The organism is Chitiniphilus shinanonensis DSM 23277 (genome assembly GCF_000374805.1).
Taxonomy (GTDB): Bacteria; Pseudomonadota; Gammaproteobacteria; order Burkholderiales; family Chitinibacteraceae; genus Chitiniphilus; species Chitiniphilus shinanonensis.
The window spans coordinates 1-56809 of record NZ_KB895344.1; the positions used below are offsets into that span (position 1 = coordinate 1).

Below are 56809 nucleotides of genomic sequence, written 5' to 3' on the forward strand. Positions count from 1 at the left end.
TCCCCCTTCCCCCTTTCCCCTTCCCCCTTCCCCGTTCTCACCCCTCGAAGGGATACACCAGCCCCAGCTGCGCGCGGGCGCGGTCGAGGATGTCGATCATGGCGCGGCTGGTGGCGTGCGACAGCACCGGGCTTTCCAGTTGCCCGGTGCGCAGCAGCTCGCAGAAGTGCGCGGTTTCGTAGTTGAGGCCGCTGCCGACGCTGGGGGCGTCGATCTCCACCCGGCGGCCGTCGCGGTAGTGCAGGGTGGCGCGCTGCGGGCTCCACCACTTTTCGTCGATCACCACGTGGCCGTCCGGGCCGCAGAGCAGCGCGTCGCCGCTGCCGGACAGGCCGAGACCGCAATAGAGCTGCGCGTAGCCGCGTTCGTGACGGGTATTGAGCGCGGCCAGGGTGTCGACACCGCTGGCGCCCAGCCGGCCCAGCGTCTGCACCTCGACCGCCGCGCCCAGCCAGTGCACCGCAAGGAACGCGGCGTAGATGCCGACGTCCAGCAGGCCGCCGCCGCCCAGCGCGGGGTCGTAGACCGCGTGGTCGGTGGGCACGTTGGGGCTGGCGAAGCCGGCGCGCACCAGCGTGACCGGGCCGATGGGGTCGTGACGCAGGTGGGCCGCCAGCTTGTCGAACAAGGGATAGAACGGCGGCTTCATCGCCTCCATGTACAGCCGGCCACAGCGTTGCGCCACGGCCAGTACGCTGTCCAATTCGGATGCGGACACGGCGGCGGGCTTCTCGGTCAGCACTGCCTTGCCCGCTTCCAGCGCGGCGATGGCGTAGGGCGCGTGGCTGGTGTGCGGCGTGCCGACGTAGATGGCGTCGAGCGGCTGCGCCAGCAGATCGTCCAGCGTGGCGCAGGCCTGGGCGCCGAACTCGCCCGCAAAGGCGGCGGCCCGCTCCGCGCCGCGATTCCACACCGCGGCCAGCGTCGCGCCCGGCACGCAATCCAGCCCTTGCGCAAAGCGACGGGCGATGCCGCCGGTGCCGATGATGCCGAAGCGGATGGGGTGCATGGCCGTATCCTGCGGAAGGGGGGACGGCCATTGTGGCGGCGCGCCGTGGCCGTCGCCATCAGGCGCTTACCCGATGGGGGGGTGGGAGATTACGGGGTTTTGAACCCCAAATCTTGAACCACAGAGAACACGAAGAACACAGAGGGGGTCACGGAGAAAGCCTGAAGAATGGATCGTTGCGAACGTCCATGTCGATGAAGGACGCTGCGGCCGCCGATCTCGTTTTCCTCTGTGAAACTCTGTGTTCTCACTGTCCTCTGTGGTTCAAGATCTAGGGTTCCCCCAGCACTCAAGCCCGCTCGAACCGCACCAGCGCCAGCGAGCCCAGCAGGTTGGGCAGGAAGTCCACCTTTTCGCCCAGGTGCAGCACCACCTGGCCGGTGGGCCACATGCCCAGCTTCTTCAGCAGCCGTTCGAAGTCGTACACCGTGCACAGGTGGATGTTGGGGGTGTTGTACCACTCGTAGGGGATGGTCTCGGACACCGGCATTCGCCCCAGCAGCAGTTGCCAGCGGTTTTCCCAGTAGCCGAAGTTGGGGAAGGTGACGATGCCGGTGCGACCGACGCGCAGCATTTCCTGGAGGATGCCCTCGACGTTGTGCATCGCCTGGATGGTCAGCGACAGCACCACGAAGTCGAACGCGTTGTCCTCGAAGGTGGACAACCCGGCCTCCATATCGCTCTGGATCACGTCCACCCCGCGCGCCACGCAGGCGGTGACGCTGTCCACGTCGATTTCCACGCCGTAGCCGCGGCATTGCTTGTTGGCCGCCAGCCACGCCAGCAGCGAGCCGTCGCCGCAGCCCAGGTCGAGCACGCTGCTGGCAGGGGTGATCCAGTCGGCGATGTGGCGCAGGTCGGAACGAAGCGGCGCGGTCATGCGGCGATCTCCTGGGCGATGTTGTCGAGATAGGCGCGCATGATGGCGTGGTAGGGCGGGTCTTCCATCAGGAAGGCGTCGTGGCCGTGCTTGGAGTCGATCTCGGCGTAGCTCACGTGTTTGCGCGCGTCGAGCAGCGCCTTGACGATCTCGCGCGAGCGCGCCGGCGAGAAGCGCCAGTCCGAGTTGAACGACACCACCAGGAAGCGCGCCTGCACCTCGGCCAGCGCCTTCACCAGATCGCCGCCGTAATGGCGCGCCGGGTCGAAGTAATCCAGCGCCTTGGTCATCAGCAGGTAGGTGTTGGCGTCGAAATAATCGGAGAACTTGTCGCCCTGGTAGCGCAGGTACGACTCGATTTCGAATTCGACGTCGAAGCCGTACTTGTATTCGCCGCTACGCAGCATACGGCCGAATTTCTCGCCCATGCCGTCGTCGGACAGATAGGTGATGTGGCCCAGCATGCGCGCCAGCCGCAGGCCGCGGCGCGGCACGGTGTCGTGCTGGTAGTAGTCGCCGCCGTGGAAGTCGGGGTCGGTCAGGATCGCCTGCCGCGCCACGTCGTTGAAGGCGATGTTCTGCGCGGTGAGCTTGGGCGCCGCCGCGATCACCAGCGCGTGGCGCACCCGGTCCGGGTGGGTGATGGTCCAGCGCAGCGCCTGCATCCCGCCCAGGCTGCCGCCGACGATGGCGGCGAACTGACGGATGCCCAGCTGGTCGGCCAGCCGCGCCTGGGTTTCCACCCAGTCGCGCACCAGCACCAGCGGAAAGGTCGAGCCATAGGGCTTGCCGGTGGCGGGATCGATGCTCGAAGGCCCGGTCGAGCCATGACAGCCGCCCAGGTTGTTCACGCCGATGACGAAAAAGCGCTCGGTATCGATGGGCTTGCCCGGCCCGATCATGTTGTCCCACCAGCCGGCGTTCTTGTCGTCCTCGCTGTAGCGGCCCGCCACGTGATGATGGCCGGACAGCGCATGGCAGATCAGGATGGCGTTGGAATGGTCGGCATTGAGCGTGCCGTAGGTCTCGTAGACCAGCTCGTAGCGCGGCAGCGTGACACCGGAGGTCAACGTGATGGGGGTCTCGAACACCGCCTTCTGGGCGCTGACGAGCCCGACGGAGCGGGGTTCGGGCATGACCGGGGCTTTCTCGGGGGCAAAGACGGAAGTCTAGCGACTCTGGCGACGCTTATGAACCCGGGGGGGTACATAAGTAGGCGGGGTTGAATTCCAAATCTTGAAACACAGAGAGCACAGAGAACACGGAGTTCCACAGAGGAAAAACAGGTAAGGACCGCGTCCGCGCCCAATGCAGTGTCCGTATCGACTCGGCCTTCCGGTTTTCTCCGTGACCCTCTGTGTTCTCTGTGTTTCAAGATGTGGAATTTGACTTGCCTTGCCCTTGCAGCCGTTCCCAGCCCTCCAGCGCCATTGCCACGTCCACGTCGCCGACGTCGTGGCTGGGTGGTTGCAGCACCACGTGCGGCACCTGCCACGGGTGCCAGACGCGGGCGTCGCTCTGGCCGAAGAAGCACAGGATGGGCTTGCCCAGGCCGGCGGCCAGATGCATGGCGCCGCCGTCGCTGCACACCACCCGGTCGGCCAGTGCCAGCCCGCCGATCAATTGCTCCAGCCGTTCGGTGGGGCACGGCAGCAGCGGCAGGTCGGCGCAGGCGGCGACGATGGCGGCGGCCTTGTCGTCGTCGCCCGGATGTTGCGGGTGGTCCGGCGCGCCGGGCGACCAGAACAGCAGCAGCGCGCAGCCTTCGTGCTGGTGCAGCGCACGCATCATTGCCGCCACGCGCTCGGCCGGCCAGCGCTGGCTGGGTTTGCGCGCGCTGACGTGAAATGCCACCACCGGCATGCCGGGACGATAGCCGGGACATTGCGCCAGTTGCCGGGCGAATGCCTCGCGCTCGGCCGGGCGCGGCGCCAGCGACAGCGGCGGCGCCACCCCGGCGATGCCGAGCGGCGCCAGCAACCGCAGCGTGGCGGCCGCCTCGTGCTCCGGCTGTCCGGGCAGGGCGATCGGATGGGTCAGGCCGCGCAACTCGCCGGGCCGGGCGAAGCCGACGATGTTCGCCGCGCCGGCCAGGCGCGCGGTGCGCAACATCCGCGCCACCCCCGTGCGTCCGGCCAGGATCGCCCAGTCGTAGCCGCGCCGGCGCAACGCCCAGGCCAGCCCCAGCCGGTCCAGGTACGCGCCCAGCCGCGCGCGCGCGCCGCCGGCATGCTTGGCCTTGGTGTAGACGAACACCCGGTCCACCTGCGGATGGCCTTCGACCACTGGCGCGTTGTAGCTGTTGACCAGGAAATCGATCGCGGCCTGCGGAAAGCGCTGGCGCAGCGCCGCGATCAGCGGCGTGGTGCAGACCAGGTCGCCGATGTTATCGCGGCGGATGATGAGGATGCGGCGCGGTGTCGGGGTCATGGGCTTTGAGACAGGCATAGACGAGGCCGAGCGACAGCATGAACAGCAGCAGCATGTGGTCGCGGGTGATGTTCTCGGTGATCATCCGTCCGCCGAAACCGAGCGGCAGCAATACGCCGATCAGGCCGATGGCGTCGAAATGGCGGTTCAGCCAGCGACAGGCGGCGACGATGGTCGCAAGCAGCATGGCGTACCACAGCAGCAGCCCGGGCCACCCGGTGGCGACCAGGTATTCGACGAAGCCGCTGTGCGCATGGCGCGGCCGGCCGCCGTAGCGCTCGCCGACCAGGTGCATGAATGCCTGGCGGGTGTAACCGATGCCGAGCGGATGTTCCAGCGAGAATTGCAGGCCGGCGAAGATGAAGGCGGTGCGCTCGAAGGCCGACACTTCGATATTGCTGCCGTCGGCCAGCTTGGGGTAGGGAATCTCGTTCTGGTTGGTCCAGGCGGTGTAGCGCTCCGGCTGCATCCCGTAATGCACGCTTTCCACCGCCCGATCCCAGCGTGGATCTTGCTGGTCCAGCATGGTGGCGCCGCCCGCGATGGTGCCCACCATCACCAGCGCCAGCAGCAGGCGCCATGCCAGCGCGATATGCCGGGCGAAGATCAGCACCAGCACCGAGGCCGCCAGCAGCGTCAGCGTTTCGCCCAGCAGGCCGTTGCGCGCCCCGGCCAGCAGATTGGCCGAGATCGACAGCAGCCATACCGCCGCCACGGCCACGGTGGGGGCGCCCAGGGTGCGGCGGTAGCGCAGCGCGCGCGCCAGCAGTTCGGCCAGGGTGATGGTGAAGGCCAGGATGGCGAAGAACGCCACCTGCACCTTGCTGGTCATGATGCGGCTGGTCAGATAGGTGTCGTTGCTGAAACGGGGATAGGTGGTGCCGATCAGGTCGGGCCATTCGCGGTGCCGGGCGATCTGCCACAAGTAGTCGGCGTGCAGCACCACCAGCGTCAGCGCCAGCGCGGCGAACACCAGGTTGAAGACCGAGCGCGCACTGGGCCGCAGCAAGGCCACGCCGGCGCCCAGCACGAAGGCGATCATCGCCATCAGCCATTGGCTTTTCAGCTCCCGCAGCACTTCCAGGAGGTAGGGCGTGAACAGCAACTGGATCAGCAGCCAGGCGCTGAGCAGCCCCAGCAGGCGCGGTACCGGCGTGTCGCGCAGCAATCTGCCGAGCGCGTTGCGCAGCGGCGGCTGCGACAGCAGCAGGCCCAGCAGCAGCGCCATCAGCCAGTAGCGCAGGGCGATGGTGCCGGGGATCGACAGGATGCTGAACAGCGTCACGAAGCACAGGTCGGTCGCGAGCAGGCGGGTTGGTACAAGTTTCATGGCGTTCGGTTCTGGTGAAGCAAGGTGATCACTTCATCGGCGATCCGCGTCGCCGTGACGTTGCCGATGCAGGCGCGCGTGCCCACCCGGCAGGTGCTGGCGGTGCGGAACACGGTGCTGCACGGGTAGCAGGGCAGGCGTTCGACGATGAAGCGGCTGCGGGGGTCGAGCGGGCGTTGTTCGCGCGGGTCGGTGGGGCCGACCACGGAGACTACCGGCACGCCGAGCGCGTCCGCGAGGTAAATGATGCCGGAGTCGACGCTGACGTAGGCGGCCAGCCGGGCCAGCAGCACCGGCAGCCGGTCCAGCGCCAGCCGGCCGGTGGTGTCGATCACTCGCGGTGATGGTTGCCGGCCCAGGATGCGCGCGGCCAGCGCGCGGTCGTCCGGGCCGCCCACCAGCAATACGTGGGCGTCGCTGCGGGCCAGCAGCTCGCCGACCAGCGCCGCCACCTTGTCCTCGCCCAGCTCCTTGAGCTTGTTGGCGGCGGAGACGCCGATGCCGATCAGCGATCCCGCCGGCAGGCCCAGCGCGTCGACCGCGGCGTCGGCATCGGGGGCGGCGTACAGCGGTTTGTCGCGGGCGACCGGCACGTCCAGCCGCGCCAGCAGCTCGGCCCACTCGTCGACGATCAAACGCTCGCCCTGGTGGCGCAGCGCGTCGGTCAGCAGCGGCTCGGCGCGCTGCACCGAGCGACCGTGGTTGGCGGTGACGGCGATGCGGCGCGGAATGCCCGCCCACAACGGCAGCAGCAGCCACGGCAGGTTAGGGCTGGCGATCACGATCCAGTCGTAGCGCGCGGCGCGCAGCCGGCGCGCCAGCCGCAGCTTGGCGCCCAGACCGCGCCAGGCCGACGAATCGGCCTCCCAGCGCGCGGTGACGCGCGGGTCGTGCTTGAGCAGCGCGCGATTCACCGGGTGGTGCATCACGGTGAGCGCGGCGTCGGGAAAGCGTCGCGCCAGCGCGTCGATCACCGGCAGCGTGCAGATCATGTCGCCGATCTTGGCGGTCTGCACCAGCAGGATGCGGCGCGGCGCGGCGGGCTCGCGCCGTTGCGCCAGCCACAGCAGCGGCCGGCACAGCCAGGTGACCAGCCAGAGCATCATGGCCGCGCGGCCTCGGCCAGCACCGCTTCCACGTCGCGCACATAGCGCTGCACCGTGTAGTGGTCGCACACCCGCACCCGGCCGCGTTCGCCCAGGTCGCGGCGCAGCGCCGGATCGTGAGCCAGCTGTGACAGGCGTTCGCTCAGCGCGGCGATGTCGCCGTAGGGGTAGAGCAGGCCGGTGTCGCCATCCACCACCAGCTCGCGGGTGCCGACCACCGCCGAGCCGATCACCGGCTTGCCCAGCAGCATCGCTTCCAGCACCACGCGCGGCAGGCCCTCGCTGGACGAGGCCAGGATGCATACGTCCATCGCGGCCACCCACGGCAGCGGTTCGCGCTGGAAGCCGGCGAAGATCACCTTGTCGGCCAGGCCCAGCTGCGCGGCCTGCTGTTGCAACGCTTCGCGCTCGCGGCCCTCGCCGACCAGCAGCAGCCGCCAGTCGCCGGGCAACTGCGCCCGCGCCAGCGCGTCCAGCACGTGGTGGTTGCTCTTGCGCGCGATCAGCGAGCCGACCGTGCCGAACACCAGCGCGTCGTCGGGAATGCCCAGCCGGGCGCGGACCGGGGCGCCGTCGGGCAACGCCTGGGTCGGGTCGATGCCGTTGAGCACCGCCACGCAGCGCGCGGCATCGACGCCCTGCGCGGTCAGCGTGGCGACCACGCCGTGGGAGACACCGATCACCTTCTTCGCCAGCCGGTTGACCAACGCCACCGTCGGCGCGTCCAGCACCGGCTCGATGCGGCAGTGCTGCACCGTCGGCACGCCGGTGGCTTCGGCCGCCAGGTAGCCCTCGATGTTGGAGAGCGGCTGGTTGTTCATGTACAGCAGGTCGAATTCGCCGTCGCGCAGTTGCGCGGCGATGCGCGCGGCGTTGGGGCGGATGCGCCAGGCGGCGTCCACGGCGCGCACCGCGCGGGCGCGCCGCGCCGGCCACGGCGTCAGCACGCCGCGCAGCAACTCCTTGGCGAGCTTGGCCCACAGCGGCTGGCGCCGTTGCGGCAACAGGCGCAGCGGGATGCCGAGCGCGGCCAGATCGTGCGACAGGCTGGAATCGCCGCGCGGGTAGTCGTGATAGAACAGGCAGGTGACGGCGAAGCGCTCGCGGTCGATGCGCTTGAGCAGCTCGAACATGCTGTTGGTGCCGCCTCCCCATTCGTTGCCGGTGTCGAGCAGCAGGATCTTGCGAGCGGTCATGATGCGGGGGCTTCCAGGTGGCGCAGGCAGGCGTCGTACACCTCGTCCACGCCGATGTTGTCCATGCACAGCGGCGCGGCGTAGGGGCAGCGCTTGCCCAGGCACGGATCGCAGGTGCGCCACTTCTGGATCACGATGTGGCGATGTAGGGCCACGGTCGGGCCGGAGCGCTCCCAGTGCGCGGCGGCGAACAGGCTGACCGTGGGCGTGCCGACGGCGATCGCCATGTGCATGATGCCGGTGTCGGGCGTGACCAGCGCGCGGCAGCGCCGCAGCAGTGCCGGCAGTTGCGCCAGCGGCAGCCTGCCGGCGGTGACGATCACCCGCGCCGGATCGCCGATGCCCTGGGCCACGGCGTCCACCAGCGGCAGTTCGGCCGGCGAGCCGGTGACCACGATCTTGAGCGCGGGGTCGTGCGCCAGCAGGCGGCGGCCCAACTCGGCGTAGCGTTCCGGGCGCCAGCGGCGGCTGGCGGTGGAGGCGCCGGGCTGGAACGCCAGCAGCGGCGTTCCCGGCGCGATGCCGAAGTCGCCCGCCAGCGCGGCGTCCAGCGCTTCCTGGGTCTCGGCGTCGACGATCAGCGTCATCGCGCGTTCGGTCGGCGCACCGCCCGCCAGCGTCGCCACCGCCAGCCGCTGGTCGATGCCGTGGGTGAAATCGTCCCAGGTGCGCACCGGCTCGGCGTTGCTCAGCAGGTCGCGGTGGGCGAAGGCGTTGGGCAGCTTGAAGCGCCAGCGCGCGCCGCTCAGCGCGGCCAGCGGCGTGGCCTGCGGCTCGTTGCCGTGCAGGATGGCGACCAGGTCGTAACGCTGGCGCCGCAATTCGCGCACGGTGCGCCAGAACCCCTGCCAGCGGTTGTCGTAGAGCCGGATGCCGTTGATGTCCGGGTTGGTGCGGAACAGCGGCGCGTAGGCCGGATGCACCAGCAGCTCGATACGCGCCTGCGGGTAGCCCAGGCGCAGGCTGCGCAGCGCCGGCGTGCTCATCAGCGCGTCGCCGATGGCGGTACAGGACACCGCCAGGATGCGCCCCACGCGCGGCGTGCCCAGCTCGGCCGGATCGGGCCGCGGCTGGCGACGCACCTGCCAGCGCGCCAGTGCGATGGCGAGGTTCTGGCGCAGGTTCAGGCGCATGGTGGACAACCTCGGGCCACGCCGCCCGGATTGGCCCCATGAGCAAAGCGAGGCTCCCTCGCGGCGGCGAGGGCGGGGGGAGTGGAATCGACCAGGGAGCGCCGTTGCTGGCGGACCACCAAAGTGTTGCGCCCGGCTTGGCCGGGGGCTCGTTCCAGAGCGCGCCCCGCCCATGATCGCTCATCCTTGCAGGCGCGCGCGGCGAGGGCGGGGGGAGTGGAATCGATCAGGGAGCGCCGTTGCTGGCGGACCACCAAAGTGCCGCGCCCGGCTTGGCCGGGGGCTTGAGGCTCGCCGATCCGCAGCGATGCAGGCCGATTTCCAGGCGCGATGGCGAGGTTCTGGCGCAGGTTCAGGCGCATGGCTGAGTCATCACCGGCGTTTCAACGCGGTGTAAAGCCGCGCCAGAGTGGGACGGCGATACAGCCACAACCGGCTGGCCAGCCACGACGCGGGCTTGTCCTTCACCACCAGTCGGTGGATGTGCTCGCGGTCCTGTCCCGGCAGGTTGGCGCCGGGCACGGTGGTGTACAGGTGGCGGAAGCCCGCTTCGCGCGCGACGGCGAGGTAGTCGTCGTCGAAATAGCCCTGCGGCCAGCACAGCTGGTCGCTGGCGCCGCCCAGACGCGCGGCGAAGTCGGCGCGGCTGGCGGCCAGGTCCTCGGCGAGGCGCGCGCGCTTTTCGGCCGGGTCGGCGCACTGCTTGTCCCAGCGGGTGTGGCTGTGGGTGTGGCTATGGAATTCGAAGGTGCCGGCGGCCCGCATGGCGGCCACTTCGCTGGCGCGCACGATCACCTCGTCGGCGCGGCCCTCGGCGATGGCGGCCTTGCAGGCGCGATGGTCCGGCGTGGCCGGCAGTGGGCTGCTGTCGCCATCACCATTGCCGGCATGCGGGCGCGCCGGGCCGTCGCCGACCCAGCCGCTGACGGTGAACAGCACCGCGCGCTGGCCATGGCGCGCCAGCACCGGGTGGGCGTAGACCCAGTTGTCCAGGTAGCCGTCGTCGAAGGTGACCAGCACCGATTTGTCGGGCACCGCTTCGCCGGCCAGGAAACCGGCGAACTGCCGCGTGTTCAGCGTGGTGTAGCCGGCGCGCGCCAGCCAGCCCATGTGCTCGGCGAAGGTGGCGGGGCTGACGGTGACCAGCCCCGGTGCGGGCGATACATGGTGGTACATCAGCACCGGCACGGCGCGCGCGGCTTTCATGCGTGCCCCCGTTCGGCCAGGCTCTTCAGGTAGAACGCCTCCATCTCGCCGGCCATGGTCGCCACGGCGAAGCGGGTGCGGGTGATGGCGCGGCCGGCTTCGCCCATACGCTGGCGTAGGGCGGGGTCGGCGATCAGCGTCTCCAGCGCGCCGCGCAGTGCGGGAACATCCTGTGCCGGCACCAACAGGCCGTTGACACCGTCCTCGATCACCTCGGGCACGCCATCGACCCGGGTGCCGATCACCGGCAGGCCCATCGCCATTGCTTCGATGTACGAGGTGCCGAGCGCTTCCTGGTGGGTGGCGAGCGCGAACACGTCGCAGCCGCCCAGCACGTTGGCCACGTCGCGGCGCAGGCCCAGCAGGTGCACCCGGTCGGTCAGCCCCTCGCTGGCGAGCAGCGCGCTCAGGTTGTCGTACTGCGGGCCGTTGCCGGCCCACACCAGGTGCAGCGTCGGGTGCCGGGTCAGCAACGGCTTGGCGGCTTCCAGCAGTTCGCGGTGGCCTTTCTTGGCGCGCAGGATGGCCACGGTGCCGACCACGATGGCGTCGGCGGGCAGTTTCAGCTCGGCGCGCAGGGTGGAGGCCACCGGCTCCTGCGCCTGGATGCCGGTGTAGATGGTGGCGGCGTGCGCGGCGGGCACGCCTTCGCCGATCAGGTATTGCCTTACGTGCTCGCTGACCGACACCACGCGATGCGGCAGCCAGGTGTAGGTGGCGAGCGAGGTGAGCGGCAGCGCCAGGTGGCGGGTGCGCACGATCAGCGGGGTGCCCGCCAGCCGCCCGGCCATCCCGGCCAGCAGGCTGTCGCGCCCGCTGTGGGTGTTGAGCACGTCGAAGCGGCCGTGGCGCAGCAGCCGGCGCATGCGCCACACCGCGGCCAGGTCGGCGCCATTGCGCATGCGCACGTGGTGCACGGCATAGCCTTCGGCGGCCAGCCGCTCGCCGAGTTTGGCGCCAGGCTGGCATACCAGCTCCAGCGTGTGGCCGCGTTCGCGCAGGGCGACCATTTCCTTGAAGGTGCGATGCTCCTGACCGCCCCAGCCCAGCGAGGATTCGGCGTGCAGGATGCGCAACGATTGTCTGTCCATGTTCAGGCGTCCAACAGCGCGGCGTACAGCGATTCCAGCTCGCCGGCCATGCGGGTCAGGGTATAGGGTTCGGCGGTGGCGCGGGCGGCGGCGCGCAGCGCGGGCCAGTCGGCGCGGCGCGCCAGCCATTCGCCCAGGCTGCGTTGCAGGCCGGCATCGTCCAGCGCGTCGTTCACCCAGCCGTTTTCGCCGGGGCGCACCCACTCGGCGGCGCCGCACAGCGGCGAGGTGAAGATCGGCAGGCCGCTGGCCAGCGCTTCGACGCACACATTGGGGAACGGGTCGTACAGCGTTGGCAGGATCAGCGCGTCAGCAGCGCCGTACAGCGGCTTCACGTCGGGCAGGCCGCCCAGGAAGCGCACCCGTCCGGCCACGCCCAGGCGCTGTGCCAGCCGCTGGTAGCGCGGCGCGTGCTTGTCCTCGCCGGCGATCGCCAGGTGCAGGCCGGGATGGGGCGCGATGGCGCGCAGCGCGGCGGCCACGCCCTTGCGTTCGAAGCCGGAGCCGACGTAGGCCAGCAGCGGCGCGTCTTCGGGAATGCGGTGGTCGCGGCGCCAGCCTTCGCGATAGCGCGTGAGTTCGGGGTGGAACGAGCCGGTATCGACGCCGTTGTAGATCACCGCCAGCCGTTCGGGCGCGACGTCGAAGCGCCGGGCGATCTGGTCGCGCACTAGCTGCGAGTTGCAGATCACCAGCCGCAATGCGGGATGGCGGAACATGTCGGCTTCGGCGCGGCAGATATAGCGATGGTAGGGGCTGAGCGCGCGGGTCAGCCGGGCGGCCGGGCCCTGGATGCGCGCCAGCTGTTCCAGCCACACCGCGTGCACGCCGTCGCCGGCGCGGAAGATGGCGGCGCCGGGGATGCGCTCGTGGCTCTGCACCAGGTCGAATTCGCCGAAGCGCTGCTGCGCGGCGCGGGCGAATCCGGCGTCGCGCGACAGCCGGCCGACGTGCGGCGGGTCGATGGTTTCGCAGCGCCAGCCGGCGCCGCCGTCCTTCCATTGCCGCGCCAGCAGCGTCACGTCGAGCGCGCCGCGCTGCGCCAGGGCGTCGAGCGCCCGGCTGACGAAGCGTTCGGCGCCGCCGTGCGGGTTGTACTTCTGCCGCACGATGGCGAGCTTGATCGGTGACGTCACCGTCCGGTCTCCACGAGCAATTCATCCAGGGCCGCCAGCACGCGCTCGGGCGCGATGGCGACCAGGCAGTCGCTGATGCCGCAGCCGCCGCAGCCGTTCTGGCCACAGGGCCGGCAGCTGTAGGGGGCGGTGACCACCCGTTGCGGCACCTGCCACGGTCCCCATTCGATATCGCCCGAAGGGCCGAACAGCGCAACCACCGGCGTCTGCACCGCCGCCGCCAGGTGCATCGGCACCGAGTCGACGCCGACCAGCGCGCGCGCGCCGGCGATCAGGGCGCCCAGTTCCTTGAGCGACAACTGGCCGGACAGGTCGGCCACCGGCAGCGCCAGCCGGGTTTTCAGGTCGGCGATCCATTCCATCTCGTTGGGCGACGGCGCGGCCGACAGCACCACGCGGTCGCCGCGCGCGGTCAGCGCGTCGATCAGCGCCGCCATGCGCTCGACCGGCCACGCCTTGAACAGCCAGCGCGAGGTGGGGTGGACCAGCAGGTAGCGCCCGTTGACGCCGGCCTGCGCCAGCTTGTCGGCGACGGCGCGCTCGGCGGCCTCGCCCGGCACGAAGCGCAGCGCGGTCGAATCCGCCGTGGGGCGGATGCCGATGCGGCGCAGCGCATCCAGGTGCAGTTCCACCGTGTGCCGGCGGTTGCCGCCGACCACGGGATACAGCGCGTCGAACGAGCGCTGCCACAGTTTCTGCGCGCGCTTGCCGTGCTTGCGCGATTGCGGCGCCACCGACAGCCGCGGCTTGAGCAGGCGGGTGAAGCGCGCGCCGTGCCAGTGGTCGGTCAGGTGGACGATCAGGTCGTAGTCGCGCGCCTTCAGCGCGCGGTACAGGCCGAGATAGGCGCGGGCCTGCGCCAGCCAGCCCAGCCCGCGCCAGTCGCGGCCGATGGTGTGCACCTGCGCCACGTGCGGGTGCAGCGTCAGCATCTCGCGGGTGTCGTGGTAGACCAGCGCATCGATTTCGATGCCGGGACAGGCGGCGGCCAGGGTGCTGAACACCGGCCCGGTCAGCAGCACGTCGCCGTGGTGACGCAACTTGATCACCAGGGCGCGGCGGATGCCCGGATCAGGCACCGTGGTATTCCTTGAACCAGGCGACGAAGCGGCCCAGCCCCTGGTCCAGGCCGACGCGCGGCACCACGCCGGTGGCGGCTTCCAGCGCCGAGGTGTCGGCGTAGGTCTCCTCCACGTCGCCCGCCTGCATCGGCAGCAGGCGCTTGTCGGCATCGCGGCCGAGGTGGCGTTCCAGCGTGGCGATGAATTCGCCCAGCTCGGCCGGGTTGCTGCCGCCGATGTTGTACAGGCGATAGGGCGCCCAACTGCTGCCGTTGCGCGGGTGCATCACGTCGAAATCGGGATCGGGCGCGGCGGGACGGGTGAGCAGCGCCTCGATGCCGGCGACGATGTCGTCGATGTAGGTGAAGTCGCGCCGCATCCGGCCGTGGTTGTAGACGTCGATGGTCTCGCCGGCGACGATCTTCTGCGCGAACTTGTAGTAGGCCATGTCGGGCCGGCCCCACGGGCCGTACACGGTGAAGAAGCGCAGCCCGGTGACCGGCAGGCCGTAGAGGTGGGCGTAGCTGTGCGCCATCGCCTCGTTGGCTTTCTTGGTGGCGGCGTAGAAGCTGACCGGGTGCTCGGTGCTGTCGCTCTCGCGGAACGGCAGGCGGCGGTTGCCGCCGTAGACGCTGGACGAGCTGGCGAAGATCAGGTGGCCGACCCCGCCGTGGCGACAGCCTTCCAGCACGTGGGAAAAGCCGGTGAGGTTGGCGGCGTTGTAGGCCAGCGGGGCGTCGATGGAATAACGCACCCCGGCCTGCGCCGCCAGGTGCACCACCACGTCGTAACCGCCGTCGCGGATCACGTCGACGGTGCGCGGCTCGGCGATGTCCAGGGTGTCGAAGCTGAAGCCGGGCTGCGGCGTCAGCCGCGCCAGGCGGGCGTGTTTGAGGGCGGGATCGTAGTAGCTGTTGAGGCTGTCGAGGCCGTGGACCTGGTGACCGAGCGCGAGCAGGCGCTCGGAAAGATGCATGCCGATGAAACCGGCGGCACCGGTGACCAGAATCTTCATGGGAGACCTGAGGCTTGTGGCCGTCGGAAAGGATGGCGGATTATATCAAGGCAGGAGCGGTGAAGAGGGAAGGGAGAAGGGGGAAGGGCAAAACCGGGCTTAGAGCCGCTAACAAAACCGTCCTGGCAAGAAGCGCGAAACGCAGACAGTACGTGTAGTACGGCAAGTTCGCGTGACGCCGCCAGGACGGTTTTGTTAGCGGCTCTGGATGCCGCGCAGGGTTTGCCCTTCCCTCTTCCCTCTTCCCTCTTCCCCTCCAGGCATTTTCCCTTTTTCGTGACCCGCTCCCTTCCATGACTTCTCCCACCCTGGGCGTCGCCCTGATCACCAAGAACGCCGCGCGGCGCCTGCCCGAGTGTCTGACGGCGCTGGCGTTCGCCGACCGCATCGTCGTGCTGGATTCGGGCAGCGACGACGATACCGTCGCCATCGCCCGCGCCCATGGCGCGTTGGTCGAGGTATCGCCGGACTGGCCGGGCTTCGGGGTGCAGAAGAACCGCGCGCTGGCGCTGCTCGATACCGACTGGCTGCTGCTGATCGACGCCGACGAGGTGGTCACACCCGAGCTGGCGGCGTCGATCCGCGCGGTGCTGGCCAACCCCGCGCACGCGGTCTACGCGCTCAATCGGCTGTCGTCGTTCTGCGGGCACTGGATGCGCCATGCCGGCTGGTTCCCCGACTGGATTCCCCGCCTGTTCCGCCGTGGCGCGGCGCGCTTCTCGGACGACCTGGTGCACGAGCGGCTGCTGTTCGAGGGCGGCGCCGGCCGGCTGGACGGCCTGCTGCTGCACTATTCCTACGAGGATCACGCCGACGTGCTGCGCAAGCTGGACGCCTACTCCACCGCCGGCGCCCGCCAGCGCTTCGCGCGCGGCCAGCGCGGCGGGCTGGGCAAGGCCATCCTGCGCGGCGGGTGGGCGTTCGTGCGCACCTACTTCATCAAACGCGGCTTCCTCGACGGCGCGGCCGGCTTCCAGGTGGCGATGTTCAACGCGGAGACGGTGTATTACCGGTTCTTGAAGCTGGCGGCGATGGAGCGGGAGGGGCGAGGAGCCCGTAACCCCAAATCTTGAAACACAGAGGGCACAGAGAACACAGAGCGCCACGGAGAAAACCAGAGAAAACAGAGAGAGCAAGTCAGCGTCATTCACGGTGGCTTCATCTACGCAGAAGACGCGCGTAGCGCCTTTCTTCTTCCCCTCTGCCTTTCGGTTTTCTCTGTGAAACTCCGTGTTCTCTGTGCCCTCTGTGTTTCAAGATCTGGGTTTGACTTTACCCGCGCGTCACCCCTCGCTGAACTGCGCGGCGTGCATCTGGGCGTAGATGCCGCCTTGCGCCAGCAGGTCGGTGTGGCGGCCGCTTTCGATGACGCGGCCTTCGCGCAGCACCAGGATGCGGTCGACGTTTTCGATGGTCGACAGCCGGTGCGCGATCACCACCGTGGTGCGCGATTTCATCAGGTTTTCCAGCGCGGACTGCACCTTGCGTTCCGACTCGGTGTCGAGCGCGCTGGTGGCTTCGTCCAGGATCAGGATCGGCGCGTCCTTGTACAGCGCACGGGCGATCGCCAGGCGCTGGCGCTGGCCGCCGGACAAGCGCACGCCGTTCTCGCCCAGCTCGGTGTCGAAGCCCTGCGGCATGGTCTCGATGAACTCCAGCGCGAACGCGGCCTCGGCGGCGGCACGCACCCGGGCGTGGTCCGGCGCCGGGTCGCCGTAGGCGATGTTGGCGGTGACGCTGTCGTTGAACAGCACTACGTCCTGGCTGACCAGGGCGAACTGGCGGCGCAGGTCGGCCAGGCGATAGTCGTGCAGCGGCACGCCGTCCAGGCGGATCTCGCCGTGCTCCAGGTCGTAGAAGCGCGGCAGCAGGTTGGCCAGCGTGGTCTTGCCGCTGCCGGATTTGCCGACCAGCGCCACCGATTCGCCGGGGGCGATGGCGAAGGTCAGGTCGTTGAGCGCGTTGCGCTCGCCGCCGGCATAGGCGAACACCACATGGTCGAAGTCGAGCCGGCCCTCGGCGCGCGTCAGCGCTCGCGTGCCACGGTCGCGCTCGACGTCCTGATCGAGGATGCCGAACACCGATTCGGCGGCGGCCAGGCCCTTGTGCAGCTGCTCGTTGAGCTTGGTGATGCTCTTGAGCGGTGCCTGCATCATCATCATCGCCGAGATGAACGAGACGAAGGCGCCTGCGGTCAGCTCGCCGGCCTGCGCGCGCAGGCTGGCGAAATAGATGATCACCGCCAGCGTGGCGCCGATCAGCAGCATGATCAGGCTGGAATTCATGCTGGAGGTGGCGGTCTGCTTGACGTTCACGTGGCGCAGCCGATTGTTCACCTTGCCGAAGCGTTTGCGCTCGTAGCTTTCGCCGCCGAAGATCTTCACCACCCGCTGGCCGGAGAATGCCTCGTCCAGCGTGCGCGTCATCTCGCCCACGCTCTGCTGCGATTCGCGCGCCAGCCGGCGCTGGCGTTTGCCGACCAGCCGGATGCTGGTGACCACGCCGGGGATCAGCACCACGCACAGCAGTGTCAGCCGCCAGTCGTGGTACAGCATCACGCCGAGGAAGATCACCACCGACAGCGCGTCGCGGATGAAGGTGGTCATGATCTGCGCGCCGGCCAGCATGATCTGGTTCACGTCGTTGGTGACGCGCGACAGCAGTACGCCCACCGACGACTGGTCGAAGAAGCGCACCGGCATGTTGATCATGCGCGCGAACATATGGTCGCGCAGGTCGCACACCACGCGGGTGGTCAGCCAGTTGCTGGTGTATTCGTTGCCGAAGTTGGTCGCCATCCGCAGCACGGCCAGGCCGAAGATCTGCGCCGGGATCACCCACGCCGCGGTGGTGGTCAGTGCTTCGGCCTTCAGGTTCTGGTCGACCAGCGGCTTGAGCAGCAGCGACATCGCGCCGTCCACCCCGGCCGCCAGCCCCAGGCAGACCATGTTGAACAGCACCACGGCCCAGTACGGCTTGATGTGTTGCAGGACGCGGATGTAGAGCTGGCGATTGGTCATGGCGGAAGCGGCTGGGAGGAAGGCGGTCATTATAACGGGCGCCGCCCGCCCGGACGCGCGGGCGGATCGGCGCGGGCGCGGCGGCGTGGCGGGGTCAGAAATCGCCGTAGCGCGCCTGGAGCAGCGCGATCAGCGTGGCGCCGGCCGTTTCGGTGCGCAGCACGCGCGGGCCCAGCACCAGCCCGGTCCAGCCGGCAGCCACGGCGGCGGCTTCTTCGTCGGGCGACAGGCCGCCCTCGGGGCCGACCAGTAGCACCACGCGTGCCGCGTGCGCGGGCAGGTCGGCGAGCCGGGTGGCGCCGCGCGGCGACAGCAGCAGTTTCAGGTCGGCCTGCGGCGGCGTCGCCAGCAGCTCGGCCAGGTCGCGTACCGTGGCCACCTCGGGCACCCGGGTGCGGCCGCTTTGCTCGCAGGCGGCGGCGGCCACGCCCTGCCAGTGGGCACGACGCTTCTCGGCGCGCTCGCCGGCCATGCGGCCCTGGGTGTAGGCGCTGTTCACCGGCGCGATGCGGCCGACGCCCAGCTCGGTGGCCTTCTGGATGGCGTAGTCCATGCGCTCGGCCGCCGCCACCGCCTGCACCAGCGTGATGTCCAGCGGCGACTCGCGCCCGACGGCGTGATGCGCGCCGACGGCGACCTCCACCGAGCGTTTGCCCATCTGCGTGACCGTGGCGTCGTACTCGCCGCCGCGCCCGTCGAACAACGTCAGCGCATCGCCCGGTTGCAGCCGCAACACCTGCACATGGCGCGCGGCCTCTTCGGGCAGGGACAGGTTGGCGCCGCTGGCGAGCGGCAGGTCGAGATACAGGCGGGGCATGGGCGGGAACGGAAGTGGGGGAATCAGGTTTCGGCCAGTCGCTGCACGATCAGGCCGAGCACGCCGACCACGCCGGTGACCAGCGCCACCGCCAGCGACCAGCGGATCAGCCGCAGCCAGAATGGATCGCGAGTGCGCTGGTACTTGAACGCGGACCAGCCGACGAGCAGCACCAGCACGATGACGAGGAAACGCAGCAGAGCGAACATGGCCCGATGATGGCCGATCAACTGCTGGCTGCCAACAGCGGGGGTGCGTTGAAACCCCAAATCTTGAAACACAGAGAGCACAGACGACACGGAGTTTCACAGAGAAAAACGAGGGGTGTCCTGGGCGGTTGAGTGCAGGCTTTCCATAGCTGCCCCTGTCTATTCCCGGCCTCGGGTTAGAAGGGCCTCTTGATCGGGCTTCTCCGTGGCCCTCTGTGTTCTCCGTGTTCTCTGTGTTTCAAGATTTGGGGTTTCAACGCCGCCTAAATGCTCAACGGCGGCAGGTCGTGGAAGCTGCTGGGCACGGTGTCGCGGTCTTCGAAGGTGACGAATTCGTAGTTGGCCTCGTCGGCGAGCAGGGTGCGCAGCAGCTTGTTGTTCATGGCGTGGCCGCTCTTGTAGCCGGAGAACGCGGCGATCAGCGGGTGGCCCAGGATGTAGAGATCGCCGATGGCGTCGAGCACCTTGTGGCGCACGAACTCGTCCTCGAAGCGCAGGCCGCCGTCGTTCAGCACGCGGTATTCGTCGATGACGATGGCGTTGTCCATGCTGCCACCGCGCGCCAGGCCGTTCATCCGCATGTATTCGAACTCGTGGATGAAGCCGAAGGTACGGGCGCGGGAGATCTCGCTGATGTAGTTGGTGGTGGCGAAGTCGATGCAGACGGTCTGCGCCGACTTCTTGAACGCGGGGTGCTGGAAGTCGATGGTCAGCGCCACCTTGTAGCCTTCGTGCGGGTCCAGGCGCACCCACTTGTCGCCCTCACGCACCTCCACGGGCCTGAGCACGCGCACGAAGCGCTTGGGCGCGGGCTGGTCGACGATGCCGGCCGACTGCACCAGGAAAATGAACGGCGCGGACGAGCCGTCCATGATCGGCATCTCCTGGGCGTCGACCTCGACATCGACGTTGTCGAGGCCGAGGCCGGCAAACGCCGACATCAGGTGCTCGATGGTGCCCACCCGCACGTCGTCCTGGACCAGCGTCGAGGAGAGACGCGTGTCGTTGACGAGTGCGGGCCCCACCCTGAATGGCGCCGATCCGGGTAAATCGGTGCGTCGAAACACGATGCCGTGGTCCACCGGCGCCGGCTTGAGCACGAGCGTGACACGATCGCCCGAGTGCAGGCCGACCCCGACGGCGCGTACAGTCGATTTCAGGGTACGTTGTTGAAACATGGACACTTTTCCCAATCAGTAACTGCTTACGATTCTAACAGCCCCGGGTCTTGGGCTTGATTGAACCTCGCAATGTTCCCGATCGGCCGAGCCTATCCGGGCGCCGGACCAACAGCAACCAATCGGTGTTGGCGCATAGCGAGCGCGGCCGGAGCGCGAAGTCGGGTGGACGAAGGCCCGGAACGGACTGGATGTCCATGAGGAGCCTGAGTCTGCCCGACGACAAAGCGCCGGTCGTGCGCAGTAGCGCCAGCGCCGATCAGTCGGCCTGGCGGCGCAGGAAAGCCGGAATATCCATATCGATGTTGTTCAACGCCGGGCGCGCGCCCGAGGCCGCGTTGTCCGCCGCACCGCCGCCACGGCGCGAGCGCCAGATTGCGGGGGTGTCGTAGTCCTCGGCATTGAAGCCATCGGTACCCGTCTTGCGGCTTTCGTTCTGGATCACCGACAGCGACGGCTTGCTGTTCTCCTTGGCGCCCAGGCCGGTGGCGATCAGGGTGATGCGCAGCGAGTCGCCCAGCGATTCGTCGTACACCACGCCGTGCTTGATCTGGGCGTCGTCGGCCACGTGCTGGTTGATGATCTCCAGCGCCTGGCGGATTTCGCTCTTCTTCAGCGTGGAACGGCTGGCCGAGAAGTTCACCAGCACGCCGCGCGCGCCCTTGAAGCTGATGTTGTCCAGCAGCGGGCAGCGGATCGCCTCTTCGGTGGCTTCGACGGCGCGGGCCGGGCCGGTGGCCAGGGCCGAACCCATCATCGCCATGCCCATCTCGCGCATCACGGTCTTCACATCGGCGAAGTCGACGTTGATCAGGCCGGGGTAGTGGATGATCTCGACGATCGAGCCCACGGCGTTGCGCAGGATGTCGTCGGCGGCGCGGAACGCTTCGTCCACGGTCACGTCCTCGCCCAGCACTTCTTCCAGCTTCTCGTTGGAGACCACGATCAGCGAATCCACGTAGCGGGCCAGCTCGTCGATGCCGGCTTGCGCCACCTTCTGGCGGGCGCCTTCGTCCAGGCCCGGCTTGGTGACCACGCCGACGGTGAGGATGCCCTTCTCGCGGGCGACCTGGGCGATCACCGGCGCCGCGCCGGTGCCGGTGCCGCCGCCCATGCCGGCGGTGACGAACAGCAGGTCGGCGCCTTCGATCAGCTCGCCGATGCGTTCACGATCCTCTTCGGCGGCCTGGCGGCCGATGTCCGGGTTGCAGCCGGCGCCGAAACCCTTGGTGAGTTCGGAGCCCAATTGCACCACGTTTTCGGCGCGCGACAGCTTGAGCACCTGCGCGTCGGTGTTGGCGGAGATGAAATCCACGCCCTGCATGCGGTGGTCGATCATGTTGTTGATCGCGTTGCAACCGGCGCCGCCGACGCCGATGACCTTGATATTGACGAGGTGCGCGACCTCTTGGACTTCGATGGTGAGTGCCATGGTGTGTCTCCTCTTGACCCGATTCTACCTTACTTACTGACCCGAAACTGAATAACTGACAAAAAAAGAACGTATTAGAAGTTGTTCTGGAACCACGATTTCATGCGCCCCAACAACTCGCCGAACGAGCCATCCTTCATGCGTCCGGCGGGATTCCGCTGGTATTGCTCGCGGGCGAGCAGCAGCAGCCCGACCGCGGTGGAATAACGTGCGTTCTTGACGACCTCCGCCAGCCCGCCGACATATTTCGGCGTGCCCAGGCGGACGGGCATGTGGAAGATCTCTTCGCCCAGCTCGACCATGCCCGGCATCAGCGCCGCGCCGCCGGTGATGACGATGCCGCTGGACAGGCGATCCTCGAAGCCGGCGCGGCGCAGTTCCGCCTGCACCAGTCCGTACAGTTCCTCGACGCGCGGCTCGATCACTTCGGCCAGGGTGTGGCGGCTCATCTGGCGCGAGCCGCGCTCGCCCACCCCGGGGACTTCGATCATGGCCTGCGGGTCGGTCATGTGGCGCAAGGCCACGCCGTGCTGGAGCTTGATGGTTTCGGCCTCGCCGGTGGGCGTGCGTAGTGCCATCGCGATGTCGTTGGTGATCTGGTCGCCGGCGATGGGGATCACCGCGGTGTGGCGGATCGCGCCGTCGATGAACACCGCCAGATCGGTGGTGCCGCCGCCGATGTCCACCAGGCACACGCCAAGGTCCTTTTCGTCCTCGGTGAGCACGGCGTAGGCCGACGCCAGCGGTTGCAGCACCACTTCGGCGATCTCCAGGCCGCAGCGGCGAACGCACTTGGTGATGTTCTGCACCGCCGACACCGCGCCGGACACGATGTGCACCCGCACTTCCAGGCGCACGCCGGACATGCCCAGCGGCTCCTTCACGTCCTCCTGGCCGTCGATCACGTATTCCTGCGCCAGGATGTGCAGCACCTGGTGATCGGTGGGGATGTTCACCGCGCTGGCGGTCTCGATCACCCGGGTCATGTCGGCCTGGGTGACCTCCTTGTCCTTGATCGCCACCATGCCGTGCGAATTCAGGCCCTTGATGTGGCTGCCGGCGATGCCGGTGAATACCTCGCGGATCTTGCAATCGGCCATCAGCTCGGCTTCGCCCAGCGCGCTCTGGATGGCGCTGACGGTCTTCTCGATGTCGACCACCACGCCGCGCTTGAGCCCGCGGCTGGCGGCCGAGCCGAGGCCGACCACGTTCAGCTTGCCGTCGTCCATGATCTCGGCGGCAACGGCCACCACCTTGGAGGTGCCGATGTCGAGCCCGACGATGAGGTTCTTGCTGTCTCTAGTCACTGACGGACCTCTTTCCCTTGATTGCGTGTTGCCTGTCCGGCGGCGATGCCGCCGATCCTGTTGTGTGTGTTCATGCGGCATGCTCCGCCGCTGGCCGGGGCGCGGGCGGCTGCGGTGCCGCCGGCCTGGCCGCTGGGGCCGCCGGGCGCGGGGCTGCGGGCACGCCCGCCGCACCCGGCTTGCGGGCTTCGGCCGGGGTGTAGCCCGGCAGCCGCACCGCGAAGCCGTTGGGGTAGCGCAGGTCCACGTACTGGAACGGGTGCTTCTCCGCGATCAGCGCCAGCGAGTTCGGGTAGGCGGTGACGAAGCGCTGCACGCGAGGCAGGGCGTCGTCGCGGCCGATCTCCACCACCGTGCCGTCGTTCAGCTCCATGCGCCATGCGCGCCGCGCCGACAGCCAGATGTGCTCGGGGCGCTTGTCGATCGGGGCCAGCGCCGCCTGCAGCGCGCGGTAGCCTTCCACCATCTGTTTCTCCGTGCCGCCGGGGCCTTCCAGCACCGGCAGCTTGTCGTTCGAGGCGGCGTCGAAACGCTCGCCGTACGCATTCAGCAGGGCCACGCTGCCCCAGCGGGCGATGGCCACGTGCTCTTCGATGTTCACTTCCAGCCGATCCGGCCAGCGCCGCCGCACGCTTACCTTGCGCACCCACGGCAGCTTCTCGAACGCGGCGCGGGTCTTGTCCAGGTTCAGCGTGAAGAACGTGCCCTTCAGCTCGTTCTTGATCACGTACTGCAATTGCTCGCGCGTCACGTGCTCCAGTTCGCCGTCCACCTTGATGCGCTTCACCGGGAACAGCGGCGAATTCACCGCCAGGAACACCAGCGAATAGAACAGCAGCAGCGCGGCCAGGCCGGTGAGCAGATTGGCGAACCACAGCAACAATTGCGGCTTATCCCACATTCGAACCTCGCCAGGGCTACTGCGCGCGCGCCATGCGGCGTCGTGCGCTGCTCGTCGTCCTCACGTACGCACGTACGTTGCGGCGACTGCGCTGCTGACTCCTTGCCCGGCGCGCGCTCGCTACGCCCTGACGAGGTTCTTTTGTTGCTGGGATCACGGTTTCCTGTCTCGCTATCGTTTTCAAAAAGACGCCTTAGAGCGTCGTATCCAGAATTCGCAGCACCAGCTGCTCGTAGCTGATCCCGGCCTCGCGGGCGCACATCGGGAACAGGCTGTGGCTGGTCATGCCCGGCGCGGTGTTCGGTTCCAGCAGGTAGATCCCGCCCTTTTCGTCGGCCAGGAAGTCGATGCGCGCCCAGCCTTCGGCGCCAAGCACGCGATAGGCCACTTCGGAGAGCTGGCGCGCGCGCAGTTCGGCTTCGCCGGTCAGGCCGGGGCAGCGGTAGACGGTGTCGTCGCGGAAGTACTTGGCGTCGTAGTCGTAGAAATCGGTGGCCGGCTCGATCTTCACCGTGGCCAGTGCCTGGCCGTCGAGCACCGCGCAGCTGTATTCCCCGCCGGTGATCGCCTGCTCGACCATCACCAGCGGGTCGTACTTGGCCGCCTCTTCGTAGGCGGCGCGGATCTCGGCGGCGCTGCGGCACTTGGTGACGCCGACGCTGGAGCCGCCATTCGACGGCTTGACGAACACCGGCGAGCCCAGCTTGGGGATTACCGCGTCGAAATCGCTGCGGGCGTCGAGCAGCAGGTAAGCCGGCACCGGCAGGCCCAGGGCCTGCCACATCAGCTTGGTGCGCCATTTGTCCATGCTGATGGCCGACGCCATCACGCCGCAGCCGGTGTAGGGCACGCCCAGGTATTCCAGCGCGCCCTGGATGGTGCCGTCCTCGCCCTCGCCGCCGTGCAGGATCAGGAAGGCGCGGTCGTAGCCCTGTTCCACCAGATCGGTCAGCGGCTGCTCGGCTGGATCGAAGGCATGGGCGTCGACGCCCTGGCTGCGCAGCGCCTGCAACACGCCGTTGCCGCTCATCAACGAGACTTCGCGCTCGCTGGAGCTGCCGCCCATCAGCACCGCGACCTTGCCGTATTTCTGCTGGAGATCCATGGTCACGCGCCTCCTGCCAGCTTGGCGGGGATGCCGCCGATGGAGCCGGCGCCCATGGTGATGACCACGTCGCCGTCGCGCGCGGCGCCGACGATGGCGTCCGGCAGGTCGGCGATCTGCTCGACGAATACCGGCTCCACCTTGCCGGCGACGCGCACCGCGCGCGACAGGCTGCGGCCGTCGGCGGCGACGATGGGCGATTCGCCCGCGGCATAGACCTCGGCCAGCAGCAGGCCGTCCACGGTGTTCAGTACCTTCACGAAATCCTCGAAGCAATCGCGGGTGCGGGTGTAGCGGTGCGGCTGGAACGCCAGCAGCAGGCGGCGGCCCGGGAAGGCGCCGCGCGCGGCGGCCAGCGTGGCGGCCATTTCCACCGGGTGGTGGCCGTAGTCGTCGATCAGGGTGAAGCTGCCGCCGTCGGGCAACGCCACCTCGCCGTAACGCTGGAAGCGCCGGCCCACGCCCTGGAACTCGGCCAGGCCGCGCTGGATCGCGGCGTCGGAGGCGCCCACTTCCAGCGCGATGCCGATGGCGGCCAGCGCGTTCAGCACGTTGTGGCGGCCGGGCATGTTGAGGGTGATCGGGATGCGGCGCTGTTCGCCGTTTTCCCACACCGCGTCGAAGCGCATCTGGGTGCCGGCCTCGACGATGTTCTCGGCGCGCAGCATGGCGTCGGCGCCGGTGCCGTAGGTGGTGACCGGGCTGGTGACGCGCGGCAGGATCTCGCGCACCGTCGGGTCGTCCACGCACAGCACGGCGCGGCCGTAGAACGGCAGACGGTCCAGGAAATCGACGAAGGCCTTCTTCAGGTTGTCGAAATCGTGGCCGTAGGTGTCCATGTGGTCGGCGTCGATATTGGTGACCACGGCGATGATGGGCGTCAGCAGCAGGAACGAGGCGTCGCTCTCGTCGGCTTCGGCCACCAGACATTCGCCGCTGCCCAGGCGTGCGTTGGAGCCGGCGGCGTGCAGCTTGCCGCCGATGACGAAGGTCGGGTCGAGTCCGGCCGCTTCCAGCACCGACGCGGTCAGGCTGGTGGTGGTGGTCTTGCCGTGGGTGCCGGCGATGGCGATGCCCTGCTTCAGGCGCATCAGCTCGGCCAGCATCATGGCACGCGGCACCACCGGGATATTGCGGCGGTGCGCTTCCACCACCTCGGGGTTGTCGGGCTTGACCGCGCTGGAGATCACCACCACGTCGGCGTTGGCGACGAAGCCGGCCGCGTGGCCCTGGTGCACGGTGGCGCCGGCGGCGGCCAGCCGTTGCGTGGTGGCGTTGCTGCCCAGGTCCGAGCCGGAGATCTCGAAGCCCTGGTTGAGCAGCACCTCGGCGATGCCGCTCATGCCGACACCGCCGATGCCGACGAAGTGAATGCGTTTGACCTTGTGTTTCATGATGTCGTCTCGTTCAACCGGCCAGCTCGACCAGAATGGCGGCCACCTCGGCGGTGGCGTCGGGCTTGGCGACCGCGCGCGCGGCGCGGCCCATCCGCGCCAGCTCGGCGCGGTCCAGTCCGGCCAGCATCGCGGCCAGGGTGTCCGGTGTGAGGTCCTTCTGTTCCAGGAGTCGCGCGCCGCCGGCTTCGACCAGGAAGCGGGCGTTCTGCAACTGTTGTTGATCCTTGTGGTACGGGTACGGCACCAGCACGCTGGGCGCGCCGGCCACCGCCAGTTCGGCCACGGTGACCGCGCCGGCGCGGCAGATCACCAGATCCGCCTCGGCGTAGGCGCCGGCCATGTCGTCGATGAAGGCGCGGCAATCGCCGGCCACGCCGGCTGCGTCGTAGTTGGTCTTGAGCGCGTCGATCTGCCTGGCGCCGGCCTGGTGGATCACCTGCGGCCGCTGCGCTTCGGGCAGCCTGGCCAGTGCCTGCGGGACCACCTGGTTCAGCGCCTGCGCGCCCAGGCTGCCGCCGACCACCAGCAGGCGCAGCGGGCCTTCGCGACCGGCGTAGCGGGTGTCGGGATCGGGCAGCGCAGCGATCTCGGCGCGCACCGGGTTGCCGGTCCATTGCACCGGCTTGGGGTAGGCGGCGCCGAAGGCGGCGGGGAAGCCGGCCAGCACCCGCTTGGCCAGCCGGCCCAGCCAGCGGTTGGCCAGCCCGGCCACGGCGTCGGCGGTGTGCACCACCAGCGGCACCCGCAGCGCGCCGGCCATCAGCGCGCCGGGGAAGGACACGTAGCCGCCCAGGCCCAGCACCACGTCCGGACGGCGGCGCAGCAGCACGCCGGTGGCCTGGCACAGCGCGCGGCCGATGGTGAACGGCGCCAGCAGCAGGGCCAGCCTGCCGCGACCGCGCACGCTGGCGAAATCCAGCGCTTCGAACTCGACGCCGTGCTGCGGCACCAGTGTGGCTTCCATGCCGCGGCGGGTGCCCAGCCAGAACACTTGCACGCCCTGCGCCTGCAAGGCGCGGGCGATGGCCAGGCCGGGGAAGATGTGGCCGCCGGTGCCGCCGGTGGTGATCATCACGGTGCGGTTCATGGCTTGAACCCCCGCAGCGCCTGGCGGTTTTCGAAATCCACCCGCAGCAGCACGCCCAGCGCCACCAGATTGGCCAGGATGCCGGAGCCGCCGAACGACAACAGCGGCAGCGTCAGGCCCTTGGTGGGCAGCAGGCCCATGTTCACGCCGATGTTGATCACGCTCTGCACGCCGAACCAGATGCCGATGCCCTGCGCCAGCAGCGCCTGATAGGCGCGGTCCAGCTTGGCGGCCTGCACGCCGATCATGAAGGCGCGGAACACCAGGAAGGCGAACAGGCAGACGATCACCGCCACGCCGACGAAGCCCAGTTCCTCGGCGATGATGGCCATCAGGAAGTCGGTATGCGCTTCGGGCAGGTAGGACAGCTTCTCGACGCTGGCGCCCAGGCCGACGCCGGTCCATTCGCCGCGGCCGAAGGCGATCAGCGAATGGCTGAGCTGGTAGCCCTTGCCGTACGGGTCCTGCCACGGGTCGAGGAAGCCGAGCACGCGCTGCATGCGGTACGGCGAGCTGACCACCAGCCCGACGAAGCCCACCGCCAGCAGCGCGATCAGGCCGGCGAACAGGCGCCAGTCGAAGCCGCCGAGGAACAGCAGGCCGACCGCGATGGCGGTGATGACCGCGAAGGCGCCGAAGTCCGGCTCCAGCAGCAGCAGGCCGCCGACCACCAGCATCACCACCAGCATCGGCAGCAGGCCCTTGGTGATGCTGGCGACGAAATCGCCACCCATGAACGCGGCCTTGCGCACGGTGTAGTCGGCCGCGTACAGCACCACGATGAACTTCATCAGCTCGGACGGTTGCAGGTTGACCACGTACAGCGACAGCCAGCGCTGGCTGCCGTTGACCTCGCGGCCGATGCCGGGCACCAGCACCAGTGCCAGCAGGATCACGCCGACGATGAACAGCAGCGGCGCGTACTGCTGCCAGGTCTTGGTCGGGATGTTGAAGGCGATGAAGCCGCCGGCCAGGCCCAGCACCAGGAACACCGAGTGGCGCACCAGGAAGTAGGTGCTGCGGTAGCCGGTGTCCTTGTCGACCTCGGCCATGGCGATCGACGCCGAGTAGACCATCACCAGGCCGAAGGCGAGCAGGATCAGCACGCCCCACAGCAGTGCCACATCGTAGGCGTGCATGCTGGGGCGGGACCGTCTCAGGGCCTGGTAGAAGATGTGCTTCATGGCGCTGCCGGCTCCAGCGCGCGCACGGCGTCGATGAACACTTCGGCGCGGTGGTGGTAGTTGCGGAACATGTCCAGGCTGGCGCAGGCGGGGCTCAGCAGTACCACGTCGCCGGGCGCGGCGAGTCGGGCGGCGGTGCGCACCGCCTGTTCCAGCGTCGGTTCGCCGACCACTGGCAACGCGGCGCCGGCGACGGCCGAGTGCGCGCCCTGGAGCGCGGCGGCGATCTGCGGGCCATCGCGGCCGATCAGCACCACCGCGCGGCAGATGCGTTCGCACGCTGGCTTGAGCGGGCCGAAGTCCTGGCCCTTGCCGTCGCCGCCGGCCAGCAGCACCACCGGGCGGACCATACCCTTGAGCGCGGCCTCGGTGGCGCCGACGTTGGTGCCCTTGGAGTCGTCGTAATACCCCACGCCGGCCACGTCGGCGACGAATTCCACGCGATGCGGCAGCCCCTTGAACTGCTTGAGCGCCTTGACCAGCGGCGCCGACGCCAGCCCGATGGCGCGGCACAGCGCCAGCGCGGCCAGCGCGTTGACGGCGTTGTGCAGGCCGGCCACCGGCAGCTCGCTGGCGCGCATCAGCGTGGTGTCGCCCAGGCGCAGTGCGAAATCGTCGCCCTCGGCGACCAGACCGTATTCGTCGGCGCGACGCGGCGCGTCCTGGCCGAAGCGGATCACGTGGCGGCCGGGCAGACCCATGTCGCGGCTGTAGGCATCCTCACGGTTGAGGATCATCGCGCCCTGGCCCTGGAAGATGCGCGCCTTGGTGGCGGCGTAATGCGCCATGCCGTCGTAGCGGTCGAGGTGATCCTCGGACACGTTGAGGACGGTGGCGGCGTCCGGCGCCAGCGTGGCGGTGGTTTCGAGCTGGAAGCTGGACAGCTCCAGCACGTAGACGTCGGCGTCCGGCGTGGCGGCGAGGGCGTCCAGCACCGGCAGGCCGATATTGCCGGCGACCACGGTCCTGAGGCCGGCGGCCTCGCACATCTGGCCGACCATGGTGGTGACGGTGGATTTGCCGTTGGAGCCGGTGATGGCGATCACCTTGGCCGGCTTGCCGGCCAGCGCACGGGCGAACAGTTCGACGTCGCCCAGCGCCGGCACGCCGCGGCGCACCGTGGCGTCGATCGCCGGGGTGGCGAGCGGCACGCCGGGGCTGACCACCAGCAGGTCGGCGTCGGCGAAGGTTTCGGCGGCGAAGGCGCCCAGGCGCAGCGCCACCTGCGGCAGTTCCTGGCGCAGGGTGTCGAGGCCCGGCGGCTGCTCGCGGCTGTCGGCCACGGTGACGCGCGCGCCCTGCGCGGCGAGCCAGCGCGCGGCGGACAGGCCGGTGACGCCCAGGCCGACCACGATGGCGTGGGATTCGGCCAGGACCGGCTGCGGTGCGAAGGGCGAACTGCTAGCAGTGACCACGTGCGCCTCGCGTCGAAGAAAACCGATTCATGTACATCGTTGCCTTACCGCAATTTCAGGGTGGCGAGGCCGGCCATCACCAGCAGGATGGTGATGATCCAGAAACGCACCACCACCTGCGTTTCCTTCCAGCCCTTGAGTTCGTAGTGGTGATGCAGCGGCGCCATGCGGAACACGCGCTTGCCGGTGATCTTGAAGCTGGCGACCTGGATCATCACCGACAGCGCTTCCACCACGAACACGCCGCCCATGATGAACAGCACGATCTCCTGGCGGACGATCACGGCCACGGTGCCGAGGCCGGCGCCCAGCGCCAGCGCGCCCACGTCGCCCATGAACACTTCGGCGGGATAGGCGTTGAACCAGAGGAAGCCCAGGCCGGCGCCGGCCATGGCGGCGCAGAAGATGATCAGCTCGCCCGCGCCCGGCACGTGCGGCACGCCCAGGTACTTGGAGAACACGGCGTTGCCGGCCACGTAGGCGAAGATGCAGAACGCGCCGGCGACGAACACCGTGGGCATGATCGCGAGGCCGTCCAGGCCGTCGGTGAGGTTGACGGCGTTGCTGGTGCCGACGATCACGCAGTAGGTCAGCACGCAGAAACCCACCGCGCCGAACGGATAGAGGATTTCCTTGTAGAACGGGATGATGAAGCCGGTGTGCGACGGCAGTTGGCCGACGTTCACCAGGAACAGCCCGGCGCCGATGGCGATCAGCGATTGCCAGAACATCTTGGCCTTGGCCGACAGCCCCTTCGGGTTCTTCAGCGCCACCTTCTTGTAGTCGTCGACGAAGCCGACGATGCCGGTGGCCAGCGTGACCACCAGGGTCAGCCAGACGTACTTGTTGCCCAGGTCGCCCCACAGCAGCGTGGTCAGGCCGATCGCCAGCAGGATCAGCGTGCCGCCCATGGTCGGGGTGCCGGCCTTGACCAAGTGGGTCTGCGGGCCGTCGTTGCGCACCGCCTGACCCACCTTCATCTCGGTCAGCTTGCGGATCACCAGTGGGCCGAGCAGCCACGAGATCGCCAGCGCGGTCATCATCGCCAGCACGGCGCGCAGCGTCAGGTAGCTGAATACGTTGAAGGCGCGGATCGATTCGCCCAGCCATTCGAATAACCAGACCAGCATCTCAGCGACCCTCCACCAGTGCGTCCACCACCCGCTCCATGCGCATGAAGCGCGATCCCTTGACCAGCACCGTGGTCCCCGGGGTGACCGCGTCGCGCAGCGCCGCCGTCAGCTCGTCCAGCTGTTCGAAGTGCCGGCCTTCGCCGAAGGCGGCGCTGGCGTGGCGCATCTCGTTGCCCAGCGTGTACAGCGCGCCGACGCCGTGCTGGCGCGCATAGGCGCCGACCTCGGCGTGCAGCGCGGCGGCGTTCTCGCCGACCTCGCCGATGTCGCCCAGCACCAGCAGCGTCGGCGCGGGGGCGGTGACCAGCACGTCGATGGCGGCCTTCATCGAATCGGGGTTGGCGTTGTAGGTGTCGTCGATCACCCGCGCGCCGTTGGCGGCGGCCTTGTTTTCCAGCCGCCCTTTCACGCCGTGGTACGCGGACAGCGCGGCGGCGATGTCGGCGATCTCCAGGCCCAGCGCGTAGCCGACCGCGGCGGCGGCCAGCGCGTTGCGCACGTTGTGCAGGCCGGGCACCGGCAGCGTCACCGGCGCGTCGTCCAGCGGGGCGTCGAGGATGAAACGGCTGCCGGCGGCGTCCTGTTGCACTTCGCGCGCGGCAATCTCGGCGGCGATGGTGCCGAAGGTGATCTGCTTGTGGCCGTTGGCCAGCGTGCTCCACAGCGCCGCGTGCGCATCGTCGGCGTTGATGATGGCGACGCCATCGTCGGGCAGGCCGCCGAAGATCTCGCCCTTGGCGCGCGCCACGCCTTCCACCGAGCCGAGCGCTTCCAGGTGGGCGGCGCCGGCGTTGTTCACCAGTGCGACGTCGGGCCGGGCCAGCCGGGTGAGGTAGTCGATCTCGCCGAAATGGTTCATGCCCATCTCGATCACGGCGTAGCGGTGCTGCGGGCGCAGCGCCAGCAGCGTCAGCGGTACGCCGATGTGGTTGTTCAGGTTGCCGCGCGTGGCGAGCACCGCGTCGGCGCCGGCGTGGGCCGCCAGCACGGTGGCGGTCATCTCCTTGACCGTGGTCTTGCCGTTGCTGCCGGTGATGCCCACCACTACCGGGTCGAGCTTGTCGCGCCAGTAGCTGCCCAGTCGGCCGAGCGCGGCCAGGGTGTCGCCGACCACGATGCGCGGGCCGGCGTCGCCGGCGGCGTTCTGCACCAGTGCCGCGACGGCGCCTTGCGCCAGCGCGCCGGCGACGAAGTCGTGGCCGTCGAAACGGTCGCCCTTGAGCGCGACGAACAGGTCGCCCGGCCGCACGTCGCGGCTGTCGGTGGTCACCCGTTCGAACACGGTGTCGGCGTGGTCGCCGATCAGTTGTCCTTCCAGCGCCAGCGCGGTCTCGCGTAGCGTCAACATCATTTGTCCTTCCTTTCCAGCGCGGCGAGCGCTTGTTCCACGTCGTCGAAGTGATGACGCACTCCGGCGATCTCCTGATAGGTTTCGTGCCCCTTGCCGGCGATCAGCACCACGTCGCCGGGCTGGGCGAGGTCGATGGTGGCGGCGATGGCCTGGCCCCGGTCGGATTCGACCGAATAGTCGGCGTGGCCCGAGCCATCGACGCCGGCGACGCCTTCGACGATGTCGTCGATGATGGCCTGCGGGCTTTCGTTGCGCGGGTTGTCGCTGGTGATGACCACGGTGTCGGCGCGGTGACAGGCGATGTCGCCCATGATCGGGCGCTTGCCGCGGTCGCGGTCGCCGCCGCAGCCGAAGATGCAGTACAGCCGGCCGCTGCCGTTCATGGCGTCGCGCAGCGTGCCCAGCGCCTTGTCGAGCGCGTCGGGGGTGTGGGCGTAATCGACCACCACCAGCGGCTGCCTGCCGCCGCCCAGCCGTTGCATCCGCCCCGGCGCGGCGTGGATCTTCTCCAGCACGCGCACCGCGTCGATCAGCGGCACCTTGGCTGCCAGCAGCGCCGCCAGGCAGGCCAGCAGGTTGTAGGCGTTGAAGCGCCCCAGCAGCCCCGAGCGCAGCGTGGCGTTGCCGGCGGGGGTGGTGACGTCCATTTCCAGGCCGTCCAGCGAGGTGGTCAGGCGGGTGGCGCGCACGTCGCCGGCGTCGATGCCGTAGCCCAGTACGCGCTGGGCGGTGGTTTCCCTGAGCAGTTGCGCGCCGAACGGATCGTCGGCGTTGATGACGGCGGCCTTGAGCCCTTCCCAGTGGAACAGCCGCGCCTTCTCGGCGCCGTAGGCTTCCAGCGTGCCGTGGTAATCCAGGTGGTCGCGGGTCAGGTTGGTGAAGATGGCGATGTCGAACAACACGCCGTGCACCCGCGCCTGCGACAGGCCGTGCGACGACACTTCCATCGCCACCGCGTTGACGCCGGTGTCGCGGAAGCCGGCCAGCCAGCCTTGCAGCGCCACCGGTTCCAGCGTGGTGTGGCTGGACGGCAGCAACGACGGATAGACGCCGTTGCCGGTGGTGCCGAGCACGCCGACCTTGCGTCCCAGCGCACCGAGCGCCTGCGCCAGCCAGTTGGCGATCGAGGTCTTGCCGTTGGTGCCGGTGATGCCGAACACCAGCAGGTCGGTGGACGGGTCGCCCAGCAGCCGCGCGGCGACGAGGCCCGCCTGGGCGCGCAGTTGCGGCACCGCCAGGTTGGGCACGGTCCAGGCCGGGTTCCAGGCGAAGTCCTCGGCCTCCCACAGCACGGCGCCGGCGCCGTTGGCCAGGGCGTCGGCGATGTAGGCGCGGCCGTCGGCGTATTCGCCCTGATAGGCGAGGAACAGGTCGCCGGGCTTGACCTTGCGGCTGTCGGAGACGACATGGCGGCCGGCGGCCAGCGCGTCGATGGCGTCGAAATCCAGCACGGGCAGGGGCCAGTTCAAGGGCTTCATGTTTCCTCCGGCACTTCCGGCTCGTCCTGGCCGGGCAGCAGGATGTTGTCGGTGGGCGCATCCGGCGGCACGCCGAGCATGCGCAGGCTGCCCGCCATCACGTTGGAGAACGCCGGGCCGGCGACGGTGCCGCCGTAGTAGGAATCGCCGTGGGGCTCGTCGATCATCACCGCCACGATCAGGCGCGGGTCGGATACCGGGGCGAAGCCGACGAAGGAGCCGACGTAGCGCTTCTCGGTGTAGCCGCCGACGCCCACCTTCTTGGCGGTGCCGGTCTTGCCGGCGACGCGGTAGCCGACCACCTGGGCGCGGGTGCCGGTGCCGCCGGGCTGGGTGGCCTTTTCCATCATCAGGCGCACTTCGCGCACCACTTCGGGGCTGAACACGCGCTTGCCGGGCAGCGGGGCGACCTGCTTGGTGAAGGTGACGGGGCGGATTTCGCCGTCGGTGGCGAACACCTGGTAGGCGCGCGCCATCTGCATCAGGCTGACCGAGATGCCGTAGCCGTAGGCCATGGTGGCCTGCTCGACCGGGCGCCAGGTCTTCCACGCGCGCAGCTTGCCCGACGCCTCGCCGGGGAAGCCGGTGCGCGGCGGCTGGCCGAAGCCGATGGCGTCGTAGTGCTGCCACAGGAATTCGCGGTCCTGCGCCAGCGCGATGCGCGCGGTGCCGACGTTGGACGACTTGACCAGCACCCGCTCGACCGTCAGCGCGCCGTAGTTGTGGGTGTCCTTGATGGTGTAGCCGGCCATGCCCATGGCGCCGCCGGTGGTGTCGATCACGGTGCTGGGGGTGACCTTGCCGGATTCCAGCGCGGTGGCGATGGTGATCGGCTTCATGGTCGAGCCGGGTTCGTACAGGTCGGTGACGGCGCGGTTGCGGCGGCGCGCCGGGTCGATGCGGGCGCGGCTGTTGGGGTTGTACGACGGCGTGTTGGCCAGCGCCAGCACCTCGCCGGTGCGGGCGTCGAGCACCACGATGCCGCCGCCGAGCGCCTTGTTGGCCTCCACCGCCGCCTTCAGCTCGCGGTACGCCAGGTACTGGATGCGGCGGTCGATCGACAGCGTCAGCGTCTCGCCGTCCTTGGGCGGGATGATGGTGGAGATGTCTTCGACGATGAAGCCGCGACGGTCGCGGATCACGGTACGGCTGCCGGACTTGCCGGCCAGCATGTCCTGGCGGGTGAGTTCGAAGCCTTCCTGGCCTTTGCCGTCGATGTTGGTGAAGCCGAGGATGTGCGCGGTGACCTCGCCGGCCGGGTAGTAGCGGCGATATTCGGTCTGGGCGTAGACGCCGGGCAGGTTCAGTTCCAGCACCTTCTTGGCGTCCTGCGGCGCCATGTGGCGCTTGAGCCAGACGAAGTCGGGCTTGTCGCCGCTCTTGCGGCTGGTGCTGAGGCGGCTCTCGACCACCTTCACCGGCATGTCGACGGCCTTGGCCAACTGCGCCAGTTCTTCGCGCGACATCGGCACCGGCTCTTTCTCGGAGCTGGGTTCCCAGCCGGCGGGGCGCTTCTGGCCCGGCGGCAGCAGCTTGACCGAGCGCGGGCTGACCCACACCGATTGCACCGGGGTGGAGATCGCCAGCGGCTCGCCGTTGCGGTCGGTGATCATGCCGCGGTTGGCTTCCAGCTTGAGCGTGCGCGCGTAGCGGGCCTCGCCCTGCTGTTGCAGGAAGCCTTCGTCCATGATCTGCAGGAAGAAGCCGCGCGCGATCAGCACGCCGAACAGGATCATCAGGCCGGCGAGGATGAACCAGACGCGCCAGCGTTCCAGCTTGAGCTGCTGCACGAAGCGCTGGCGGGTGCGCGGCTGGGTGGGGGCGTTCATCAATCGACGTCCCCCACCTTGGGCCGGGCCACCGCGGTGCCGCGCGGCAGGATCACCTGGGTGCGGTTGCTGCCCGGCAACTGCATGCCGAGCTTGCGGGTGGCCTCGTTCTCGATGCGCGAATGCATCGCCCAGGTGCTCTGCTCCAGCTGGAGCTGGCCCCATTCGACGTCCAGCTTCTTGGTGTGCTGGGCTTCCTTCTGCAATTCGGAGTACAGCTTGCGCGACTTGTGCTGGCTGGTGACCACGGACATGGCGCACACCATCAGCAGGCCCAGCAAAAAGAGATTGAGGCGGATCATCGCGCCGCCTCCGTTTTCTCCGCCACCCTGAGTATCGCGCTGCGTGCGCGGGGGTTTTCCGCCACTTCGGCGTCCCCCGCCCGGATCGGCTTGCCGATCAGCCGCAACGGCGGCGGCGGCAGGTCGGCCGCCCTCACCGGTAGCCGGCTGGGCAGGTGGTTCTTGGCGGCATCCTGCATGAAGCGCTTGACGATGCGGTCTTCCAGCGAGTGGAAGGCGATCACCGCCAGCCGCCCGCCCGGCGCGAGCAGATCCAGCGCCTGCGGCAGGATCAGCGAGAGTTCTTCAAGCTCGCGATTGATGAAAATCCGTAGAGCCTGGAAGGTACGCGTCGCCGGGTCCTGGCCCGGCTCACGGGTGCGCACGACGCCTGCCACGAGCGTGGCAAGTTCGCGAGTCGTTCCGATTGGGGCATCCCCGCGACGCGCAACAATCGCTGCTGCAATCTGTTTAGCAAACCGCTCTTCGCCATAGTCACGTATCACCTCGGCAATATCTTGTTGGTCGGCACCGGCCAGCCACTCGGCGACGGTGCTGCCGCGAGTGGTGTCCATGCGCATGTCGAGCGGCGCGTCGAAGCGGAAGCTGAAGCCGCGACTGCCGTCGTCCAGTTGGGGCGAAGACACGCCCAGGTCCAGCAACAACCCGTCGATGCGGGTCACCTCGCGCGCGGCCAGCGCCTCGCCCAGTGCGGCGAAGCCGTCGTGCACGATCGAAAAACGGGGGTCTGCGATGCGTTCGGCCTCGGCGATGGCGGCCGGATCCTTGTCGAAGGCGATCAGGCGGCCGGCGGGGCCGAGCCGGGAAAGGATCAGGCGGCTGTGGCCGCCGCGGCCGAAGGTGCCGTCGACATAACAGCCGTCGGGACGGATCGCCAGCGCCTCGACGGCTTCGTGCAACAGCACGGTCCTGTGGACGAAGCTCACAGCGAGATGCCCTGCATCTGGCTTGCCAGCTCGGCAGGGTCGATGGCCATGACGGCTTCGTTCTGCGCGGTCCACTTGCCTTCGTCCCACAGCTCGAACTTGTTGCCCATGCCCACCAGGGCGACGCCCTTGTCGAGCTGGGCGATCTGGCGCAGGCGCGGCGAGATCAGCACGCGGCCGGCGCTATCGAGCTCGACTTCCTCGGCGTGGCCGACGATGAAACGGCGAATGGGCATCTGTGCGCCGGTCAGGGTGTTCAGTTGGTCGCGCACGGGCAGCCAGTCGGGTTCGGGGTAGATCAGCAGGCAGCCGGAAGGCTCGACGGTGATCACCAGGCGGCCGCTGCAACGCGCGGACAGCAGTTCGCGATGCTTGGCCGGAATGGCCAGACGCCCTTTGCTGTCGAGGTTGAGTGATGCGACGCCGCTGAACATGATCCCCATTCCTGGTCGTGGTGGGGTGATTCCACACTTTCACCCACTTTTTCCCACTGCGCCCCACTATAGAGTAAAAAAAAAGCGCTCACAAGGGGCGCCGATCGATAATTCCGTTTTGATACAATCACTTAGAGCGTTTTGCTTACGCTACATCAGTTGCTGATAAAACAGCGAAAAATGAAGCAACAAACGCGCAATCTTAAAGTGCTACTTTAACTGGCTCGCCGCTCCGCTCCCCTCGATGAAATCGCTGCGCCTGTTGTTCTACCTGTTCGTGGCCTGGTCGCTGCTGGCCTTCGTCATCGGGCATTTCCGGCCGCAATGGCGCCGCGAACTGGACCGGGCGATGCGCATCGCGGCCTCGGTGCTGCTGCTGGGCGGCATCGCCGCGCTGGGCTGGCACTTCCTGGGCTGAGTACCGCGCGAGCCGTCGCCGGCGAATTCGCCATCGGTGGCATGCTCGGATGATGTAGTAGTAAGAGCATCGACGCGCGAACCTCCACAGGAGCCGGCCATGTCCCAGATCCCCGCTTCCCAACCCCAACCCAGCGAGATCACGCCCGAGGCGTGCTATCTGGAGCGCCGTCGTCTGATGAGCGCCGCCGCCGGCCTGGGCCTGTCCGCCCTGCTGCCCGGCTGGGCCGCCGCCGCCGCCTCGACGGCGCTGGCGACACATCCCAGCCGCTACAGCACCACCGAGGACAAGAACCGCTTCGAGCAGATCACCCAGTACAACAACTTCTACGAATTCGGCACCGACAAGGAAGACCCGGCGCAGAACGCCGGCTCGTTGAAGGTGCGGCCGTGGACGGTGCGGGTGGAAGGCGAGTGCGAGGCGCCGCGTACTTTCGATATCGACGCGCTGATGAAGCTGGCGCCGCTGGAGGAACGCATCTACCGGCTGCGCTGCGTCGAAGGCTGGTCGATGGTGATCCCCTGGGTGGGCTTCGAGCTGAATGCGCTGCTCAAGCAGGTGCGGCCGACATCGCGCGCCCGCTTCGTCGAATTCACCTCGCTGGCCGATCCGCGCCAGATGCCCGGCGTGCGCAGCCGGGTGCTTGACTGGCCGTATACCGAGGGGTTGCGCATCGACGAGGCGATGCATCCGCTGACCATTCTGGCGGTGGGGCTGTACGGCAAGGTGCTGCCGAATCAGAACGGGGCGCCGATCCGCCTAGTGGTGCCATGGAAGTACGGTTTCAAGAGCGCCAAATCCATCGTGCGCATCCGTCTGACCGACACTCAGCCGGCCACGGCGTGGAACAAGGCGGCGCCGCAGGAGTACGGCTTCTATTCCAACGTGAACCCGGAAGTGGACCATCCGCGCTGGAGCCAGGCCAACGAGCGGCGCATCGGCGAACTGCTGCGCCGCAAGACCCTGATGTTCAACGGCTACGGCAACGAAGTGGCGCGGTTGTACCAGGGGATGGACCTGCGCAAGTTCTATTAGCCGCGTCGCGTTAGGGCGCCACGCGGTTTGCGCAATAAGGTGCGATGCCAGTGTTGCGCCTGCGCCGCGTTGGTGCGTGCCCCTTCAATCCGTTCATCGACGATGTGCGGTCGAAATCTGTTGCGGGGCACTCCATGACAAGAAATTTCACATTTCCTTACAGCGTCCGCCGGCTCCCGTTTGTCTGTCATTTCGCCGCATTGAGGCGCGTCGCGCCCCGCAAGGTAGGGCGGCAGTCGATGACCGACCAGTGGCAGCCCTTGCCGTCAGCATGCTTTCATCACAGGGGGGTTTGAGGTAAAACACCCCACGAAGGCCAAGAAAAACCGGGGGGATCGAGATCATGCTGGATGTGGTGTTCCGCAAGACAGAAATGGGCAGCGAGGAAATGCGCACCCGCGCGCATGCGTTGTCTCCCAAGCTGCGTCAGTTGCTGATCATGATCGACGGCAAGACCCCGGCCGGTCAGCTGGCGTTGCAGCTGCCGGAAAAGGAAATGGTCCACCGCCTGATGGAGCTGGAATGGGATGGCTTCATCGAGCGCGTGGGCGGTGTCGGTGCCGGCGGGCCGGTGGCCACGCCCAAGGCGGCACCCGCGCCGGCCGCGGCGGTGTCGCTGGAAGGCACCGTCATCAGCGCCGGCCAGATGGCGCGGATACGCACCGTGCTGGAGATGAGCAACCACAACCAGCTGGCGGGCGCGCTGGACCACCTGCTGCACCAGTTGCACGGCTCGATGGACAAGGCAGTGCTGGAGGCCGCCATCGGCCAATGGTTGCAGATGATGCGCGAGCGCGGCCACGATGCCGCCGCGCAGACCTACCTGGCGCAGATCCGCGCCGCGCTCAAGGGTTGAGGTTCGCCGCGCCATCGAGGCGCGTGGCGAACAATGCCGCTTCCAACGCCGCCCAATCGGGCGGCGTTGCGCTTTGCACGATCACTTCGAAGCGGCTGTCGCGCCGGTAGGCCGAGATGGCGGCCGCCGGCATGCCGTCCACCCAGTCGAAGCGATACCAGTCCCGTTCGGTGTGGAAGACGCCCTTGGCGCGCGTCAGCCCGGCAAGGCCGAAATGCTCCGGTTGATTGAATGCTTCGAACAGCTCGGCCAGCTGGTACGACACGAACATGGTCTCCGGGTCGAACACCCAGCCGCAGCTGTGCGAATCCAGGCTGGACTGGGTCTTGCGCCATGGATAGGCCGGAGCCGGTTCCGGCTCGGCTGTCGATGCGCGCCGCGGTGGCGTCAGCCCGTGCCCCGCCGGGCGTTGCACCGTGTCGCCCCAGCGTCGCGCATCCAGCGCCAGATCGAGCAGGGCGGGATCGAACGCGCCATTGACGGCCTCGACGATGGCGAGCTTTTCCGGGAACAGTGCCTCGCCCATGCGCCGGGCGCGTGCCAGTTGCTCGGCGTCGGCCAGGTCGGTCTTGTTCAGCACCAGCACGTCCGCCAGTTCAAGCTGGTCGCGCCAGGTCTGGTGCGTGGTGTAGCGGGTATCGTCCAGGTGGCGCGGATCGACCAGCGTCACCACCGCGCGCAGCGAAAACGCCTTGGCCAGCATCGGATCGCGCAGCAGATCGACGATGCCGGCCGGATGGCCCAGGCCCGACGGTTCGATCAGGATGCGATCCGGCCGCCGCGCGTGCACCAGGCGGGTGAGGGCGGTGCGCAGCATCGGGCTGGTGGTGCAGCAGATGCAGCCGCCGGGCACCTCCGCCACGTTGAGGTTGCTGCCGGCCGCCGACAGCGTGGCGCCGTCGATGCCGATCTCGCCGAATTCGTTGACCACCACCGCCCAATACTGGTCGGCGGGTTTGTCGGCCAGCAGGCGGGTCAGCGCCGAGGTCTTGCCCACGCCGAGAAAGCCGGTGACGAGGTTGACGGGAATCTTGGGTAAATCGGTCATTTCAGCCACTCGATGATGGGTTGCCATTGCGCGAAATCGCGTTCGAAACGCGGTCGCGGCAGGTCGAACAGGGTCAGGCCGCGCGGTTGCAACTGCACGTAGAGCTGGGTGTCGCGCAGGCTGGTCAGCAGCGGCAGTCGGTAGTCGGCCACGAAATCCTGGAAGCGGCGGAAGGTCTGGGTGCGCGGGTTGACCCGCATGCCGATCACGGCGATCTCGACCCGACCCTTGCGCACCGCCTTTTCTTCGGCCAGCCGCTGGAAGAAGTCGGCCAGCGCCCACAGGTCGAAACTGGCCGGCTGCACCGGCACCAGTACGCGCTCGACCACTTTCAGCGCGGTGTCGAGCTTCTTGCCGTGCAGCCCGGCGGGGCTGTCGAGCACCGCCACGGTGGTGCCTGGTGGCGGCTGCGCCGGCAATCCTTCGGCAAGCTCCCACCCGTGGATGCGCGGAAAGTTGTCCGGGCGTAGCGACAGCCAGTGGCGCGCGGTGTGCTGGCGGTCGAGATCGCCCAGCATCACCTGCTCGCCCTCCCAGGCGAAATGGGCGGCCACGTGGGTGGCCAGCGTCGATTTGCCGCTGCCGCCCTTGGGATTGGCGACCAGGATCGCCTTCATGACGTGGGCGCGGCCTTGTGCGGGCGGCGACGCGTCTCGTCGGTATGCAGCTTCTGCATCGCGCCGCCCAGGTCGCCGGACAGCAGTTGCGGCACGATCTGGTGCGCGCGATCGAGGGTTTCGTCGATCAGGGTCTGTTCTTCCTGGCGCGGCGGCTTGAGCACGTACGCCGCCACCTGGGCGCGGTCGCCGGGGTGGCCGATGCCGACGCGCAGACGCCAGAAGTTGGGCGTCGACAGGTGGGCCTGGATGTCCTTCAGGCCATTGTGCCCACCGTTGCCGCCGCCTTGTTTCAGCTTGATCTGGCCCGGCGGGATGTCGAGTTCGTCGTGTACCACCAGGATTTCGTGCGGCAGCACGCGGTAGAACTGCGCCAGCGACACCACCGACAGGCCGCTGCGGTTCATGAAGGTCATCGGTTGCAGCAGCCACACGTCGTGGCTGCCCAGGCGGGCACGGCCGACCAGCCCGTGGAACTTGTTCTCGTGGCGCAGCGAGGCCCCGCCGTCGCGCGCGAGTTGATCCACCCACCAGAAGCCTGCGTTGTGCCGCGTGGCGGCATATTCGGCCCCGGGATTGCCCAGGCCGACGATCAACTTGATGGGAGAGGCGGAAGCGGTCATCGAAGGGGTCGTTGCAGTTTTGGTCGGGGCATTTTACCCGTGATGAAGAAATCGATGGACATCGGCTGAATTTCCCGGTAGCGTGCCCCTCGCAGTCGTATCAATGCATGTATTCGAGCAGTTCTCCGCCCACCGACTGGCGTCCCAGCTGCTTCCCGGCTACGTTTCTTGATCGTTTGCAGGACCAGGGCAAATGCTTGCCCGCTTTATTGTTTATTTTTTCAAAGAAGGAACGTAGCAATGGCTACCGGTACCGTTAAGTGGTTCAACGACTCCAAGGGCTTCGGCTTCATCACCCCGGATGACGGCAGCGCCGACCTGTTCGCGCATTTCTCCGAAATCCAAGGCAACGGCTTCAAGAGCCTGGCCGAGAACCAACGCGTCGAGTTCGACGTGAAGCAAGGCCCGAAGGGCCTGCAAGCCGCCGCGATCCGCAAGGTCTGATTCGCAGCGCTTCAAGCTTCAAGAAAAACCGCGGCAATGCCGCGGTTTTTTATTGCCCGTCTTCGGCGGTCTCGTGCTGCGGGCGGCGGGCGTATTCGGGAAACAACACGTCGGTGTAGCCCAGCTTGTGCAGGTCGTCGATGCGCAACGGGTAAAGCACCCCGTTCAGGTGATCGCACTCGTGCTGGACCACCCGGGCATGGAAGCCGTCCACGCTGCGATCGATCAGGCGCCCCTCGAGGTCGAAGCCGGTGTAGCGCAATGCCTTGTGCCGTTGCACGCGCCCGCGCAGGCCGGGCACCGACAGGCAGCCTTCCCAGTCTTCCTCCATCTCGGCCGACAGCGGCGTCAGCGTTGGATTGATCAGCACGGTTTCCGGCACCGGTGGCGCTTCCGGATAGCGCGCGTTCTGCTGGAAGCCGAAGATCACCACCTGCAGGTTGACCCCGATCTGCGGCGCGGCGATGCCCACGCCCTGCTGCGCGCGCATGGTGTCGAACAGGTCGCTCACCAGTTCGTAGAGTTCGGCCGTGGCGAAGGCCTTCACCGGCTCGGCCACGCGATACAGGCGCGGATCGCCCATCTTCAGCACTTCCTTGACTGCCATGCTTGATCCCTCTGGAGACGCGATGCCGCGCTCTGGCTACAATCACCCGATCTCATCGGGAACCGTACCATGGCGCAACGCATCATTTTCGTTGAAGACGACAGCGAACTCGCCGAACTGATCGGCGGATTCCTCCGAAGTTTCGAATTCGAAGTGGAGCATCTGGCGGACGGCGGCAACCTGCTGAGCCGGGTACGCGCCCAACCGCCGGAAATGGTACTGCTCGACATCATGCTGCCCGGCAAGGACGGCCTGACGTTGTGCCGCGAATTGCGCGAGTTCTACAACGGTCCGGTGGTGATGCTCACCTCGCTCAACAGCGACATGAACCAGATTCTCAGTTTCGAGATCGGCGCTACCGACTACGTTGTCAAGACCACGCCGCCAGCCGTGCTGCTGGCGCGTATCCGGGCCCACCTGCGCCAAGGCGGCGGACAGGGTGGTCAGACCGAGCACGGCGCCGCGGCGCCGGGCGATCGCTCCTCGCTCAACTTCGGCAAATTGCAGATCGACGCGCGCAACCGCACCGCCACCTACGACAAGGAACCGCTGCACCTGTCCACCGGCGACTTCGACCTGCTGTGGGAACTGGCCCGCCACGCCGGCGAGATCCTGTCGCGCGACCACCTGCTCAAGACATTGCGCGGCATCGAATACGACGGCATGGACCGCAGCATCGACGTGGCGATCTCGCGCCTGCGCAAGAAGCTGAACGACGACCCGAACGAGCCGCGCAAGATCAAGACCATCCGCCACAAGGGCTACCTGTTCGCGGCGGACATCTGGTGGCAGGAATAGGCCGCGCGGTGGCCGGGTGACCCATGCGTAAACTGTTCCTGCGGTTCTACCTGACCGTCGTCATCTGTTTCCTGGCGTCGGCGCTGCTGATCGGCGCGGTATACAAGCAGATGCTGGAGCGGATCAACCGCCAGTATCTGAACGACGTATTCCAGAGCACCATCATCATCGTCGAGAACGAGCTGGGCGCGTTGCCGCAGTCGCTGTGGCACGACGAGATCGCCCGCCTGCGCAACAAGCTGCCGGTGCCGGTGAACATCGAGGAGGTCGAGGCCTACAAGCTCAGCGCGTCGTTGTTGCAGGGCTTGATGAACGGCGAAACGCTGTACCTGCCACGGCGCAATATCTACATCCACCGTATTCCCGATACCCAACTGGTGATCGAACTCGGGCCGGTGGCCTACCTGGCGCGGCTGGACAGCGTGTCGTGGCCCGATGCCATCGGCCTGCTGCTGATGTGCGCCGCGCTGGGCGTTCCCACCTGGCTGTGGTTGCGGCCGTTCTGGCGCGACCTGCTGGCGCTGATCCGCCAGAGTCGCAAGTTGGGCACCGGCGACTTCAGCGCGCGGACCACGCTGGAGGAGTCGTCGCCGCTGGAGCCGTTGTCCGGCACCATCAACCGCATGGCGCAGGATATCGAGGAGTTGTCCGCCGGGCGCCAGGCGATGATCGACTCGATCTCGCACGATGTGCGTACGCCGTTGGCGCGTCTGCGCTACCGGCTGGAGGCCGTGAAGGCCGGCGCGCCGGTGGACAGCTTCATCGGCGGCGCCGAGCGCGATCTGGAGCAGATGGATCAGCTGGTCGAGGAATGGCTGACGCTGCGTACGCTGGAACGCCCGGAAATGAAGCCCGATCCGCAGCCGTTCGAGGCGTTGCCCTGGCTGACGCGGCAACTGGACGAACTGGCGGTGAACGCGACGGCGGTGGAGTTCGTCAATGCCAGCGGCAGCGACGAGCCGTGGCTGTGGGCCGACCGCTATTACCTGGGGCGCGCGCTGGGCAACCTGGTGAACAACGCGCGTCGCTACGGCGGCGGCCGGGTGCGGGTGACGCTGACCTGGCACGATGGCACCGCGGCGCTGGAGGTCGAGGACGACGGCCCCGGTATTCCCGCCGACGCGCGCGAACGCCTGCTCAAGCCGTTCGAGCGCCTGGAGGGCAGCCGCAATCGCAGCACTGGCGGGCATGGCCTGGGGCTGGCGATCACCGACATGATCATGCAGGGGCATGGCGGCACGCTGCGCATCGGCGACAGCGAGCTGGGCGGCGCTCGCATGACGCTGAGCTGGCCCAGTGCGCTGACGGCCGAGGATTAGCCGGCGATCGGGGCGCTCCTGGATTCAGCTGCCCGCGATACCGGTGGCGCGGCTCGTCGCAAAAAGCGATACAGCCTAAAGCCGGCGTTAGTCGTTACAATGCCTTGATTCCGTTTCACATCCCCAGCCATGCCCATGGACATCAAGCTCTACATGCAGGACGTCGGTCGCCGCGCCCGCGCCGCCAGCCGCGCAATGGCCAAGGCCGACACCGCCGCCAAGAACAAGGCGCTCGTCGCCATTGCCGACGCCGTCGAGCGCGAAGCCGAAGCGCTCAAGGCCGCCAACGCACGCGACATGGAACAGGCCCGTACCGATGGCCTGGAAGCAGCCCTGCTCGATCGGCTGCAACTCACCGACAAGACCATCGCCACCATGGCCGAGGGCCTGCGCCAGATCGCCGCACTGCCGGATCCGATCGGCAACATGGGCGATTTCAAATACCGCCCCACCGGCATCCAGGTCGGCAAGATGCGCGTGCCGCTGGGCGTGATCGGCATCATCTACGAAGCGCGTCCCAACGTGACCGCCGACGCCGCCGGGCTGTGCATCAAGTCCGGCAATGCCACCATCCTGCGTGGCGGGCGCGAGGCATTTCATTGCAACCAGGCCATCGCGGCGCTGGTGAAGGAAGGCCTGGCCGTGGCCGGTCTGCCGGAGAGCGCGGTACAGATCATCGAAACCCCCGACCGCGCCGCGGTGGGCGAGCTGATCACCATGACCGAGTTCGTCGACGTGATCGTGCCGCGCGGCGGCAAGGGCCTGATCGCGCGCATCGCCGCCGACGCGCGGGTGCCGGTGATCAAGCACCTGGACGGCATCTGCCACGTCTACATCGACGACGAGGCCGACCCGGAAAAGGCGATCCGCATCGCCGACAACGCCAAGACCCAGCGCTACGCGCCGTGCAACACCATGGAAACGCTGCTGGTGCACGAGAACGTGGCCGATGTGGTACTGCCGCCGCTGGCTGCCATCTACCGCGAAAAGGGCGTGGAACTGCGCGGTTGCGCCGCCACCCGCGACATCCTGCCCGACGCGATTCCGGCAACCGAGGAGGATTGGCGCACCGAATACCTGGCCCCCATTCTTTCGATCAAGGTGGTGGCCGATCTGGATGCGGCGATCGACCATATCAACACCTATGGCAGCCACCATACCGACGCCATCGTCACCGAGAACTACACCAAGGCGCGGCGCTTCCTGCGCGAGGTGGACAGCTCCAGCGTGATGGTCAACGCGTCCACGCGCTTTGCCGATGGTTTCGAATACGGCCTGGGGGCCGAGATCGGCATTTCCACCGACAAGATCCACGCCCGCGGCCCGGTGGGGCTGGAAGGGCTGACCAGCGAGAAATGGATCGTGCTGGGTGACGGCGAGATCCGCACCTGACCCCGCGATGAACCGACGGCCCGCTTCGGCGGGCCGTTTTGCTTTGGAGCAGTCATGACCGATTTGGCCGAATTGCGCGCCGCCATCGACGAGATCGACGGCCAATTGCTGGCGTTGCTGGCCGAGCGCTTCCGCGTCACGGCCGAGGTGGGGCGGCTGAAGAAGGCCGCCGCATTGCCCGGCCGGGATGCGCAGCGCGAAGCCGAGCAGATCCGGCGCCTGCACGACGAGGCTCGGCGATTGGGCCTGGGTGAAGAATGGGTGACCAGCCTTTGGCGCCTTATCCTGGACGAAGTGGTGCGGCGACACGCCCAGGCCTGATCCAGGCCCGCAACCAAGTGCCGGGCGGCGCCATCCCGGGCGCATGCCCTGCCATGGCTGAGGGTAAACTAACGGTTTTGCCGGCACCTGACGCCGGCGCCAGCCCGCATATCCGATCGCGGGCGCGACAGGAAACACGAATGAACGAACAGACTCAACAAATGCGTGACGTGGCCGTGGCCGCGTTGGAAGACATCAAGGCCAAGTACATCGAGATCCTGGATACCACCGACCTGACCGACCTGTTCGAGTGCATGGTGGTGGCGTCCGGCGAGAGCAACCGCCAGGTGCGCGCGCTGGCCAACAACGTGGCCGTCGAACTGAAGGCGAAGGGCTTCGAGGTGCTGTCCACCGAAGGCGAAGAGAGTGGCGAGTGGGTGCTGGTGGATGCCGGCGCGCTGGTGGTCCACGTGATGCTGCCGGCGGTGCGCGACTACTACGACCTGGAACAACTGTGGGGCGGCCAGAAGCCCAGCTTCAACCCGCTGGGACGGCCCTGGTCGGCAGTGTAGGCAAAACGCTGGCGCGTGATGGCTTAACGTTATAACCATCGCGTCTTTTTGCTGTTTTGCGAATTAGGTAGATTTACCTCTTCAAGACTGGGCGCCAGTGCCCGGTCTTTCCTGCTTTCAGGCCCCCGAATACCCTCATGAACACCATCAGCGACGCGCGACAAACCCACCTCAAGCAACTGGAGGCGGAATCGATCCACATCATCCGTGAAGTGGCTGCCGAATTCGAAAACCCGGTGATGCTGTACTCGATCGGCAAGGATTCGGCCGTCATGCTGCACTTGGCCAGGAAGGCGTTCGCGCCGGGCAAGCCGCCGTTCCCGTTGATGCACGTGGATACCACCTGGAAATTCCAGGACATGTACAAGCTGCGCGACAAGCAGCGCGCCGAAGGCTGGAACCTTATCACCTACGTGAACGAGGAAGGGGTGAAGGCCGGCATCAACCCGTTCACCGCCGGCAGTGCCAAGCACACCGACGTGATGAAGACCGAGGGTTTGAAGCAGGCACTGAACAAGTACGGCTTCGACGCCGCGTTCGGCGGCGCCCGCCGTGACGAGGAAAAGAGCCGCGCCAAGGAGCGCGTCTATTCCTTCCGCGACAAGAACCACCGCTGGGATCCGAAGAACCAGCGCCCCGAGCTGTGGAACATCTACAACTCGCGCATCGACAAGGGCGAGAGCATCCGCGTGTTCCCGCTGTCGAACTGGACCGAACTCGACATCTGGCAGTACATCTTCCTCGAGAACATCGAAATCGTGCCGCTGTACTTCTCGGCCGAACGTCCGGTGGTGGACCTGAACGGCACGCTGGTGATGATCGACGACGAGCGCATCCTGCAATACCTGACGCCCGAGCAGAAGGCCGGCATCCAGACCAAATCGGTGCGCTTCCGCACCCTGGGCTGCTACCCGCTGACCGGCGCGGTGGAATCGACCGCCGCCACCCTGCCCGAAATCATCCAGGAAATGCTGCTGACCACTACCAGCGAACGCCAGGGCCGGGTGATCGACCACGATTCCAGCGGCTCGATGGAAAAGAAGAAGATGGAAGGCTACTTCTGAGCGCCGCGGCGATGAGCCGGGCGCTGATCGGTCGCGGCATACCGGGAGCGGTGGCCCACTGTTTTGCGCCGACTGCTCCCGCCTTCGCCGCCGCGAAGGGGCGTTCCTGATCCGTTTTTCGTCATGCGCCGAAATCGGTGCTGGCATCACCCAGATAACCCAAACCAGCATGCCGTGTGCATCCGGCGCTGGATCACGATTTAGGCTGCAACCATGTCCCACCAATCCGACCTGATCGCCAGCGACATCCTTGCCTACCTGAAGCAGCACGAGAACAAGGATCTGCTGCGTTTCATCACCTGCGGCAACGTCGACGACGGCAAATCCACGCTGATCGGCCGCCTGCTGCACGACTCCAAGCTGATCTTCGAAGACCAGCTCGCGGCAATCCAGAAGGACAGCAAGAAGTACAACACCACCGATCAGGAAATCGACCTGGCGCTGCTGGTGGATGGCCTGCAAGCGGAGCGCGAGCAAGGCATCACCATCGATGTGGCCTACCGCTACTTCAGCACCGACAAGCGCAAATTCATCATCGCCGACTGCCCCGGGCACGAGCAGTACACCCGCAACATGGCGACCGGCGCCTCCACCTGCGATCTGGCGATCATCCTGATCGACGCCCGCTACGGCGTGCAGACCCAGACCCGGCGCCACAGCTTCATCGTCAGCCTGTTGGGCATCCGCCACGTGCTGGTGGCCGTGAACAAGATGGACCTGGTGGACTTCTCCGAAACGCGCTTCAACGAAATCAAGCGCGACTACCTGGAATTCACCGGGCAGCTGGATATCCCGGACATCCGTTTCGTGCCGATCTCCGCGCTGCGCGGCGACAACGTGGTCAACGAATCGATCCACACGCCCTGGTACGAGGGAGACACGCTGATGAAGCTGCTGGAAACGGTGGAGATCAACCGCAACGCCAAGCTGGATGCGTTCCGCTTGCCGGTGCAGTACGTCAACCGTCCCAACCTGGATTTCCGTGGCTTCTGCGGCACCATCGCCGCCGGCCACGTCTGCCCCGGCGACGAGATCGTCGCGCTGCCGTCCGGCAAGTCGTCCAAGGTCAAGGCCATCGTCACCTTCGAGGGCGAACTGAGCGCCGCCTTCGCCGGCCAGGCCGTCACGCTGACCCTGGAAGACGAAATCGACGTCAGCCGCGGCGACATGCTGGTCCGCGCCAGCGACGTGCACCCCAGCGTCGGCCAGCGTTTCGACGCCCATCTGGTCTGGATGAACGAAAGCCCGCTGTTGGTCGGCAAGGAATACATCTTCAAACTGGCCGGCAAGAGCGTCTACGGCCGCGTCGCCCGCATCCGCCATCGCGTGGACGTGAACACCCTGGCCCAAGCCGAGGTCGACGCCCTGCAACTGAACGAGATCGGCCTGGCCACCATCGAAGTCAACGCCCCGGTAGCATTCGACTCCTACAGCCAATGCCGCGGCACCGGCGGCTTCATCGTGATTGATCGCCTGAGCAATGCGACTGCTGGGGCGGGGATGATTACTGGCGTGGCAGTGGGCAGTGATTCAGCCGCATCGCTGGATGAGATGGATGAACTGGCCCGGTTGCGGGCCTTCGAGGTGGAGTTGAATACGCTGGTGCGGAAGTATTTTCCGCATTGGGGGGCGAAAGAGTTGTTACGCCATATGGGTTAATGATAGGAAGCGCGCGGAGAAATTCGCGCGCTATTTTCCAGGCTAGCCTTCTGTTGCCGAACTAATTGGGTCTGCCTTTACATATTTCATAAAAGCCGACTCCAAATTCAAGCTTGGCTTGACCTCAATCACCTGGTGATGAGCGGCTTCCAACTTATGAAGTAAAGCCCATAGTTCCACCTGCCCCACTTCTGTAAACCAACGATTTCCAACATCTTGTTCCAGCCCTTCCACCAATTGTTCGCCTATGGTGCGAACGACAAAGCGTTGTTCATCCCCAAGTAACTCATGGGGTGACTGAACTGTCTTCAGCTCGCCTTTATGAATCAAGCCAAATCTATCTGCCAAGCGTTCCACGTCATATAGAACATGGGAGGAAAAGAATATTGTTCCTCCTTGCTTCCTGTATTCCATAAGAATATCGACGACATCCTTTCGTCCGATGGGGTCAAGACCAGATAGGGGTTCGTCCAGAATGAGCAATCGAGGATTTACCGCGAGAGCATGAGCCAACGCTGTGCGCTGCGTCATTCCTTTGGAAAAACTGCGAATCCGAGCATGTGCTACATGAGCAATGCCGAAACGCTCTAACCAACCCATACACTTTTTTTTGAGCCCCTGACCGCTTTGATTGTGCAGTTTGCACCCCATCTCAAGCGTTTCGAGTGGCGTCAAATAGTCAAGTAAATATGGGTTCTCTGGCACATAGCCTACATTCAGCCGAGCCTTTGCTTCTGTTGTCGCGGTGCCAAAAAGCATAGCTGTTCCAGAAGAAGCCCGAATGCTTCCGGTGAGTATTTTTATGGTAGTGCTTTTCCCTGCTCCATTTTGCCCAATAAACCCGAAAGCTTCACCTGAGTGGACTTCAAGATCCAGCTCTTGAACGGCAACTATATCCTTCCCCCTTCTGGGGAATTTCTTTGTTAGTTTGTAAATTGAAATGGCTGCTTGCATGATCTGGTCCATTTAAAACGGATATTTACTATTGAGTAGTTACCTTTCCTGCGTTATCCAAGAAAAATTGCTTTCCAAATGGATCGGAAGGGATTTTTTCAATGAAATTGGCCTCTACCAATTCCGATAGTGATTTGGGTGGTCTTCCCTTTTTTTCCGCGAAGTCTGTAACGGCAACTGTCAACATTTTTGTAGCTTGAAGCCGTTCGATCCTAGCCTGCAATGTGCGTTTTAGATCTTCTTGTCGCGCCTGGTCACGCATTGTTTTCAATACGGTGAGTGCAGCATCAAATTGATTTGATTTCTCTGCCCATTTTGCGGCAATTGCAGTTAACGCACGCCGATTTACTTCTTCAGAGCGCGCCGCCGCAGTGCGTAGGTCTTTTGCTGCACTCAGATAATCCTGCTTGAAATAGAATAGATTGAAACCATGAAAGAAAAATGGCAAAGGGTCATTCCATCTAGCATTTCCCGCTCTAGCCAGAATATTTTGAGCCGATGAATATTCTCCACCCCAAGGCAATATAGCAGCTGCAACGTAATAATTGTCTTCGTTGAAAGGATTCAACTGCGCGCCGTTTTCTTGGACTTTGGCCAAGCTCCGTAGATTTTCTTTGGATAGCTCATGCGTTCCCACTGTTACAGCGCGAAATACCTCTGAATTGGCAGCTAGGAAACGGTCACCCCCAAATGCGATAACGGTAAAAACTGGAGGAATTACATACTCCAGTTCCGAGATGGCCCTTCTTCTTGGCTGTTCGTGCAAATAGGATGTGGCAAAAAAATAGCCCACGACAAGGGAGCACAATAAAATAAATTTTTTATTCATGGCGCTATGGTCGATTGATCAAGTCTTCCAGAAGAGTGATGGCTTGTTCTACAGAGGATGACCAATCATTTATCTTTTCCTGAAATATAGGATATACGGAAGGATAAATCTTCCGGGGAGCTTCACGCACCCCCCACCTCCAATCATTGGCAGCACCTAAAAGCAGAATCGTGGGGACGCCAAGAGAGCCCGCGAGGTGAGCTATCGCGGTATCAACAGAAATAAGTATGTCTAGTTTGGAAAGTGCGTAAGCCGTACTTGTCATATCATCAAGTGCAACGGCAAGGTTTTCCGGCCATAAGTGACGAGCAAGAGAGAGAATTTGATTTGATGCTTCATCTTTTTGCAATGAAAACACCGCCATGTCATTTCTACTCAAAAGATCTTTGAAATATGAGATATTACAACTACGCCAATAGTCATTAACATGGGCAGGATTTCCAGCCCAAACCATCCCAACTTTGGGCCGACCATTTGCCCGCGACAATATCTTGTCTATTTCGGGGAACGCTCTCTTCGGCTTATGGGCATCGATTTCTTTGAATAAATTGAATTCAAGATCAGTAATCCCCGTCAGCGCAGGGAAGCTCATGGACTCACAATAACAGTCTGCTTGAGGCAGATTAATTTTTGCTTCCGACTTTGGTAGGACGTGCGGAAAATAATCTCTCAGGTAATTCACCAGCTTATCCGGAGCTATCCAAACTACCCTGTCCCGCAGTGGAAGGTAGTAATGCATGAAATGGAGAGTGTCTCCTAATCCTTGTTCGGCAAAAACCAGCAGTCTTTTTTTACCCAATTCCTCGCCACCCCATTTGGGGATTCCATGATTGGGAAAAAAGCGATCTAGTGTATCAGCTATGGGCGAGGATAGTCGGCTTTCATATTGATGCCAAGCAGCATGACTATTGTTCAATGCTAGGCGCACCATTGATTCGGATAACACTATCTGCGAATTGGTCAGATTCTTTTTCCTGGCTTGTTCCAATACTTGCAAAGCAAATTCATGCTGGCCAAGCACATTGGCTTTACGAATTTTCATCCACATGAGTTCGAGGGAGTCTGGCCAGTCGCCTGATAATTTGTTGATCAGCTCTTCAGCATCATCAAATTCTCCGAGCGCAAGATATGCTTGACACAAAAGGCTATTCACATCTATGGGATTATCTGCTTGCAACCTGAGCGCTGTTTGAAGAGCGATTGTAGAGGCGCGCCATGAGTGGCGTTGCTGCAGTGCCCACCCCAGCATATGCCAAGCGGAAGCTGAATCGGGATGGTATGTGCAAGCATATTGAATTAGTTCAATTCCAAAATTTATCTTTCGCAGGTTTACTGCCGCTTTGCCGGCAAGCATCAGCGCTTCAAGATCGCGAGGGCTGCTCCGGAGATAGGTTGTGAAATGGGCCAAAGATTCTTCAAAACGAGAATGATGGTTAGCTATCAACCCGAGGAGCTTGCCAAGAATAGGAACATCGTTGTTTTGAAATTGATCAAGCAATTTTTCGGCAGTTGGATCAAGTGGGTATTCGGAGGCGATTAATGCATGTGAAGCTGCTCGAATATAAAGATCATTCCCTTCTAGAGCGGCTACCGCGATCTCATGTGATTTGCCTAGAATTGCTTCGATATAAATATTCAGGTCTGGGTAGAATTTCTCAAGTGATGACTTAAAATCATTCGGGAGGTCTTCCAATTTCCCTTTCATTTTTTGAGCAATTGCATGGCATGCAAGGCGTCGATTGGCTTTGCTGTGTTTAGCACCATTTGAATCTATATCGTCAAGGGAGGCAAAATCCAAGGTTGTTACTTGTGTGCCCAGCAAAGTTCTGATTTCAGAAAATGCCTGTTGCCAACCGCTTTCAATATCTTGTCTAAAGAGCTTCATGGTAGGGTACCATGGAGTAGAATTGTTTTTTAACTCCCATCGCCAATCGGAATTTGCTGGCAAAAATACCCAAACTGGCTTATGCATCGCACCTGCCAGATGAGCGACAGAAGTGTCCACCGTTATTAGTAGATCAAGATTCTCCAAAATTGCGGCAGTATCGCCGAAATCACTTATCTCAGGGCCTAGGTCATTGATGTGGAACCACGGAGGCAGACAGGCTATTTCTTGTTCTGCCCCCCCTTTTTGCAGACTGAAAAGGTCCAAACCTCTAATTTCTGCGAGAAAAGACCATTGTGCTAAGGACATCGAGCGGTTGACGTCATTCACGTGTCTTCGATTGCCCGCCCAAACAAGGCCAACCTTCAAGCCTGAATATCGGGAAAGCCTATTTTTCCATTCTTGAGACTTCTGGGTGTTGGCAAATACATATTGTTGGTTTGCTGCAATGTCGATTGCATTTGAACAAAAGATCTTTCCTAGGCTGAGTAAAGAGATTTGATAATCAAAATTTAGCTCAAGATCGCTATCTTCAATTGTTTCCGATTGATCATTTTGCCTCAAAAGCTCAAGAATTTCGTTATAGCTGGCAAAAACAACTTTTGCCCCTCTTTGCTGCATCAAAGGGAAAAAACGCATAAATTGCAATACATCACCGGCGCCTTGTTCACTATGCACCAGAACCATGCCTGGCTCTATTCCCGTCCATTGAGGGAAATTGGCAAAAATTGTTTTTGCAACACCGCCTTCCTTATTTCGCCATTCAAATTCTTCCCACGCCTTCGCGTAATGTCCTTCCTGAAAAAGACAGACCGCATGACTAAAGTGAGCTCTAGCGTCCGCAGGGCAATTCAATAGATGCCTTTCATAAAGCCGAATTGCTTCTGGCATGTCATTTTCATACTGTGCACACCACGCCTCATATGCCAAGTGGTTATCTAGGAACTCGCGATTTCCCGTTTTCAGGTCTGTTGCTTGTGGAAGCCGAGCTTTAGAGAGAGCAATTAACTGCTGCGCTTGTGCTTGATTTGCGTGCGAACTGTCAACTTTGGCCCAGCGTTCCGCTACATCGAAAGCCTCGATATTGCGGAATTGCACCAAGAGAGAAGATATCCAGGTTGTATAGAGTAAAGGTTCGTTATTACCGAAGTCATTGGCTATCTGGAAATGCTCATTTGCACTTTTATATTCGCCACATCCGAAAAGAGCAAGGCCCATTTGCACATACAAACTTGGAGTGTGCTCTCCAATTTCCAGCGCTTTTTGGAATTTCTCGGCGGCTTGAAAAAAAAGATTTTGTTCGTAGAATATGAGGCCCAAATTGATCAAGGCATGATAATTGTTTGGAGATATTAGAATTGATTTTTCCAAGAAATGAACAGCTTCGCTCAGCTTCCCTTGCTGCAGTTTACAGGTTCCAATTAGATACAATACTTCTGAATTGTCATTGTCTAGGAGCAGTGCTTCTTGATAGTTTGCCAAAGCAAGTTCAAGTTGCCCTTGCTGATGATAAGTCTGGGCGCTGGAAAAATGGTCAGCAAATTGCGTCATGGCCTAGCTCAGTTGAATTCGCGACGAGAAAATAGGTGACTAGAAATGCCTAAAGCCAACATGGAATAAAATATGGTTGATAGAGCGCAATAAATGAGGGTAGGCCATTCAAATGGAGCCTGATAGAGAATGGCTGTTCTAATGTCAAGTCGGCTCAAATCCGGAATTATCCATGCGATCAATTTGATCATGGGCAGGAAAACAGGTGCTAAATCTGCAGCTTCGCCGTGTTGATCTGCCAATAAAGCGATTATGCTGCCATAACTGCGGGCAATGACCGAAAATGCCAGGCCAAGCAACATTGGCAAGAGAGCGCTTGTGGCTAGACTACTTAACAAGAAGACAAAGGAAATGGTGCAGACGATGTCCAGCCAAATTAGCAATAAATTAAGGAAGTAAAGACCATATATATTAACTGGAAAAGCCTGGTGATAATGGGTACCAGCAAGTACTACTAAGCCAGCGAGGGAGGCCCCCATGACTACTATAGCTACACCTGACATGGCGATGATGCCGAAAAACCTGCCCAGCAAGTAGCTCACACGCTCTACTGGATATGCCAACGAAAAATAGACAGTTCGTCGATCTATCTCTCTTCCTAGAAGTTCTTGGACCCAAAATACCGCCATCAAGAGAACAATAATCCTGATTCCTGATATTCCAACATCGAGTGTAATGGTTTGAGGGGCGCGCCCGGAAAAATTGCTTGCCAAATACGATGCAAGCAAAAGAAGAATTGCTAATATTGCGATTGCTCGGATACTGTTGCTACGGATGCAGGCGCGCCAGCTGGCAAGAAAATGCTGATACATATATCCTCTAATTCTCTTTGCTATAGAAATTACTTATTGCTCGGCGGTAGGTCAGCATAGTGGAAAGAGCTTTTTTCTTTGTTTTGTTGTCTATTTTTTCGGCAATATTGTTTTGTTCCAGTGGATCCATGCCGGAGTTAAAGACCTCAAATGAAGTTTTTCCAAAGTGATATATATACTTGCGATTTGGCTCAATTAACGCAATGCAGTCCGAGCGCGTCCAGCAAGAAAAATAGAGTTGATCATGGCCCGGACCATATAGTACTTTCCCTGGTACTTTAGCTGGTGGAGTATAGCCTGCTTCAGACAGGACGGTTGGCAGAATATCAATGTGCTGGCGCAATTGATTGTCGATTCTTCCTATGGTCTGACCCGGGCGATGAACAATAAGGGGAATACGAGCTACTTCTTGATATGGAACGTGCCCATGTGTGGATAAACCGTGTTCCTGAAAAGCTTCACCATGGTCGCCAGTTAGGACCAGCATTGTATTTCCCAGAATGCCCTTTTTTTCGAGCCAGAATACCAGTTTTGCTACAAAATCATCATATAGGCGCAAGGTTTCCAGATAAGCTTCCTTGGAGCGCTGAGCATCGTCTGGGTATGGATTTTTCTTCCCAGGGAGATCATAGGGGTGGTGGGTTCCTACATTCAAAACCCCTAGGAAGAAGGGCTGTCCAGCCGGATTTTGACTTATCCATTTTTGAATGGGATTGAGCATTGCATGATCATCTATGCCAAAATACCCCAAATATTTAAAACGAGAATTGTCTAAGTCTTTAAGGGCCTTCCAATCGCTAAAACCCATAAGCTTAAGCAAACGAGGCCTATCTTCGAATTTTTCGTCTGCTGATTGAAAGTAGCCCACGCGATAATTGTTTGAGCCCAGATATTTTGGCAGGCAATTAAGAGGATTATTGTTACTGTCCTCTGATACTGCTAGATCATCTTTTGAATACATTCCGCA

The 56809-nt window shown here is 64.8% G+C and carries 53 protein-coding genes (1 of these 53 cut by a window edge); 12 read left to right on the forward strand and 41 right to left on the reverse strand.

Translation table 11 applies throughout. The features are described from left to right. Window positions 1–37: 37 nt before the first annotated feature. From C556_RS0111170 to C556_RS0111230, 13 genes are all read right to left on the reverse strand, one after another. Window positions 38–1009, reverse strand: coding sequence for a Gfo/Idh/MocA family protein (locus C556_RS0111170; RefSeq protein WP_018748342.1), 972 nt, complete (start codon window positions 1007–1009; stop codon window positions 38–40). A gap of 289 nt (window positions 1010–1298) precedes the next feature. After that, complete coding sequence (metW, locus tag C556_RS0111175) at window positions 1299–1889, reverse strand: methionine biosynthesis protein MetW (RefSeq protein WP_018748343.1); 591 nt, start codon at window positions 1887–1889, stop codon at window positions 1299–1301. Then, a complete protein-coding gene (gene metX / locus C556_RS0111180; RefSeq protein WP_018748344.1) occupies window positions 1886–3025 on the reverse strand; it encodes a homoserine O-succinyltransferase MetX in 1140 nt (379 codons plus the stop codon). Before metX ends, metW begins: the two co-directional genes overlap by 4 nt. 235 nt (window positions 3026–3260) lie before the next feature. Further along, window positions 3261–4319: a glycosyltransferase family 9 protein gene (locus C556_RS0111185; protein ID WP_018748345.1), complete on the reverse strand. Its 1059-nt coding sequence runs from the start codon at window positions 4317–4319 to the stop codon at window positions 3261–3263. Next, window positions 4276–5649 carry an O-antigen ligase family protein gene (locus tag C556_RS0111190; RefSeq protein ID WP_018748346.1) on the reverse strand — a complete coding sequence of 458 codons (1374 nt, stop codon included), beginning with the start codon at window positions 5647–5649 and terminating at the stop codon, window positions 4276–4278. Before C556_RS0111190 ends, C556_RS0111185 begins: the two co-directional genes overlap by 44 nt. Continuing rightward, window positions 5646–6755: a glycosyltransferase family 9 protein gene (locus tag C556_RS0111195; RefSeq protein WP_018748347.1), complete on the reverse strand. Its 1110-nt coding sequence runs from the start codon at window positions 6753–6755 to the stop codon at window positions 5646–5648. Before C556_RS0111195 ends, C556_RS0111190 begins: the two co-directional genes overlap by 4 nt. Further along, entirely contained in the window at window positions 6752–7951 is a 1200-nt protein-coding gene (locus C556_RS0111200) for a glycosyltransferase (RefSeq protein WP_018748348.1), read from the reverse strand. The genes C556_RS0111195 and C556_RS0111200 overlap by 4 nt, the downstream gene beginning before the upstream one ends. Then, window positions 7948–9084 carry a glycosyltransferase family 9 protein gene (locus C556_RS0111205; protein ID WP_018748349.1) on the reverse strand — a complete coding sequence of 379 codons (1137 nt, stop codon included), beginning with the start codon at window positions 9082–9084 and terminating at the stop codon, window positions 7948–7950. The genes C556_RS0111200 and C556_RS0111205 overlap by 4 nt, the downstream gene beginning before the upstream one ends. A gap of 372 nt (window positions 9085–9456) precedes the next feature. Beyond that, on the reverse strand, window positions 9457–10290 hold the full coding sequence (locus tag C556_RS0111210) for a polysaccharide deacetylase family protein (protein ID WP_018748350.1): 834 nt from the start codon (window positions 10288–10290) through the stop codon (window positions 9457–9459). After that, window positions 10287–11381, reverse strand: a complete 1095-nt coding sequence (locus C556_RS0111215; protein ID WP_018748351.1) for a glycosyltransferase — start codon at window positions 11379–11381, stop codon at window positions 10287–10289. Before C556_RS0111215 ends, C556_RS0111210 begins: the two co-directional genes overlap by 4 nt. Before the next feature lie 2 nt (window positions 11382–11383). Further along, a complete protein-coding gene (locus C556_RS0111220) occupies window positions 11384–12517 on the reverse strand; it encodes a glycosyltransferase family 4 protein (protein WP_018748352.1) in 1134 nt (377 codons plus the stop codon). Further along, window positions 12514–13596: a putative lipopolysaccharide heptosyltransferase III gene (gene rfaQ / locus C556_RS0111225; protein WP_018748353.1), complete on the reverse strand. Its 1083-nt coding sequence runs from the start codon at window positions 13594–13596 to the stop codon at window positions 12514–12516. Before rfaQ ends, C556_RS0111220 begins: the two co-directional genes overlap by 4 nt. Beyond that, window positions 13589–14593, reverse strand: coding sequence for an NAD-dependent epimerase/dehydratase family protein (locus C556_RS0111230; protein WP_018748354.1), 1005 nt, complete (start codon window positions 14591–14593; stop codon window positions 13589–13591). The genes rfaQ and C556_RS0111230 overlap by 8 nt, the downstream gene beginning before the upstream one ends. 293 nt (window positions 14594–14886) lie before the next feature. On the opposite strand from C556_RS0111230, the gene C556_RS0111235 reads away from it, so the two are divergent. Further along, window positions 14887–15666, forward strand: coding sequence for a glycosyltransferase family 2 protein (locus tag C556_RS0111235; RefSeq protein WP_018748355.1), 780 nt, complete (start codon window positions 14887–14889; stop codon window positions 15664–15666). Between the two features lie 210 nt (window positions 15667–15876). Here the strand turns inward: C556_RS0111235 and msbA are convergent, their stop codons facing one another. From msbA to mraZ, 19 genes are all read right to left on the reverse strand, one after another. Beyond that, complete coding sequence (gene msbA, locus C556_RS0111240; protein ID WP_245559238.1) at window positions 15877–17643, reverse strand: lipid A export permease/ATP-binding protein MsbA; 1767 nt, start codon at window positions 17641–17643, stop codon at window positions 15877–15879. 64 nt (window positions 17644–17707) lie between these two features. After that, the gene (locus C556_RS0111245) at window positions 17708–18430 is read right to left on the reverse strand and encodes a 16S rRNA (uracil(1498)-N(3))-methyltransferase (protein ID WP_018748357.1); all 723 of its coding nucleotides are present in this window, start codon (window positions 18428–18430) and stop codon (window positions 17708–17710) included. A gap of 23 nt (window positions 18431–18453) precedes the next feature. Beyond that, window positions 18454–18639, reverse strand: a complete 186-nt coding sequence (locus tag C556_RS0111250; protein WP_018748358.1) for a hypothetical protein — start codon at window positions 18637–18639, stop codon at window positions 18454–18456. A 263-nt stretch (window positions 18640–18902) separates the two neighbouring features. Next, complete coding sequence (gene lpxC / locus C556_RS0111255; protein WP_026263012.1) at window positions 18903–19817, reverse strand: UDP-3-O-acyl-N-acetylglucosamine deacetylase; 915 nt, start codon at window positions 19815–19817, stop codon at window positions 18903–18905. Between the two features lie 259 nt (window positions 19818–20076). After that, on the reverse strand, window positions 20077–21249 hold the full coding sequence (gene ftsZ / locus C556_RS0111260; RefSeq protein ID WP_018748360.1) for a cell division protein FtsZ: 1173 nt from the start codon (window positions 21247–21249) through the stop codon (window positions 20077–20079). Between the two features lie 74 nt (window positions 21250–21323). Then, window positions 21324–22556, reverse strand: coding sequence for a cell division protein FtsA (ftsA, locus tag C556_RS0111265; RefSeq protein WP_018748361.1), 1233 nt, complete (start codon window positions 22554–22556; stop codon window positions 21324–21326). Window positions 22557–22626: 70 nt separating this feature from the next. Continuing rightward, window positions 22627–23457, reverse strand: a complete 831-nt coding sequence (locus tag C556_RS0111270) for a cell division protein FtsQ/DivIB (RefSeq protein WP_018748362.1) — start codon at window positions 23455–23457, stop codon at window positions 22627–22629. A gap of 193 nt (window positions 23458–23650) precedes the next feature. Next, window positions 23651–24562, reverse strand: coding sequence for a D-alanine--D-alanine ligase (locus C556_RS0111275; protein WP_018748363.1), 912 nt, complete (start codon window positions 24560–24562; stop codon window positions 23651–23653). Window positions 24563–24564: 2 nt separating this feature from the next. Beyond that, entirely contained in the window at window positions 24565–25956 is a 1392-nt protein-coding gene (gene murC / locus C556_RS0111280) for a UDP-N-acetylmuramate--L-alanine ligase (protein WP_018748364.1), read from the reverse strand. Between the two features lie 13 nt (window positions 25957–25969). Further along, window positions 25970–27046: an undecaprenyldiphospho-muramoylpentapeptide beta-N-acetylglucosaminyltransferase gene (gene murG / locus C556_RS0111285; RefSeq protein ID WP_018748365.1), complete on the reverse strand. Its 1077-nt coding sequence runs from the start codon at window positions 27044–27046 to the stop codon at window positions 25970–25972. Continuing rightward, window positions 27043–28230 (reverse strand): putative lipid II flippase FtsW, encoded by a 1188-nt coding sequence (gene ftsW, locus C556_RS0111290; protein WP_018748366.1) that lies wholly within the window; start codon window positions 28228–28230, stop codon window positions 27043–27045. Before ftsW ends, murG begins: the two co-directional genes overlap by 4 nt. Then, window positions 28227–29645, reverse strand: a complete 1419-nt coding sequence (gene murD / locus C556_RS0111295) for a UDP-N-acetylmuramoyl-L-alanine--D-glutamate ligase (RefSeq protein WP_018748367.1) — start codon at window positions 29643–29645, stop codon at window positions 28227–28229. Before murD ends, ftsW begins: the two co-directional genes overlap by 4 nt. Before the next feature lie 44 nt (window positions 29646–29689). Then, window positions 29690–30775, reverse strand: coding sequence for a phospho-N-acetylmuramoyl-pentapeptide-transferase (mraY, locus tag C556_RS0111300; protein WP_018748368.1), 1086 nt, complete (start codon window positions 30773–30775; stop codon window positions 29690–29692). A 1-nt stretch (window position 30776) separates the two neighbouring features. Further along, on the reverse strand, window positions 30777–32129 hold the full coding sequence (locus tag C556_RS0111305; RefSeq protein WP_018748369.1) for a UDP-N-acetylmuramoyl-tripeptide--D-alanyl-D-alanine ligase: 1353 nt from the start codon (window positions 32127–32129) through the stop codon (window positions 30777–30779). After that, complete coding sequence (locus C556_RS0111310; protein WP_018748370.1) at window positions 32126–33607, reverse strand: UDP-N-acetylmuramoyl-L-alanyl-D-glutamate--2,6-diaminopimelate ligase; 1482 nt, start codon at window positions 33605–33607, stop codon at window positions 32126–32128. Before C556_RS0111310 ends, C556_RS0111305 begins: the two co-directional genes overlap by 4 nt. Continuing rightward, window positions 33604–35436, reverse strand: a complete 1833-nt coding sequence (locus tag C556_RS0111315; protein WP_018748371.1) for a peptidoglycan D,D-transpeptidase FtsI family protein — start codon at window positions 35434–35436, stop codon at window positions 33604–33606. Before C556_RS0111315 ends, C556_RS0111310 begins: the two co-directional genes overlap by 4 nt. Next, window positions 35436–35738, reverse strand: coding sequence for a cell division protein FtsL (gene ftsL / locus C556_RS0111320; RefSeq protein ID WP_018748372.1), 303 nt, complete (start codon window positions 35736–35738; stop codon window positions 35436–35438). The genes C556_RS0111315 and ftsL overlap by 1 nt, the downstream gene beginning before the upstream one ends. After that, window positions 35735–36664, reverse strand: coding sequence for a 16S rRNA (cytosine(1402)-N(4))-methyltransferase RsmH (gene rsmH / locus C556_RS0111325; RefSeq protein ID WP_018748373.1), 930 nt, complete (start codon window positions 36662–36664; stop codon window positions 35735–35737). The genes ftsL and rsmH overlap by 4 nt, the downstream gene beginning before the upstream one ends. Further along, the gene (gene mraZ / locus C556_RS0111330; protein ID WP_018748374.1) at window positions 36661–37098 is read right to left on the reverse strand and encodes a division/cell wall cluster transcriptional repressor MraZ; all 438 of its coding nucleotides are present in this window, start codon (window positions 37096–37098) and stop codon (window positions 36661–36663) included. Before mraZ ends, rsmH begins: the two co-directional genes overlap by 4 nt. A gap of 244 nt (window positions 37099–37342) precedes the next feature. Here mraZ and C556_RS22965 point away from each other — a divergent pair, with 244 nt between their 5' ends. The 3 genes from C556_RS22965 (at window position 37343) to C556_RS21695 (ending at window position 39407) form a co-directional block, all read left to right on the forward strand. Further along, the gene (locus C556_RS22965; protein WP_018748375.1) at window positions 37343–37516 is read left to right on the forward strand and encodes a protein MIGRI; all 174 of its coding nucleotides are present in this window, start codon (window positions 37343–37345) and stop codon (window positions 37514–37516) included. A gap of 99 nt (window positions 37517–37615) precedes the next feature. Further along, entirely contained in the window at window positions 37616–38551 is a 936-nt protein-coding gene (gene msrP / locus C556_RS0111340) for a protein-methionine-sulfoxide reductase catalytic subunit MsrP (RefSeq protein WP_018748376.1), read from the forward strand. 343 nt (window positions 38552–38894) lie between these two features. After that, the gene (locus C556_RS21695) at window positions 38895–39407 is read left to right on the forward strand and encodes a hypothetical protein (RefSeq protein WP_018748377.1); all 513 of its coding nucleotides are present in this window, start codon (window positions 38895–38897) and stop codon (window positions 39405–39407) included. On the opposite strand, the gene C556_RS20155 is transcribed toward C556_RS21695, so the two are convergent. From C556_RS20155 to pth, 3 genes are read right to left on the reverse strand one after another with little or no spacing between them, the layout of a single operon-like run. Then, entirely contained in the window at window positions 39397–40455 is a 1059-nt protein-coding gene (locus C556_RS20155) for a CobW family GTP-binding protein (RefSeq protein ID WP_018748378.1), read from the reverse strand. The two genes, C556_RS21695 and C556_RS20155, sit on opposite strands and share 11 nt — an antisense overlap. After that, window positions 40452–41072 (reverse strand): nucleotide-binding protein, encoded by a 621-nt coding sequence (locus C556_RS0111355; protein ID WP_018748379.1) that lies wholly within the window; start codon window positions 41070–41072, stop codon window positions 40452–40454. Before C556_RS0111355 ends, C556_RS20155 begins: the two co-directional genes overlap by 4 nt. After that, window positions 41069–41695 (reverse strand): aminoacyl-tRNA hydrolase, encoded by a 627-nt coding sequence (pth, locus tag C556_RS0111360; protein ID WP_018748380.1) that lies wholly within the window; start codon window positions 41693–41695, stop codon window positions 41069–41071. Before pth ends, C556_RS0111355 begins: the two co-directional genes overlap by 4 nt. A 240-nt stretch (window positions 41696–41935) precedes the next feature. Here pth and C556_RS0111365 point away from each other — a divergent pair, with 240 nt between their 5' ends. Continuing rightward, a complete protein-coding gene (locus C556_RS0111365) occupies window positions 41936–42139 on the forward strand; it encodes a cold-shock protein (protein ID WP_018748381.1) in 204 nt (67 codons plus the stop codon). Window positions 42140–42188: 49 nt separating this feature from the next. On the opposite strand, the gene def is transcribed toward C556_RS0111365, so the two are convergent. Beyond that, window positions 42189–42746: a peptide deformylase gene (gene def, locus C556_RS0111370; RefSeq protein ID WP_018748382.1), complete on the reverse strand. Its 558-nt coding sequence runs from the start codon at window positions 42744–42746 to the stop codon at window positions 42189–42191. Window positions 42747–42815: 69 nt separating this feature from the next. Here def and rstA point away from each other — a divergent pair, with 69 nt between their 5' ends. From rstA to cysN, 7 genes are all read left to right on the forward strand, one after another. Then, entirely contained in the window at window positions 42816–43544 is a 729-nt protein-coding gene (rstA, locus tag C556_RS0111375) for a two-component system response regulator RstA (protein WP_018748383.1), read from the forward strand. A 23-nt stretch (window positions 43545–43567) separates the two neighbouring features. After that, window positions 43568–44863, forward strand: a complete 1296-nt coding sequence (locus C556_RS20160) for an ATP-binding protein (protein ID WP_018748384.1) — start codon at window positions 43568–43570, stop codon at window positions 44861–44863. A gap of 135 nt (window positions 44864–44998) precedes the next feature. Then, window positions 44999–46255, forward strand: coding sequence for a glutamate-5-semialdehyde dehydrogenase (locus tag C556_RS0111385; RefSeq protein ID WP_018748385.1), 1257 nt, complete (start codon window positions 44999–45001; stop codon window positions 46253–46255). 54 nt (window positions 46256–46309) lie between these two features. Continuing rightward, window positions 46310–46576: a chorismate mutase gene (locus C556_RS0111390; protein WP_018748386.1), complete on the forward strand. Its 267-nt coding sequence runs from the start codon at window positions 46310–46312 to the stop codon at window positions 46574–46576. Between the two features lie 140 nt (window positions 46577–46716). After that, on the forward strand, window positions 46717–47088 hold the full coding sequence (gene rsfS / locus C556_RS0111395; protein WP_018748387.1) for a ribosome silencing factor: 372 nt from the start codon (window positions 46717–46719) through the stop codon (window positions 47086–47088). Window positions 47089–47225: 137 nt separating this feature from the next. Beyond that, complete coding sequence (gene cysD / locus C556_RS0111400; protein ID WP_018748388.1) at window positions 47226–48152, forward strand: sulfate adenylyltransferase subunit CysD; 927 nt, start codon at window positions 47226–47228, stop codon at window positions 48150–48152. Between the two features lie 213 nt (window positions 48153–48365). Then, window positions 48366–49811 carry a sulfate adenylyltransferase subunit CysN gene (gene cysN / locus C556_RS0111405; RefSeq protein WP_018748389.1) on the forward strand — a complete coding sequence of 482 codons (1446 nt, stop codon included), beginning with the start codon at window positions 48366–48368 and terminating at the stop codon, window positions 49809–49811. Window positions 49812–49853: 42 nt separating this feature from the next. On the opposite strand, the gene C556_RS22260 is transcribed toward cysN, so the two are convergent. The 5 genes in view from C556_RS22260 to C556_RS22270 are tightly spaced (at most 28 nt apart) and all read right to left on the reverse strand, a layout consistent with a single transcriptional unit that may run on beyond the window. Beyond that, complete coding sequence (locus tag C556_RS22260; protein ID WP_083930567.1) at window positions 49854–50765, reverse strand: ABC transporter ATP-binding protein; 912 nt, start codon at window positions 50763–50765, stop codon at window positions 49854–49856. 28 nt (window positions 50766–50793) lie between these two features. Further along, window positions 50794–51594, reverse strand: coding sequence for a hypothetical protein (locus C556_RS22970; RefSeq protein WP_157236105.1), 801 nt, complete (start codon window positions 51592–51594; stop codon window positions 50794–50796). 4 nt (window positions 51595–51598) lie between these two features. After that, window positions 51599–55030: a tetratricopeptide repeat protein gene (locus C556_RS22265; protein ID WP_083930557.1), complete on the reverse strand. Its 3432-nt coding sequence runs from the start codon at window positions 55028–55030 to the stop codon at window positions 51599–51601. A gap of 8 nt (window positions 55031–55038) precedes the next feature. Continuing rightward, entirely contained in the window at window positions 55039–55842 is an 804-nt protein-coding gene (locus tag C556_RS22975) for an ABC transporter permease (RefSeq protein WP_157236107.1), read from the reverse strand. Between the two features lie 7 nt (window positions 55843–55849). Further along, window positions 55850–56809, reverse strand: partial view of an LTA synthase family protein gene (locus C556_RS22270; protein ID WP_083930558.1) — the 3' portion only. Its footprint extends 849 nt past the window's final position; 960 of the gene's 1809 nt are visible here — the last part of the coding sequence; its start codon lies beyond the right edge, outside the window — the gene reads right to left on this strand; its stop codon occupies window positions 55850–55852.

Coding starts and splice junctions, on each gene's coding strand:
- cysN (WP_018748389.1), top strand. CDS start 48,366: ATGTCCCACCAATCCGACCTGATCGCCAGCGACATCCTTGCCTACCTG.
- lpxC (WP_026263012.1), bottom strand. CDS start 19,817: ATGTTTCAACAACGTACCCTGAAATCGACTGTACGCGCCGTCGGGGTC.
- C556_RS0111200 (WP_018748348.1), bottom strand. CDS start 7,951: ATGACCGCTCGCAAGATCCTGCTGCTCGACACCGGCAACGAATGGGGA.
- C556_RS22975 (WP_157236107.1), bottom strand. CDS start 55,842: ATGTATCAGCATTTTCTTGCCAGCTGGCGCGCCTGCATCCGTAGCAAC.
- C556_RS0111355 (WP_018748379.1), bottom strand. CDS start 41,072: ATGAAGGCGATCCTGGTCGCCAATCCCAAGGGCGGCAGCGGCAAATCG.
- mraZ (WP_018748374.1), bottom strand. CDS start 37,098: ATGTTCAGCGGCGTCGCATCACTCAACCTCGACAGCAAAGGGCGTCTG.
- def (WP_018748382.1), bottom strand. CDS start 42,746: ATGGCAGTCAAGGAAGTGCTGAAGATGGGCGATCCGCGCCTGTATCGC.
- C556_RS0111305 (WP_018748369.1), bottom strand. CDS start 32,129: ATGATGTTGACGCTACGCGAGACCGCGCTGGCGCTGGAAGGACAACTG.
- rsfS (WP_018748387.1), top strand. CDS start 46,717: ATGAACGAACAGACTCAACAAATGCGTGACGTGGCCGTGGCCGCGTTG.
- C556_RS0111365 (WP_018748381.1), top strand. CDS start 41,936: ATGGCTACCGGTACCGTTAAGTGGTTCAACGACTCCAAGGGCTTCGGC.
- mraY (WP_018748368.1), bottom strand. CDS start 30,775: ATGCTGGTCTGGTTATTCGAATGGCTGGGCGAATCGATCCGCGCCTTC.
- C556_RS0111310 (WP_018748370.1), bottom strand. CDS start 33,607: ATGAAGCCCTTGAACTGGCCCCTGCCCGTGCTGGATTTCGACGCCATC.
- msrP (WP_018748376.1), top strand. CDS start 37,616: ATGTCCCAGATCCCCGCTTCCCAACCCCAACCCAGCGAGATCACGCCC.
- murG (WP_018748365.1), bottom strand. CDS start 27,046: ATGAACCGCACCGTGATGATCACCACCGGCGGCACCGGCGGCCACATC.
- metW (WP_018748343.1), bottom strand. CDS start 1,889: ATGACCGCGCCGCTTCGTTCCGACCTGCGCCACATCGCCGACTGGATC.
- C556_RS0111390 (WP_018748386.1), top strand. CDS start 46,310: ATGACCGATTTGGCCGAATTGCGCGCCGCCATCGACGAGATCGACGGC.
- murC (WP_018748364.1), bottom strand. CDS start 25,956: ATGAAACACAAGGTCAAACGCATTCACTTCGTCGGCATCGGCGGTGTC.
- C556_RS22260 (WP_083930567.1), bottom strand. CDS start 50,765: ATGCAAGCAGCCATTTCAATTTACAAACTAACAAAGAAATTCCCCAGA.
- C556_RS0111170 (WP_018748342.1), bottom strand. CDS start 1,009: ATGCACCCCATCCGCTTCGGCATCATCGGCACCGGCGGCATCGCCCGT.
- cysD (WP_018748388.1), top strand. CDS start 47,226: ATGAACACCATCAGCGACGCGCGACAAACCCACCTCAAGCAACTGGAG.
- pth (WP_018748380.1), bottom strand. CDS start 41,695: ATGACCGCTTCCGCCTCTCCCATCAAGTTGATCGTCGGCCTGGGCAAT.
- C556_RS0111235 (WP_018748355.1), top strand. CDS start 14,887: ATGACTTCTCCCACCCTGGGCGTCGCCCTGATCACCAAGAACGCCGCG.
- C556_RS0111190 (WP_018748346.1), bottom strand. CDS start 5,649: ATGAAACTTGTACCAACCCGCCTGCTCGCGACCGACCTGTGCTTCGTG.
- C556_RS0111385 (WP_018748385.1), top strand. CDS start 44,999: ATGGACATCAAGCTCTACATGCAGGACGTCGGTCGCCGCGCCCGCGCC.
- C556_RS21695 (WP_018748377.1), top strand. CDS start 38,895: ATGCTGGATGTGGTGTTCCGCAAGACAGAAATGGGCAGCGAGGAAATG.
- C556_RS0111205 (WP_018748349.1), bottom strand. CDS start 9,084: ATGCGCCTGAACCTGCGCCAGAACCTCGCCATCGCACTGGCGCGCTGG.
- C556_RS22965 (WP_018748375.1), top strand. CDS start 37,343: ATGAAATCGCTGCGCCTGTTGTTCTACCTGTTCGTGGCCTGGTCGCTG.
- rstA (WP_018748383.1), top strand. CDS start 42,816: ATGGCGCAACGCATCATTTTCGTTGAAGACGACAGCGAACTCGCCGAA.
- C556_RS0111250 (WP_018748358.1), bottom strand. CDS start 18,639: ATGTTCGCTCTGCTGCGTTTCCTCGTCATCGTGCTGGTGCTGCTCGTC.
- msbA (WP_245559238.1), bottom strand. CDS start 17,643: ATGACCGCCTTCCTCCCAGCCGCTTCCGCCATGACCAATCGCCAGCTC.
- C556_RS0111270 (WP_018748362.1), bottom strand. CDS start 23,457: ATGTGGGATAAGCCGCAATTGTTGCTGTGGTTCGCCAATCTGCTCACC.
- C556_RS0111315 (WP_018748371.1), bottom strand. CDS start 35,436: ATGAACGCCCCCACCCAGCCGCGCACCCGCCAGCGCTTCGTGCAGCAG.
- C556_RS22265 (WP_083930557.1), bottom strand. CDS start 55,030: ATGACGCAATTTGCTGACCATTTTTCCAGCGCCCAGACTTATCATCAG.
- C556_RS0111275 (WP_018748363.1), bottom strand. CDS start 24,562: ATGGATCTCCAGCAGAAATACGGCAAGGTCGCGGTGCTGATGGGCGGC.
- C556_RS0111215 (WP_018748351.1), bottom strand. CDS start 11,381: ATGGACAGACAATCGTTGCGCATCCTGCACGCCGAATCCTCGCTGGGC.
- C556_RS0111245 (WP_018748357.1), bottom strand. CDS start 18,430: ATGCCCCGCCTGTATCTCGACCTGCCGCTCGCCAGCGGCGCCAACCTG.
- C556_RS0111195 (WP_018748347.1), bottom strand. CDS start 6,755: ATGATGCTCTGGCTGGTCACCTGGCTGTGCCGGCCGCTGCTGTGGCTG.
- C556_RS0111185 (WP_018748345.1), bottom strand. CDS start 4,319: ATGACCCCGACACCGCGCCGCATCCTCATCATCCGCCGCGATAACATC.
- C556_RS22970 (WP_157236105.1), bottom strand. CDS start 51,594: ATGAATAAAAAATTTATTTTATTGTGCTCCCTTGTCGTGGGCTATTTT.
- C556_RS0111210 (WP_018748350.1), bottom strand. CDS start 10,290: ATGAAAGCCGCGCGCGCCGTGCCGGTGCTGATGTACCACCATGTATCG.
- ftsZ (WP_018748360.1), bottom strand. CDS start 21,249: ATGGCACTCACCATCGAAGTCCAAGAGGTCGCGCACCTCGTCAATATC.
- C556_RS20160 (WP_018748384.1), top strand. CDS start 43,568: ATGCGTAAACTGTTCCTGCGGTTCTACCTGACCGTCGTCATCTGTTTC.
- C556_RS0111230 (WP_018748354.1), bottom strand. CDS start 14,593: ATGAAGATTCTGGTCACCGGTGCCGCCGGTTTCATCGGCATGCATCTT.
- ftsW (WP_018748366.1), bottom strand. CDS start 28,230: ATGAAGCACATCTTCTACCAGGCCCTGAGACGGTCCCGCCCCAGCATG.
- C556_RS20155 (WP_018748378.1), bottom strand. CDS start 40,455: ATGACCGATTTACCCAAGATTCCCGTCAACCTCGTCACCGGCTTTCTC.
- metX (WP_018748344.1), bottom strand. CDS start 3,025: ATGCCCGAACCCCGCTCCGTCGGGCTCGTCAGCGCCCAGAAGGCGGTG.
- ftsL (WP_018748372.1), bottom strand. CDS start 35,738: ATGATCCGCCTCAATCTCTTTTTGCTGGGCCTGCTGATGGTGTGCGCC.